Annotated in this window: 49 protein-coding genes and 3 pseudogenes; 20 read left to right on the plus strand and 32 right to left on the minus strand. The window is 69.8% G+C overall.

Annotated elements, in window-relative coordinates:
* Positions 1-623 precede the first annotated feature (623 nt).
* Positions 624-2,051, minus strand: a complete 1,428-nt coding sequence (gene radA / locus CXP56_RS09780; protein WP_051310376.1) for a DNA repair protein RadA — start codon at positions 2,049-2,051, stop codon at positions 624-626.
* A 289-nt stretch (positions 2,052-2,340) separates the two neighbouring features.
* On the minus strand, positions 2,341-2,919 hold the full coding sequence (locus CXP56_RS09785; protein ID WP_286900863.1) for a copper chaperone PCu(A)C domain-containing protein: 579 nt from the start codon (positions 2,917-2,919) through the stop codon (positions 2,341-2,343).
* A 286-nt stretch (positions 2,920-3,205) separates the two neighbouring features.
* Here CXP56_RS09785 and CXP56_RS09790 point away from each other — a divergent pair, with 286 nt between their 5' ends.
* From CXP56_RS09790 to rlmB, 6 genes are all read left to right on the plus strand, one after another.
* On the plus strand, positions 3,206-3,736 hold the full coding sequence (locus CXP56_RS09790) for a CarD family transcriptional regulator (protein ID WP_051310375.1): 531 nt from the start codon (positions 3,206-3,208) through the stop codon (positions 3,734-3,736).
* A 29-nt stretch (positions 3,737-3,765) separates the two neighbouring features.
* Positions 3,766-4,446 carry a 2-C-methyl-D-erythritol 4-phosphate cytidylyltransferase gene (gene ispD / locus CXP56_RS09795; protein ID WP_028848600.1) on the plus strand — a complete coding sequence of 227 codons (681 nt, stop codon included), beginning with the start codon at positions 3,766-3,768 and terminating at the stop codon, positions 4,444-4,446.
* Positions 4,443-4,916 (plus strand): 2-C-methyl-D-erythritol 2,4-cyclodiphosphate synthase, encoded by a 474-nt coding sequence (gene ispF / locus CXP56_RS09800; protein WP_028848599.1) that lies wholly within the window; start codon positions 4,443-4,445, stop codon positions 4,914-4,916. Before ispD ends, ispF begins: the two co-directional genes overlap by 4 nt.
* A 70-nt stretch (positions 4,917-4,986) precedes the next feature.
* The gene (locus CXP56_RS09805) at positions 4,987-5,673 is read left to right on the plus strand and encodes an HAD family hydrolase (RefSeq protein ID WP_286900866.1); all 687 of its coding nucleotides are present in this window, start codon (positions 4,987-4,989) and stop codon (positions 5,671-5,673) included.
* A gap of 101 nt (positions 5,674-5,774) precedes the next feature.
* Positions 5,775-7,163 carry a cysteine--tRNA ligase gene (gene cysS, locus CXP56_RS09810; RefSeq protein ID WP_286900867.1) on the plus strand — a complete coding sequence of 463 codons (1,389 nt, stop codon included), beginning with the start codon at positions 5,775-5,777 and terminating at the stop codon, positions 7,161-7,163.
* Positions 7,153-8,109, plus strand: coding sequence for a 23S rRNA (guanosine(2251)-2'-O)-methyltransferase RlmB (gene rlmB, locus CXP56_RS09815; RefSeq protein ID WP_028848596.1), 957 nt, complete (start codon positions 7,153-7,155; stop codon positions 8,107-8,109). The genes cysS and rlmB overlap by 11 nt, the downstream gene beginning before the upstream one ends.
* 157 nt (positions 8,110-8,266) lie before the next feature.
* Here rlmB and CXP56_RS09820 read toward each other — a convergent pair whose 3' ends face one another.
* Entirely contained in the window at positions 8,267-9,277 is a 1,011-nt protein-coding gene (locus tag CXP56_RS09820; RefSeq protein WP_286900868.1) for a hypothetical protein, read from the minus strand.
* A 91-nt stretch (positions 9,278-9,368) separates the two neighbouring features.
* Between CXP56_RS09820 and CXP56_RS09825 the strand changes: the two genes are divergently transcribed.
* Both CXP56_RS09825 and CXP56_RS09830 read left to right on the plus strand, forming a co-directional pair.
* Positions 9,369-10,802: an MBOAT family O-acyltransferase gene (locus CXP56_RS09825; RefSeq protein ID WP_028848594.1), complete on the plus strand. Its 1,434-nt coding sequence runs from the start codon at positions 9,369-9,371 to the stop codon at positions 10,800-10,802.
* Positions 10,803-11,635: 833 nt separating this feature from the next.
* On the plus strand, positions 11,636-12,547 hold the full coding sequence (locus CXP56_RS09830) for a sugar ABC transporter substrate-binding protein (protein WP_028848593.1): 912 nt from the start codon (positions 11,636-11,638) through the stop codon (positions 12,545-12,547).
* A 441-nt stretch (positions 12,548-12,988) separates the two neighbouring features.
* On the opposite strand, the gene CXP56_RS09835 is transcribed toward CXP56_RS09830, so the two are convergent.
* From CXP56_RS09835 to CXP56_RS09845, 3 genes are all read right to left on the minus strand, one after another.
* A complete protein-coding gene (locus CXP56_RS09835; protein WP_211227647.1) occupies positions 12,989-13,795 on the minus strand; it encodes a coiled-coil domain-containing protein in 807 nt (268 codons plus the stop codon).
* Positions 13,796-14,360: 565 nt separating this feature from the next.
* Complete coding sequence (locus CXP56_RS09840) at positions 14,361-14,627, minus strand: DUF397 domain-containing protein (protein ID WP_353744544.1); 267 nt, start codon at positions 14,625-14,627, stop codon at positions 14,361-14,363.
* Complete coding sequence (locus CXP56_RS09845) at positions 14,537-15,295, minus strand: helix-turn-helix domain-containing protein (RefSeq protein WP_286900872.1); 759 nt, start codon at positions 15,293-15,295, stop codon at positions 14,537-14,539. Before CXP56_RS09845 ends, CXP56_RS09840 begins: the two co-directional genes overlap by 91 nt.
* Positions 15,296-15,561: 266 nt before the next feature.
* Between CXP56_RS09845 and CXP56_RS09850 the strand changes: the two genes are divergently transcribed.
* The 5 genes from CXP56_RS09850 (at position 15,562) to CXP56_RS09870 (ending at position 20,242) form a co-directional block, all read left to right on the plus strand.
* Complete coding sequence (locus CXP56_RS09850) at positions 15,562-15,858, plus strand: hypothetical protein (protein ID WP_286900873.1); 297 nt, start codon at positions 15,562-15,564, stop codon at positions 15,856-15,858.
* Positions 15,859-15,941: 83 nt separating this feature from the next.
* Entirely contained in the window at positions 15,942-16,133 is a 192-nt protein-coding gene (locus tag CXP56_RS09855) for a hypothetical protein (protein WP_286900874.1), read from the plus strand.
* A 216-nt stretch (positions 16,134-16,349) separates the two neighbouring features.
* A complete protein-coding gene (locus CXP56_RS09860; RefSeq protein WP_038045748.1) occupies positions 16,350-17,585 on the plus strand; it encodes a DUF445 family protein in 1,236 nt (411 codons plus the stop codon).
* A 123-nt stretch (positions 17,586-17,708) separates the two neighbouring features.
* Positions 17,709-18,899 carry a DUF445 domain-containing protein gene (locus CXP56_RS09865; RefSeq protein WP_286900876.1) on the plus strand — a complete coding sequence of 397 codons (1,191 nt, stop codon included), beginning with the start codon at positions 17,709-17,711 and terminating at the stop codon, positions 18,897-18,899.
* A 44-nt stretch (positions 18,900-18,943) separates the two neighbouring features.
* Complete coding sequence (locus CXP56_RS09870; RefSeq protein ID WP_038045746.1) at positions 18,944-20,242, plus strand: alginate O-acetyltransferase AlgX-related protein; 1,299 nt, start codon at positions 18,944-18,946, stop codon at positions 20,240-20,242.
* On the opposite strand, the gene CXP56_RS09875 is transcribed toward CXP56_RS09870, so the two are convergent.
* The 3 genes from CXP56_RS09875 to CXP56_RS09885 are packed head-to-tail and all read right to left on the minus strand — an operon-like array spanning position 20,196 to position 22,845.
* A complete protein-coding gene (locus CXP56_RS09875; protein WP_028848586.1) occupies positions 20,196-21,071 on the minus strand; it encodes a metal ABC transporter permease in 876 nt (291 codons plus the stop codon). The two genes, CXP56_RS09870 and CXP56_RS09875, sit on opposite strands and share 47 nt — an antisense overlap.
* On the minus strand, positions 21,071-21,883 hold the full coding sequence (locus tag CXP56_RS09880) for a metal ABC transporter ATP-binding protein (protein ID WP_028848585.1): 813 nt from the start codon (positions 21,881-21,883) through the stop codon (positions 21,071-21,073). Before CXP56_RS09880 ends, CXP56_RS09875 begins: the two co-directional genes overlap by 1 nt.
* The gene (locus CXP56_RS09885) at positions 21,880-22,845 is read right to left on the minus strand and encodes a metal ABC transporter solute-binding protein, Zn/Mn family (RefSeq protein ID WP_028848584.1); all 966 of its coding nucleotides are present in this window, start codon (positions 22,843-22,845) and stop codon (positions 21,880-21,882) included. Before CXP56_RS09885 ends, CXP56_RS09880 begins: the two co-directional genes overlap by 4 nt.
* A gap of 289 nt (positions 22,846-23,134) precedes the next feature.
* Between CXP56_RS09885 and CXP56_RS09890 the strand changes: the two genes are divergently transcribed.
* The 5 genes from CXP56_RS09890 (at position 23,135) to CXP56_RS09910 (ending at position 27,787) form a co-directional block, all read left to right on the plus strand.
* A complete protein-coding gene (locus CXP56_RS09890) occupies positions 23,135-24,250 on the plus strand; it encodes a LacI family DNA-binding transcriptional regulator (RefSeq protein ID WP_028848583.1) in 1,116 nt (371 codons plus the stop codon).
* Positions 24,251-24,335: 85 nt separating this feature from the next.
* Positions 24,336-24,830, plus strand: a complete 495-nt coding sequence (locus CXP56_RS09895) for a beta-class carbonic anhydrase (RefSeq protein WP_028848582.1) — start codon at positions 24,336-24,338, stop codon at positions 24,828-24,830.
* A gap of 16 nt (positions 24,831-24,846) precedes the next feature.
* On the plus strand, positions 24,847-25,746 hold the full coding sequence (locus CXP56_RS09900) for an HhH-GPD family protein (protein ID WP_028848581.1): 900 nt from the start codon (positions 24,847-24,849) through the stop codon (positions 25,744-25,746).
* A 130-nt stretch (positions 25,747-25,876) separates the two neighbouring features.
* The gene (locus CXP56_RS09905; protein WP_286900879.1) at positions 25,877-26,860 is read left to right on the plus strand and encodes a peptidoglycan recognition protein family protein; all 984 of its coding nucleotides are present in this window, start codon (positions 25,877-25,879) and stop codon (positions 26,858-26,860) included.
* A gap of 156 nt (positions 26,861-27,016) precedes the next feature.
* Positions 27,017-27,787, plus strand: coding sequence for a hypothetical protein (locus CXP56_RS09910; RefSeq protein WP_051310372.1), 771 nt, complete (start codon positions 27,017-27,019; stop codon positions 27,785-27,787).
* 17 nt (positions 27,788-27,804) lie between these two features.
* On the opposite strand, the gene CXP56_RS09915 is transcribed toward CXP56_RS09910, so the two are convergent.
* Both CXP56_RS09915 and CXP56_RS09920 read right to left on the minus strand, forming a co-directional pair.
* Positions 27,805-28,443: a PaaI family thioesterase gene (locus CXP56_RS09915; RefSeq protein WP_245566712.1), complete on the minus strand. Its 639-nt coding sequence runs from the start codon at positions 28,441-28,443 to the stop codon at positions 27,805-27,807.
* A gap of 1 nt (position 28,444) precedes the next feature.
* A pseudogene (locus tag CXP56_RS09920) lies at positions 28,445-29,609 on the minus strand (thiolase family protein).
* Positions 29,610-29,712: 103 nt separating this feature from the next.
* Here CXP56_RS09920 and CXP56_RS09925 point away from each other — a divergent pair.
* On the plus strand, positions 29,713-30,252 hold the full coding sequence (locus CXP56_RS09925) for a winged helix-turn-helix transcriptional regulator (protein WP_038045482.1): 540 nt from the start codon (positions 29,713-29,715) through the stop codon (positions 30,250-30,252).
* Between the two features lie 389 nt (positions 30,253-30,641).
* Here the strand turns inward: CXP56_RS09925 and CXP56_RS09930 are convergent.
* From CXP56_RS09930 to CXP56_RS09955, 6 genes and pseudogenes are all read right to left on the minus strand, one after another.
* Positions 30,642-31,466, minus strand: a pseudogene (locus CXP56_RS09930) (phosphoribosylaminoimidazolesuccinocarboxamide synthase); the annotation flags it as partial.
* Positions 31,463-32,215, minus strand: a complete 753-nt coding sequence (locus CXP56_RS09935) for a GntR family transcriptional regulator (protein ID WP_286900881.1) — start codon at positions 32,213-32,215, stop codon at positions 31,463-31,465. The gene CXP56_RS09935 and the pseudogene CXP56_RS09930, both read right to left, overlap by 4 nt.
* Positions 32,216-32,925: 710 nt before the next feature.
* Positions 32,926-33,684, minus strand: coding sequence for an alpha/beta fold hydrolase (locus tag CXP56_RS09940; protein WP_028848577.1), 759 nt, complete (start codon positions 33,682-33,684; stop codon positions 32,926-32,928).
* A gap of 338 nt (positions 33,685-34,022) precedes the next feature.
* Positions 34,023-34,646 (minus strand): TMEM175 family protein, encoded by a 624-nt coding sequence (locus CXP56_RS09945; protein WP_028848576.1) that lies wholly within the window; start codon positions 34,644-34,646, stop codon positions 34,023-34,025.
* Between the two features lie 483 nt (positions 34,647-35,129).
* On the minus strand, positions 35,130-36,152 hold the full coding sequence (locus tag CXP56_RS09950) for an endonuclease/exonuclease/phosphatase family protein (protein ID WP_286900882.1): 1,023 nt from the start codon (positions 36,150-36,152) through the stop codon (positions 35,130-35,132).
* Between the two features lie 206 nt (positions 36,153-36,358).
* Entirely contained in the window at positions 36,359-38,917 is a 2,559-nt protein-coding gene (locus CXP56_RS09955; RefSeq protein ID WP_038045480.1) for an ATP-dependent Clp protease ATP-binding subunit, read from the minus strand.
* A 542-nt stretch (positions 38,918-39,459) separates the two neighbouring features.
* On the opposite strand from CXP56_RS09955, the gene CXP56_RS09960 reads away from it, so the two are divergent.
* The gene (locus tag CXP56_RS09960) at positions 39,460-40,113 is read left to right on the plus strand and encodes a (2Fe-2S)-binding protein (RefSeq protein ID WP_245566710.1); all 654 of its coding nucleotides are present in this window, start codon (positions 39,460-39,462) and stop codon (positions 40,111-40,113) included.
* A 366-nt stretch (positions 40,114-40,479) separates the two neighbouring features.
* On the opposite strand, the gene CXP56_RS09965 is transcribed toward CXP56_RS09960, so the two are convergent.
* The 15 genes and pseudogenes from CXP56_RS09965 to CXP56_RS10035 form a co-directional block, all read right to left on the minus strand.
* The gene (locus CXP56_RS09965) at positions 40,480-40,821 is read right to left on the minus strand and encodes a histone-like nucleoid-structuring protein Lsr2 (protein ID WP_028848574.1); all 342 of its coding nucleotides are present in this window, start codon (positions 40,819-40,821) and stop codon (positions 40,480-40,482) included.
* 1,089 nt (positions 40,822-41,910) lie between these two features.
* Positions 41,911-42,696 carry a type III pantothenate kinase gene (locus CXP56_RS09970; protein WP_028848573.1) on the minus strand — a complete coding sequence of 262 codons (786 nt, stop codon included), beginning with the start codon at positions 42,694-42,696 and terminating at the stop codon, positions 41,911-41,913.
* The gene (gene panD / locus CXP56_RS09975) at positions 42,696-43,181 is read right to left on the minus strand and encodes an aspartate 1-decarboxylase (protein WP_028848572.1); all 486 of its coding nucleotides are present in this window, start codon (positions 43,179-43,181) and stop codon (positions 42,696-42,698) included. Before panD ends, CXP56_RS09970 begins: the two co-directional genes overlap by 1 nt.
* 16 nt (positions 43,182-43,197) lie before the next feature.
* Entirely contained in the window at positions 43,198-44,085 is an 888-nt protein-coding gene (panC, locus tag CXP56_RS09980; protein WP_028848571.1) for a pantoate--beta-alanine ligase, read from the minus strand.
* Complete coding sequence (locus tag CXP56_RS09985; protein ID WP_084609332.1) at positions 44,082-45,005, minus strand: Rossmann-like and DUF2520 domain-containing protein; 924 nt, start codon at positions 45,003-45,005, stop codon at positions 44,082-44,084. Before CXP56_RS09985 ends, panC begins: the two co-directional genes overlap by 4 nt.
* A 406-nt stretch (positions 45,006-45,411) precedes the next feature.
* The gene (locus CXP56_RS09990; protein WP_028848570.1) at positions 45,412-46,956 is read right to left on the minus strand and encodes a DUF6779 domain-containing protein; all 1,545 of its coding nucleotides are present in this window, start codon (positions 46,954-46,956) and stop codon (positions 45,412-45,414) included.
* Between the two features lie 52 nt (positions 46,957-47,008).
* Positions 47,009-47,467: a DUF3180 domain-containing protein gene (locus CXP56_RS09995; protein ID WP_028848569.1), complete on the minus strand. Its 459-nt coding sequence runs from the start codon at positions 47,465-47,467 to the stop codon at positions 47,009-47,011.
* A 37-nt stretch (positions 47,468-47,504) separates the two neighbouring features.
* Positions 47,505-48,005, minus strand: a complete 501-nt coding sequence (folK, locus tag CXP56_RS10000) for a 2-amino-4-hydroxy-6-hydroxymethyldihydropteridine diphosphokinase (RefSeq protein WP_028848568.1) — start codon at positions 48,003-48,005, stop codon at positions 47,505-47,507.
* Entirely contained in the window at positions 48,002-48,397 is a 396-nt protein-coding gene (gene folB, locus CXP56_RS10005; protein WP_286900886.1) for a dihydroneopterin aldolase, read from the minus strand. Before folB ends, folK begins: the two co-directional genes overlap by 4 nt.
* The gene (gene folP / locus CXP56_RS10010) at positions 48,394-49,230 is read right to left on the minus strand and encodes a dihydropteroate synthase (RefSeq protein ID WP_286900888.1); all 837 of its coding nucleotides are present in this window, start codon (positions 49,228-49,230) and stop codon (positions 48,394-48,396) included. The genes folB and folP overlap by 4 nt, the downstream gene beginning before the upstream one ends.
* On the minus strand, positions 49,227-49,823 hold the full coding sequence (gene folE / locus CXP56_RS10015) for a GTP cyclohydrolase I FolE (protein WP_286900890.1): 597 nt from the start codon (positions 49,821-49,823) through the stop codon (positions 49,227-49,229). The genes folP and folE overlap by 4 nt, the downstream gene beginning before the upstream one ends.
* A 43-nt stretch (positions 49,824-49,866) precedes the next feature.
* Entirely contained in the window at positions 49,867-52,143 is a 2,277-nt protein-coding gene (gene ftsH / locus CXP56_RS10020; RefSeq protein ID WP_286900889.1) for an ATP-dependent zinc metalloprotease FtsH, read from the minus strand.
* A 217-nt stretch (positions 52,144-52,360) separates the two neighbouring features.
* Positions 52,361-53,269 carry an ESX secretion-associated protein EspG gene (locus CXP56_RS10025; RefSeq protein ID WP_479267083.1) on the minus strand — a complete coding sequence of 303 codons (909 nt, stop codon included), beginning with the start codon at positions 53,267-53,269 and terminating at the stop codon, positions 52,361-52,363.
* On the minus strand, positions 53,266-54,063 hold the full coding sequence (locus tag CXP56_RS10030) for an ESX secretion-associated protein EspG (protein WP_028848562.1): 798 nt from the start codon (positions 54,061-54,063) through the stop codon (positions 53,266-53,268). The genes CXP56_RS10025 and CXP56_RS10030 overlap by 4 nt, the downstream gene beginning before the upstream one ends.
* Before the next feature lie 19 nt (positions 54,064-54,082).
* A pseudogene (locus tag CXP56_RS10035) lies at positions 54,083-54,276 on the minus strand (hypothetical protein); the annotation flags it as partial.

Raw genomic sequence — 54,276 nt, forward strand, 5'->3', positions numbered from 1 at the left:
GGGTTCCGCTCAGCACCGGGTTCTGCCCAGCATTGGGTCCCGCTCAGCGCTGGGACCTGTGGAACGGCAGTGACCGCCTGCTGCGCCCCGGGCGGCTGTTCCGGCATCTGCGAGCATCAGGCCACGGTCGGCTGCCGCGCCGCCCGGCTCCGGAGGGCGCAGTTGGGTCGGCGTGCAGCCGAACACCTCAGCCCGCGCCGAGCCAGGCCTCCGGCGGCCGGTTGCTCGGCCGCGAGGCGCTGCACGTGTTGTGCCAGGACCTTGCGGAGACCGCTCGGTCGCGGTGCATCGGTCGCCGCACGCCCGGGCATCGGCGACGCGCTGGTCACCGAACTGATCAATACGGCGCGGGCCAATGTCGGGCATCGGACCGCTCAGGCAGCGACGGCGCCGGGCCTCGGATGGGGCAGGCAGTTCGCGGCAACGCGAGCATGCCTGCGGCGGACCGTCACTCGGCGATCGCGCCACGGCCCGGGACGGCACCCATCGGCCGCCTGGGCTGCAGCCACCAACCGCTCCGCGACGACTCGCCACCCCCCGGGCGCCCAAGCCGCAGCCGCCGCTCACGCCAAGGCCACCCACCCGGGGCACCCAAGCCACGGCCACCGCTCACGCCAAGCCACCTACCCCGGGGCGGACCCCGCCACTCCGGAGCCGCCGGCCTCCACCCGGCCCTCCGCCCGGCGAGCGGGCCGTCGCCATTCCAACGCAAGCTGCAGCGCGCTCGGCAGGTCGGCGACCTCCCGCACGGCCAACCCCGCGGGCACCGGCCCGCAATCCGGCGGGACAAGGGCGTGCGTGAAACCCATCCGCTGTGCCTCGGCCAACCGCCGCTGCACCCCGGTGACCCTGCGCAGCTCGCCGGCCAGCCCGACCTCCCCGACGGCCACCAGCCCGCTCGGCAGCGGAGTCTCGCTCACCGAGGACACCACGGCCAACGCGACGGCCAGATCCGCGGCAGGCTCGGTCAACCGCATGCCACCGACGGTCGCGACGTAGACGTCCCGCTCCCCGAAACGGATCCGGGCGTGCTTCTCCAGCACCGCCAGGATCATTCCGATGCGCGACGAATCCAGCCCGCTCGCGGCCCGCCTCGGCGTCGGCAGCGACGACGTCGTCACCAACGACTGAACCTCGGCGAGCAGCGGCCGCTTCCCCTCCACCGTCACCGTCACGGCCGTGCCCGCCACCGGATCGCCCCGCCGGTTGAGGAACAACCCGGACGGGTCGGCCACACCCACGATGCCGTCGTCCCGCAGCTCGAAACAGCCCACCTCGTCGGCCGGGCCGAAGCGGTTCTTCACCCCGCGCACCATGCGCAGCGTGGAGTGCTTGTCCCCTTCGAAATGCAACACCACGTCGACCAGGTGCTCGAGTACCCGCGGCCCTGCAACCGTGCCGTCCTTGGTGACGTGGCCGACCAGGATCACCGGCAGGGCGCGCTCCTTGGCCAGGGCGACCAGCGCCGCGGCCACCGCCTTGACCTGTGTGACACCACCGGGCGAGCCCTCCACCTTCGGCGACACCATGGTCTGCGCCGAGTCGACGATCAACACCCCCGGCTGCACCGCGTCGACGTGCCCGATCACGGCGGACAAGTCGCTCTCCGCGGCCACGAACAGTGCATCGTGCACCGCCGACGTGCGCTCGGCGCGCAGCCGAACCTGCCCGGCGGACTCCTCGCCCGTCACGTACAGCGCTGGCCCCCGCGTCTCGGCCCACCGGCGCGCCACCTCGAGCAGGAGCGTCGACTTCCCGACGCCCGGCTCGCCCGCCAGCAGCACGACCGCACCCGGCACCAACCCGCCGCCAAGGACGCGATCCAGCTCGTCGACACCCGTCGGCTGCGCCCGAGCGGCATCGAGGTCGACCTCCACGATCGGCCGCGCAGGCGACGACGGCGCGCCCGCCGCGATCGTGGCCAGAGCCGCGTGCGGCACGCCGCGCTCCTCGACCGTCCCCCACGATTGACACTCCGGGCAGCGGCCGACCCATTTCGCGACCTCGAGGCCGCACTCGGTACAGCGGTAACCGGTGCTCTTCTTCCCCACGCCTGGCACCGTAGCGGGCGGAACCGACATTTTCGGGGCTGCCTCGCGGCACCGCACGCCACGCACCACATCCTGGCGAAGATCACGCCGGATGCCACGGCTCGATCAGCAGCACGCCGAACGGCCGGCATCGCCCGGCGTCACGGCCGCCACGACAGATGCCGCAGCCGCCACGACGGATCGCAAGCGATCAGCGCTACGGCATACCGCGCAGAAGGATCACGCCGTACTCGCCGCGCGGCACGCGCCGACAAAGCACCAGGCTCGGCCGTGGGGTGCTGCGCGCTTGTCAGTGCCCGGCTGCGGCGGCTTCCTCGGTGCGCGCCCCGTCCGGAGCGGCGATCGGCACCCGCAGCTTGACCGGCCCTGCCTCCCGGAAGGTCAGCGTCACCTCGACCACCATGCCGGGGAACAGGTTCTTGTTGATCTTCTCCAGCGTCACGGTCGCGGTGCCGACGTCACCGGCATCGGCCGCCGCGTCCGCTTCGCCTGCCGGCTTCGGGGCCTCCATGCCCACGTACAGCGCGCGCTGCGACGGGATGACGGTGTCGCCCTCGACCTTGACGCTGGCGCTGACCGGGCTGCTGACCTGCTCCAGCTCGTCGCCCCGCGGGGCGGTGTTGGCGATGGCCATGCGCAGCGGAACGTCGGAGCCCTCCGCCCAGTAGCCCGGCTCCGGGTAGGCCAGCACCGCGTTGTTCACTCGCACCGCGCCCGCTTCCGCAATGTCGCCGTTGACCGCGGGCAGCTGGGTGTCGGTCTGCGTGATCTGACCCGCGCCGCAACCGGCCGTGCCTGCCAACGCGGCGGCGAGAGCGACCGTGGCGAAGCCGAGCTTCACCCCGCGCCTACCGGAACTGCTGGGCATACCGGAATCCTTTCGTGTCCCGCAAGCCTGCGCTGGCAAGACTATCCGGTCGGCCGAAACACCGGTACGCGGCCCGCTGCCGTCTTCGCCACACCGTCCACAGTGGACACTTCGAACAGTGCGCCGGATGCCCCGCTCGTCACCTGCGTGAGCATGCCGACGCCGCGTTTGTCAACCCCCGCTGCCGCACCGATTATGGCCTTGACCTGCGATGACGGACACGGGCCGGTGTCGGGGGGACCCTTGCGCGTGCTAACATGGACAAAGCGAAAGGGGCAGAGGACACATGGCTTTCAAGGTCGGAGAGACCGTCGTCTACCCGCACCACGGTGCAGCACTCATCGAAGCGATCGAGACCCGCGTCATCAAAGGCGAGGAGAAGCAGTACCTCGTGCTCAAGGTCGCCCAGGGCGACCTGACGGTGCGCGTCCCCGCCGACAACGCCGAGATCGTCGGCGTGCGTGACGTCGTCGGCCAGGACGGGCTCAATCGCGTTTTCGACGTGCTGCGCGCTCCCCACACCGAAGAGCCCACCAACTGGTCTCGTCGGTACAAGGCCAACCTGGAGAAGCTCGCCTCCGGCGACGTCAACAAGGTGGCCGAAGTGGTGCGCGATCTTTGGCGACGCGAGAAGGACCGTGGCTTGTCCGCCGGCGAGAAGCGCATGCTGGCCAAGGCACGGCAGATTCTGGTCAGCGAACTCGCCCTCGCTGAGGGCACGGACGAGGAGAAGGCCGAGGGGCTGCTGGACGAAGTCCTCGCCACGGCCGACGAGACGTCCGATGCCAAACCGGTCGGCGCAGGCATCGACAGTTAGTTTCCCCGTTGCCCGGTCCTGACGACCGGCTGACAGTCGTCGCGCTGGTTCCCGCCGCTGGGCGGGGTGAACGCCTCGGCGCGCGCGTTCCCAAGGCTCTGGTTCCGGTGGCCGGGGTACCCCTGGTCACCAGGGCGACGCGCGGGCTGTTCGACTCCGGAGTCGTGGACGCGGTGGTCGTCGCCGCGCCCCCGGAACAGCTCGACGAGTTCACCTCCTGCCTGGTGGAGTTCGGTGCGCGGTGCAGCGTCGTTCCCGGCGGCGTGGACCGCACCGAGTCCGTGCGCGCGGCGCTGTCGTCGGTAGCCGACGGCGCGTTCGACGCCGTGCTGGTGCACGACGCCGCGCGGGCCTTCACCCCTCCCGAGGTACCCCGTGCGGTGGTCGAAGCGCTTTCCAGCGGCGCGGAAGCGGTGGTGCCGGTTCTCCCCTTGGCGGACACCGTCAAGCAGGTCGACGCGAATGGCGTGGTGATCGGCACACCCGATCGCAGCTCGCTGCGCGCCGTGCAGACACCGCAGGGCTTCGCCGAGCCGCTGTTGCGGCGCGCCTATGCGGGCAGGCCGGACGGCCCGATCACCGACGACGCGTCCCTCGCCGAGCACCACGGCGCGAAAGTCACCACCGTGCCCGGTCACCCGCACGCCATGAAGATCACCACCCCCTTCGACCTGATGATCGCCGAACGCCTTCTGGTGGAGCAGCCATGACCCCACGCATCGGCCAGGGTGTCGACGTGCACCCCGTCGAAGCCGGCCGGGAATGCTGGATCGCCGGCATTCGCTGGGAGGGTGTGGACGGCTGCGCCGGGCATTCCGACGGTGACGTCGCCACCCACGCCCTGATCGACGCCATGTTGTCCGCCGCAGGCCTCGGCGACCTCGGCGCACTGTTCGGCACCGGCCGGCCCGAGTACGCCGGAGCCTCCGGACTGCGGCTGCTCGCCGAAGCACGTGACCGCGTGGAGGCCGCCGGGTGGCGGCTGGGCAACGCCGCGGTGCAGGTCATCGGCAACGCACCCAAGATCGGCCCGCGCCGCGAGGAAGCCCAGCAGGCCCTGTCGCAGGCGGCGGGAGGGCCGGTCAGCGTCTCCGGCACGACCACCGACGGGCTCGGCCTCACCGGCCGCGGGGAAGGCATCGCAGCCATCGCCACCGCCCTGCTGTTGCCCGCCGAGTGAGCGGTCCGGCTCGGCTTCCGCGTGAGCGGTCCGGCTTGGCTTCCGCGCTGGAATCGGTAGCGTGTCCGGCGTGACCATCCGAGGGGTGTTGTTCGATTTCGCCGGGACGCTGTTCAGTGCGGAACCCAGGTTCGACGATCTGGCCGGGGTGACCGACGCCGACGGCAACGAGCTGACCCCGGAGGGGTTCGGCGAGCTGGTGCGCGCGGTGATCGCACCGACCACGCACTTCGCCTCGGACGAGGAGGAGTTCGCCCACGCCTGGCAGAACCGCGACCTCGACCCCGTCCTGCACCGCAAGGCGTTCGTGGAAGCGATCCGGCGGACCGGCCTCACCGCCGGCGAGCACGCCACGGTGCTCTACGAACGCATGATCGACACGGCGAGCTGGCGACCGTTCCCGGACGTGCCGGAGGTGTTCGCGGCGCTGGCTGCGCAGGACGTTCCGATCGCGGTGGTCAGCAACATCGCCTTCGACATCCGCCCGGCGTTCACCGCCGCAGGCATCGACCAGTACGTGACGGAATACGTGCTCAGCTACGAGCACGGTGTGGTCAAGCCGGACCGGCGCATCTTCGAGATCGCGCTCAAGGCCATCGGGGTCGATGCCGAGGAAGCGCTGATGGTCGGCGACAGCAGGCGAGCTGACGGCGGCGCACTGGCGCTGGGCATGAAGTTCAGCCTGGTGCCCGCCACCCGCCCGGCGGAGCGGCCCACGGCGTTGCGGGACGCGCTGGCCGAGCACGGCCTGCACTAGCTGCCTGCCGCTCCCCCGACCGGGTCCGGCCACGGCGGGTGGCGTCTCGCAGCCAGGGACGCCGTGCCGGTCGCCGATGGCTGGACCCGTACCATTCCTGAGTGGCCCTTCAGCTGTACGACACCGCATCCCGCAGTGTGCGGGAGTTCACGCCCGTGCGACCCGGGGCGGCGTCCATCTACGTCTGTGGGCCGACCCCGCAAGGCCCCCCGCACATCGGACACGTCCGCAGCGCATTGAACTACGACGTGCTGGCCCGGTGGCTCGAGCACAACGGCCTGCACGTGACGCTGGTCCGCAACGTCACCGACATCGACGACAAGATCCTGGTCAAGGCCGCCGCGGAAGGCCGCCCGTGGTGGGAGCACTCGGCCCGCTACGAGCGTGAGTTCGAGTCCGCCTACGCCGCGCTGGGCTGCCGTCCCGCGGCGATCTCCCCGCGCGCGACCGGGCACGTGACCCAGATGATCGAGCTGATGCAGCGCTTGATCGACAAGGGCCACGCCTACGCCGCCGAGGGCGACGTGTACTTCGACGTCCGCTCCTTCGACGCCTACGGCTCGCTGTCCGGGCAGCAGCTGGAGGAAGTGCAGCAGGGCGAATCGGCCGCCGCCGGCAAGCGCGACCACCGCGACTTCACGCTGTGGAAGTGCGCCAAGCCCGGCGAGCCGTCCTGGCCGACCCCGTGGGGCGCCGGACGCCCCGGCTGGCACCTGGAGTGCTCGGTGATGGCCTCCACCTACCTGGGCGCGGAGTTCGACATCCACGGCGGCGGCTTGGACCTGGTGTTCCCGCACCACGAGAACGAGCTGGCCCAGTCGCGCGCGGCCGGTGACCCGTTCGCCCGGCTGTGGATGCACAACGGCCTGGTGGGCATGGCCGGCGAGAAGATGTCCAAGTCGCTGGGCAACGTGGTGTCCATCCCGGCGATGCTGCGCAAGGTACGCGCGGCGGAGCTGCGCTACTACCTCATCCAGCCGCACTACCGGTCGTTGATCGAGTACTCCGACGAAGCGCTGCACGAAGCAGCCCAGGGATACCGCCGGATCGAGGAGTTCCTGCGCCGCACGGCGGCCCGCGGCGAGGTCACACCCGGCGAGCTGCCGCGAGAGTTCGTCGACGCCATGAACGACGACCTGGCCACGCCGAAGGCCTTCGCGGTCATCCACAACGTGGTACGTGAGGGCAACGCGGCGCTCGACGCCGGTGACGACGACAAGGCCAGGCAGGCGGCCGCTGCGGTACGCGGCATGACGGGCGTGCTCGGCATCGACCCGCTGTCCGAGCTGTGGGCCGGCACCGGCGCCGACGACAAGGCTCGCCAGGCGCTCGCCGCGCTGGTCGAGGCCGTCCTGGAGGATCGTGCACGGGCCCGCGCGGTGAAGGACTACGCCACCGCCGACCGGCTGCGCGATCGGCTGCTCCAGGCGGGCATCCTGGTCAAGGACACCCCCGACGGTCCCCAGTGGACGGTGGCGGATGGCAGGTAACTCTCGGCGCCGCGGCGCCGTCCGCAAACCGGGCACCAAGAAGGGCGCAGTCGTCGGCTCCGGCGGCCAGCGCAGCAAGGGCCTGCGCGGCAAGGGGCCGACGCCGAAGGCCGAGCTGCGGCCAGGTCATCCCGCCCAACGCCGGGCAGCCAGGAAGGCGCGTGCGGAGAAGGCGCGGGACCATCGCACGTCCGGCCCGGAGATCATCGCCGGCCGCAATCCGGTGGTCGAGGCACTTCGCGCAGACGTGCCTGCCGACGTGCTGTACGTGGCGCTCGGGGTCGAAGCGGACGACCGGGTGACCGAAGCCGTCCGCATCGCCGCGGACCGCGGTGTCACCATCCTCGAAGTCCCGCGCACCGAGCTGGACCGCAAGACGCAGAACGCGGTGCACCAGGGCCTGGGCCTGCAGGTTCCCCCGTTCGACTACGCCGACCCGGACGACCTGCTTGTCGCGGCGGCGGACTCGGCGGAACCGCCGCTGCTGGTCGCGCTGGACGGAGTCACCGACCCGCGCAATCTCGGCGCCGTGGTGCGCTCTGCGGCGGCTTTCGGGGCCCACGGCGTGCTGCTGCCCAGCAGGCGCAGCGCGGGCATGACCGCCGTGGCCTGGCGGACCAGCGCGGGCACCGCAGCCAGACTGCCGATCGCCATGGCCACGAACCTGACCCGGCAGCTGCGCGACTACGCGGCCAAGGGACTGATGATCGTCGGGCTGGACGCCGACGGCGACACGATGATCGACGACCTGCCGCTGGCGGCCGACCCGCTGGTCGTGGTGCTCGGCTCCGAGGGCCGCGGGCTGTCCCGGCTGGTGCGGGAAACCTGCGACATGACGGTCTCCATCCCCATGGCCGCGGGCGTGGAATCCCTCAACGCTTCGGTGGCCGCGGGAGTGCTGCTCGCCGACATCGCCCGGCGACGGCGTGAACGCGGCCGGATCTGACCGACCTGGACGATCGCCCGAGGTCACGGCACCGGCCCGCGTTGCGACCGCTGGTGCGCCGCCGGTCGGCGATCTCAGGCCGGTGGGCCCCTGTCCGGTCATGCCAGCCGTGACACGGCATGATCCGTCCGGTTTCCCCGCCCGGGCCAAGGGCGGATCATCTGGCCTCGGCGGTGGTGCCGATGCCTTCCTGACCGTCGTCGTCCGCCGACGCCGTGGCAGGTGCCGCATCCGACGGGGCGACGGGCTCGTCCGGATCGCGGCGCGCGAACAGCACGGCGACGACGACGGCAGCGAGGACGCTGGCCGCCAGCCCGGCATAGGTCAGCGCGAACGCCGTGTGATCCAGGAGCAGCTCGAGATTCAGGTACGGCAGCTGCGGGGTGAGGAAGAAGTAGGCGACGTAGCCGGCGACGGGCACGATCGCCAGCGCGGCTCCCCGCGCGATCCGCAGCTGAGTCACCGCGAGCAGGCCGATCACCACCATCGCGACGATGAGGAACAGCTGATACAGCGGCACGCTCGCGGTCATGCTCGCAGGCGAGTGACCTACCGGGTCCAGGGCTCGGCGCACGAACGCGTCCCCGCCCGGCGTCACCAGCAGCCCGGCGATCTGCAGCGCCCCCGCGGCCGCGATCACGACACCGGCGATCGGGTAGGTCACGTTGCGCACCCGCGGGTTGCGATCGTCCCGGGCACGCGCCATGAGCAGCAGCACCACCACGCCGATCACCAGACCGGACACCCTGGTGACGATCAGCCACGGCCCCTCGTCCTGTTCGACGAAGCCCGCGCGGTAGTCCGGGTCGAACGCCCCGACGGCCTCCCGGACCGAGACCACGAGCATGCCCACGGCAAGTGCCGCCGCACCACCGCGGGCCGCCCGCCTGCGCGCCAGTGCGCACGCGCCCACCACGATGAGTGAGACGGCGAACGCCCACTCGTAGGGCGTCATGGCCAAGACCAGCTCGGTCTTCACCGGCCAGACGACGCTGCGCAGGAACTCGCCGAGTGGTGCGTCACGGCTCAGGAAGGCGTACGTCGTCCAGCCGATCGGCACGAAGCCGTAGAGCACCAGCAACAGGCCCGACACCCGATAAGCGTTCACGTGCCGTTCGTCCGCAATGCGCGGATCGTTGATCACCGCCGTGAGCTGCGTCTTAGTCATGTGCACAGGGACGTTACCCGATCCGTGCCGGTTCCCGGCTCGGCTTCGGTAGTGTCTGACTGCTTCCGCCGCTCGCAGGGGGATCGAGAGGATGTCGTTCGCGTCACCACTGTTCCTGTGGTACTTCATGCCCGCGGTGCTGCTCGCCGTGCTGGTGCTGCCGCGGGCGTGGCGCAACGGCATCATCGCCATCGCCAGCCTGATCTTCTACGCCACCGGGGCAGGCGCGACCACACTGCTGCTGCTGGCCTGCATGGTGGTCAATTTCCTGGCAGGCCCGCTGCTGGAGCCGGACGAGTTCGGCAGGCCGCGACCGCACCGGCGAGCCGTCCTCATCGCGGTGGTGTGCTTCGACGCGGCCGTGCTGGCGGTGTGGAAGTACGCCGGGTTCGCCACCGAACAGATCGACGCGATCGCCGAGCTGCTCGGCGGCCATTTCCCGGTGGTGGAGCTGGTGCTGCCGATCGGCATCTCCTTCTACACGTTCCACCACATCTCCTACGTGGTGGACATCTACCGCGGCGAACGCAAAGCGCTGCGCAACCCGGTCTCGTTCGCCACGTACATCTCGATGTTCCCGCAGCTCGTCGCGGGTCCGATCGTGCGGTTCAAGGAGATCGCCGACCAGCTGCCGCAGCGCCGCCTGCACCGGCTCGACGACATCGCGGCCGGCTTCCCGCGGTTCGCGCTCGGGCTGTGCAAGAAGGCGATCGTCGCCGACTCCCTGGCCCCGCTGGCCACCGCCTGCTTCCGCACCCCGGCGGACGAGATGACGTTCGCGATCGCCTGGCTGGGCGCGATCACCTACACGCTGCAGCTGTTCTTCGACTTCTCCGGCTACTCGGACATGGCCATCGGCCTCGGCCGGATGCTCGGCTTCCGGCTGCCGGAGAACTTCGCCCGCCCGTACGCGTCGGTCACCGTCACGGAGTTCTGGCGCCGCTGGCACATGTCGCTGTCCCGCTGGTTCCGCGACTACGTCTACATCCCGCTGGGCGGCAACCGGGCCGGAGCGCGCAAGACCTATCGCAACCTGTGCATCGTGTTCGTGCTGACCGGCTTCTGGCACGGCGCGGCGTGGACGTTCCTGCTGTGGGGCATCTGGCACGGCGCGCTGCTGATCATCGAGCGCAGCTTCGGCCTCACCACGGCCCCGGCCAACCCGGTGGCCAGGGCATGGCGACGGGCGCTGACCATCGTGCTGGTGATCTTCGGCTGGGTGCTGTTCAACTCGGCGGACCTGGGCTCGGCGCTGACCATGATCGGCCACATGCTGCTGCCCGACTTCAGCGGCGTGACCGACGTGGTGGACGAGGCACTGACCAACCAGCGGCTGGTCATCCTGCTGGCGGCGGCGAGCATCTTCTTCCTGCCCGCGCACCCGGTCACCGGCCCGCTGCTGGAGTCCTCCCGCTCCACCCCGGCGAGCGTGCTGCGGGTGGGCGTGATGACCTGCGGGCTGCTCTACGCCGCGATCCTGGTCGCCACCGGCACGTTCAGCCCGTTCTTGTACTACCAGTTCTGAGGGCCGCGGCTGATCGCGCCCGCGAGGACGGGTCAAGGCCCAGCCACTACCTCGTCGGAGTCGCCGACCTCGACCTGATCCGGCTGGGCACCGAGGCCCTGGGACCCGGCCAGCCCGGCGACGGCGGCCGGTGACACCGGTGTACCGCCCACGCCGGCGTGCAACGACTCCGATGGCTTCCCCGGTGCAGCGGTCGCCTTGGTACCGCCCCCGGTGGCGTGCAACGACTTGTCACGGGGCCGAGCGCACGAACAGGTCCCGGCGCACCTCGGTCGTTGCCCTCGCCACCCCGTTGTAGCAGCTGCACCGGCACAGCCCCCTTCCTCGCCTCGGTGACCATGCCGCGGGGAACGCAGCTCCCGGCGAACGCCGATGGCGGCTTCGATGCGCGACCGCCGCAGGTCGGATACCGGAGAGCGACGAGCCCCGCCCGCACAGCCGACCGGGCCGTCGATCGCAGCAGTGGGAAGAGCTCGTCCACGAGGCGCCGCTCCGGCACCGCCTGGCCCACCCCAGGGGCGGCACTGCCGCTCGATCACGGCCTCACCGGCCGGCTCGCCGGTTCGTGCCGCGCCGTCGCTCGGCGCGCTTGATCGGCCGGAGGCATCCACCGTTGGCGAACCACCCACCGCAGCCGGGGAGCGCCACGCGCCGCCGGCCATCGACGAGGAGTCCGAAAAGGCCCCGGAGACAGGCAAGCTGCGCGGCAGGCGCCGGTCGCCCGTTCCCCCGGCTGCTGCCTCGGCACGGAGTGGAGCAGGCGATCGCGGCGCGCAGCACGCATTTCCCGTCGTGCGCCCTGTCCGGCACGCTCGCGCCGTGAAGGAATACTCATGCGCGTTCTCTACATCTGCCCACTCAAGTACGGTGAGAACCCGTCGATCGACGCGATGACCCACGCGATCGACCACACGCTCGCCGAGGCCGGGCTGGAACTGCGTGTCGGCTACGCCGACTTCCGTGACGACGACTGGCTGCAGCGGACCAACACCCTGATCGAGGAGGCGGTCGCCGCCGGCGTGCGGGCGATCGTGTTCTACTCGATCGACGTCGACGAGCCTGCCGAAGCGGTGGCCGAGGCACGCAGGCAGGGGGTGTCCGTCGTCGCCGTCGAGCGTCCTCGCTTCCCAGTGGACGCGTCGCTGGTGTACCCGAACTTCAACCACGGCGTCTACATGGCCGAGTACCTGGCGAGCCTGTTGCCGGCCGGCGCGAAGGTCGGCATCGACGGCGGACCGGGCACCGCCGACGACACCGAGCTCGTGCTCGGCTTCGTGCACGGATTGCAGGTGTACGGACTCGACCTGGTCAACGACCCGATGGACGAGCGGTACCGGAACACGCTGGACGTCCGCTCCGGTGGCTACGAGAAGACCAAGAACCTGCTCGCCGACTTCTCCCACCTCGACGGCCTGATCCCGTACAACGACGAGACGGCGCTGGGCGCGATCGACGCGCTCCGGGAGACCGGGCGCCTCGGTGAAGTGAAGACGGTGTCGCGGAACGGGACGCCGAACGCCGTGCGGCTCGTGGCCGAAGGTGTGCATCACGGCACGTGGGATTTGCACGCGCTGGGTATCGGCAAGCAGGTCGGTGACCTCGTCGTGCGCCTGGTGCTGAACGAAGAGAAGCTGGACGGCCTGTGTGTGGCCAGCGCGATCGGCCACATGATCACCCCGGAGCTGGCGAGAAGCTGGGTGCCGTGGGACAAGCGCATCCCGTTCCACCCGCTTCGCGAGTGGTAGGGGCGTCCCGGTAGCTCCGCGCAAGCCGAAGCACACCCGGGCCGCCGCCCACATGCCAAAGCCGTCGCGGATGACTCCGCGCGAGCCGAAGCGCACCCCCATCCGACTGGCCCCCGCGACCAGGGGCGTGTCCCGTTCCGGCCCCCGACGGACCGTTCCGGTACTTCGGGAGCGACAGGGTGCGCACCTGCATGTCGCCGCGCTGGGCACCGGACTTCCCGCCGGTGTCCGCACGGCGAACGGCCGGGCCGTACGGACGACCGCCCCTTGGCCTCGAAGCCGAACAGCCCGATGTCCCTCGGCCGCACCGCCGAGCCTTGGTGGCGGGCACGTGCCGGCGCAGCGCTACCGGCGCCTGCACCGCGGAGGCGTTCCGCGCACACACCATGACGGCCCGGTGCCGCGCGGGCACCGGGCCGTCCATCTGCCGACCGGATCGCGTCAGGCAGGCTGCTTGACCTTCGACGCCGAGCCGTTGCTTGCGGCCTTGTCGCTCGCGGAGCCGGTGGCCTGCCCGTTCGGGCCGCCGTCGAACTCCGGCATCTCACCGAGCTTCTCGATGGCCTCCTGCAACGCGGCGTGCGTGGCCGACAGCCGCTCGGCGACCGTCTTGCGGAACTCCACCGCGGCCTTCTGCTGCCTGGTGGCGTCCGCCAGCCGGGCCTCGGCGTCGGCGATCATCGCCTCTGCGCGCGCCTTGGCGTCGGCGGTCAGCTCGGCGATCTCCTTGTCCGCGGCGGCCTTCTTGGCAGCGATCTCCTCGGCCGACTGCTGCTGGGCCGCCGCGATCCTCTCGGCGGACTCCTGCTCGGCCTTGGCGCGCCGCTCGGCGGCCTCCGCGTCGAGGCGTTCCCGCTCCGCCTTGGCCTCGGCGGCCAGCTGCTCGGCGACCTCCTCCGCCTTCTTGCGGGTCTTCTCCGCGTAGGCGTCGGCGGCTTCGCGCGTGGCCGCGGCGTCCTGCTCCGCCTTGGCCTTGTGCTCGGCGATCTCCTCCTCGGCGAGCTGCATCATCGACTTGATGCGCTCGGACATCGCCGCCGGACCGGTCGGGTCCTCGGCCAGGCGGGCCAGGGCCGCCTTGGCTTCGTCGAGCTCCTTCTGCGTATAGGCCAGCGACCTGGTGAGCTCGGCGACCGACGCCACGGCCTCGTCACGCTGCTTGGCCGTCTGCGCCAGCTCGCTCATCAGCCGATCGATCTGCTGGTCGACCTCGGCCTTGTTGTATCCGCGATACGCGGTGCCGAACACGGGTTTCTTCGTGGATACGGGGGATGGATCGGGGTTTGGCAATGTTCTACTCCGGTACACACCTGCAACCGTGCCTACCACGACCTCGATCACCAGGGTGAACAGGACTGGAGGCCCCGGTGAAGATGGTTTGCGGTCATGGCAGTGCTGGTCGGACTCTGACTGGCTGCTCCAGCGACGACGAGCATGAGGTCGGCATCACGCAGTTCCGCGCTGACATGCACGCCTCCGGATACACGCCGGGACAGTACACCAAATGGGGTGACATGGAAACCTTGCGCGAGCGATCTGCGTTGCCAGTCATGAAGTGTTCGTCGACCACATGATGACTTCCTGGAGCTCGCCGGGACACTCGCTCGCGGGCAGGTCATTGTCGGGCACTTCTGCCCGGATCGGGCCGATGAGTTCGGCGAGATCGAGAAGACGTACGAGGCGACCTGGTCATCGAGTCAGGGTTTGAGGTGTTCACGAACTGAGCTGGCGCACAAAAAAAGGACCCCAGCTCTCCGGGGCGGGAGAGGCCGGGGTCGAGGTTGTGTGCGTCGCCGGTGAACCGGATGCCTTGTCAGAGGTCGAACTCGCCCTTGCGCGCGCCGTCCAGGAAAGCGTCCCACTCTTTCTGCGTGAACCGGAGCACCGGGCCCTGCCGGTCCTTGGAGTCACGCACGTAGACTCTGTCACCTTCGAAGGCGACTTCGACACACGCGCCGTGGGTGTTCGACTTGGTCGACTTCCTCCACCTCAGGCTTTGCTGTTCCATTCTTCCGCTACCTCCCGCATCAGTGCGATCGACTGCTTCCTCGACAGCGCTTCGGCTCGGATCCGGTCCCATCGCTCCTTGGTCTGGTGAATCAGCTCGGCATTGTCGAAGAGCACGCCCTGTACCGCGGAGTCGATGTAGACATATTCGCGCCCGTTCACTGTAGCCAGGGAGAACGACCCATCGAGGTGTAGGTACGTGTCGCAGCCAAACGGAATGACCTGGATGACGAAGCGCTCGGTAGCGGTGATCAGGTGCTCGAGCTGCTTGGCCATGATCGACGGATCGCCGACGGGGTACCGCAGAGATCGCTCGTCGATCAGGGCCACGTAGGAGGTCCCACGCTCGAGCACTGACTGTCGCTCCATCCGTGCGGCCAGCTTGGCTTCGTCACCGTGCAGCAGCTCGCGGGCATACTCTTCGGTTTGGAGCAGCCCGGGCACGAAGGACAGCTCGAAGCACAGGATGCGCTCGGCTTGCTGCTCGACGTCCAGCCATGACCGCAGCCACTCCGGCGTTGCCTTCTGGGTCATCGCGAACTGCCGGATACGGCTGAGCAACCCGCCCGTCTCGAGCACCGCATCCATCGCCTCAGCGAACTGCTCGCTCGGCAGGCGTTGCCCGGTCTCGACCTTCTCGATCAAGCTGATTGAGAATGCCGACCGCTGGGCCAGCTGCTCCCGGGTCATCTGTGCTTGTTCTCTGGCGCGCCTCAGCTCTCCGGCAAAAAGCTCGATCATACCACCCACACCTTGGGGAGCTTGACTCTCACACTGCTCGCACACAACCGCCGAACGAGCCGTGCGGCTGCTGTCAGTACGTGTCCGGTGTCACAGCGTAGTTGGTTGATCCCAGAATTGCCCCATGACTTGGAACTCCGGCCCTTGCCTGCCGACACCTACGGGGGCGCAGATCGTCGTCACTGACGCCTATCCGGAGCACGCGATCTACATCAGTGACGACGAGGTGCGGGCGGACGAGGCCGACATCGAGCGGGGTGGAGAGCGTGAGACGACAAATCGTGCTGGACGAGAGAGCGGGGTATCCCTACGTGGCGAAGGGCCTGTTCGAGCCGAACATCTCGGTGCCCCACGACGGGCAGCTGTTCTACGACGTCTCTCTGACCAACCCTGGGCTGGTGTCGACGCTTGTAGCGCTCGAGGGACATCTGAAGACAGGCCCGCTCCCGCCGCCCCAGGTGTTACACCGCTACGGCCGGTACCTGACCAAGCTCGGCGCCGCGGTCATCGACTACGTCGACCGACGGGCCATGACGATCATTGACTCAGACGACACTGCCTGACACCTAAGTAGGAAGCCCCCGGCCTCTCCACGGAGGAGAGATCCGGGGGCTGACTTCGACGCGTAGTTCGGGGGACGCTGGCCATGAGCATCGCTTGGGATGTGCCCGTACTCGTCACCGGACTGGGTGCGGTCATCGGTGTGCAGCAGAGACGTATCTGCAACCTGCGCGAACGCTTGGGCCATGCTCGCGAGCAGCTGGCTGACAAAAGCCAACAGCTCGAAGCCTTGCTGCTCTACGCCAATGTCGTGTCAGGCAATCGTCGGCCACCATAATGAGTCACCGGGCTCGAGCTCATACCTCCAAACGGAGTAATCTTGCGGACCGTGTCTCCGCACCGCCCGTAGTGGCCGCCGGGTACGCCATCCGACCGGGTGTCACCCGTGGTCGCGGCCATGGATCCGCCTTCGCTCAGCTACCGTCACAGCGTCGGGGAGCGCATGCCGGGCGTCGGGCACGGGCAGGACGGCAAGCAACCGGAGGGGGCGGCGATGGTCGACTGGAACACCATCGTCGCCGACGTGTCCGACCGCTGGCCGCTGTACGTCTCGATCCCGTTCATCGCGGCGCTGATCGGCTACGTCACCAAGCGGGTGGCCATCGAGATGATGTTCCGGCCGCTGGAGTTCGTCGGGATCCCGCCGCTGCTCGGCTGGCAGGGAGTGCTGCCGGCCAACGCCGAGCGGATGGCGAGCATCGCCACCGACACCCTCACCCGCAACCTGGTCGATCCCAAGGAGATCTTCTCCCGGCTGGATCCCGAGCAGATCGCCAAGGAAGTCGAACAACCGCTGTTGCAGGCGGTCGACGAGATCACCCGCGAGGTGATGGAGGAGTACCAGCCCCAGTTGTGGGAGCGGCTGCCCCCGGCGGTGCGCGAACTGCTGCTCTCCCGCGTGCGCGCGCAGGCGCCCCGGGCGATCGCCTCGATCATGAAGCAGTTCGCCGACAACATCGAGGACGTCTTCGACCTCAAGCACATGGTCGTGACGAACCTGGTGCGGGACAAGGAGCTGCTGGTCCGGCTGATCCGGGACATCTCCCGGCCGGAGATGCGGTTCATCGCCCGGTCCGGCATCTTCTTCGGGTTCGGGCTGGGCATCGTGCAGCTGGCGGTGTGGACGCTGACCCACGAACCGCTGGTGATGCCGCTGTTCGGCTTCTTCATCGGCTGGATCACCGACTGGCTGGCGCTGAAGATGGTGTTCCTGCCCAGGGAGCCGAGGAAGTTCTTCGGGGTGTTCACCTGGCAGGGCGTGTTCCAGAAGCGCCGCGACCAGGTGGCCGCCGACTACGGCGACATGATCGCCAAGGAGATCATCACCATCCCCAACATCGTCGAGGCGGTGCTCACCGGACCGAAGTCGGACCGGCTGTTCCAGATCGTCCAGCGGGAAGTGCAGCGGACCATCGACGAGCAGGCCGGGGTGATCAAGCCGTTCGTGGTCGCCGCGGTCGGGTCGACCCGGTTCCAGCAGATGAAGGCGTCGGTGGCGGAGAAGACCGTGCAGCGGGTGCCCCAGACGGTCCGCCACGCCGAGGACTACGCCACCGGGGCGCTGGACGTGCGCAACACGGTCGTGGAGCGGATGCGGCAGCTGAACCGGCTGGAGTTCGAGCAGCTGCTGCGCCCGGCGTTCCGGCAGGACGAGTGGAAGCTGATCGCCGTCGGCGCGGTCATCGGCGGCATCGTCGGCGAGATGCAAGTGCTGCTGATGCTGCACTGACGCGTCCTGCGGCCGCACGCTGCACTCCGGTGGTCCCGCGGCCACGCCACCCGACCAAGCCGCACGCTGACCGACCCGGTCCGGCGTCCGCGAACCGCGGCCGTCATCGGCTAGGGTTCAGCCGTGCACTGGGCGGTCCTGCTGAGCATCCCGCTGACGGCGGCCGCGGTGGGCCTGGCCACCCGGGCACTGATCGTGGTGCTGCTGTTCAAGCCACGGAAGTTCCTCGGGGTGGGACCGCTGGGCTGGTACGGCGCCGTCCCCCGGTCCGCGGGCAAACTCGCCGCCGTCAACGCCGACCTGCTCACCGGCCGGATGCTGACCACGCAGCAACTGTTCGCCGACGTCGACCCGCAGCGGTTGTTCGCCGAGGTCGAGCAGCCGCTGCTGCGCACCATCGACACGGTGGCGCACGAGACGCTGGCCAAGCACCACCCGACGGTGTGGGAAGCCCTGCCGCTGTTCGTGCAGGACATGGTCGTCAAGCGGCTGCAGGCGGCGGCGCCGTGGATCGTGCGCGAGCTCGTCGACCGGCTCCGCGGTCACTCCGACTGGGTCGTCGACATCCGCGACATCGTGCTGCGGCGGCTGTCGGACCCGGACCGGATGAGCAGGCTGATCCGCGCGATGACCATCGCCGACCTGCGCCGCAGCTCGGTGGTCGCACTCGGGGCCGGTCTGCTCGCCGGGGTCGTCGAGGCCGCTGTGCTGGCCGTGGTGCCCTGGAAATTGCTGCTTCCGGTGTTCGGGGCCGCGGTCGCGGTTTCGGCGTGCTGGGTGGCCGCTGAGTGGATCTTCCGGCCGCGCCGGCCGCACACCGTCGGCCGCCTTCTCCTGCGGGGGCCGTTCCATCGCCGTCGCGCCGCCATCACCAAGATCTACGCCGGGCTCGTCGCGGAGGAGGTGCTGACCCCGGCGGTGCTGCTGGACGCCCTGGCCAACGGCGTCGAACGCAGGCAGGCCCGCGCCGTGCTCGAGGACATCGTCGACGAGCTGGTCGACGAGCAGGTGCGGGCGCTGCGCACCCTGGTCTCGGCCACCATCGGCACGGATCAGCTGCCTGCCATGAAGCGCACCGCGGCCGCGCGGGCGCTGGAGAACCTGCCCTACACCGCGCGCCCGGCGCACCGGTACCTCGGCGAGGCCATGGCCGTGCAGCGGAGGGTGTCCTACGGGCTGGCCGAACTGACCGACGCCGAATTCGAGCTGCTCGCCCGCCCGGCGCTGCAGTCGGCGCGGTGGGCGCTGACGGTGATCGTCGCGGTGGCGGGCGCGGCCGTCGGGGCCATCCAGATGATGCTTCCCCTCACCTGATGGCACCGTTCGGGCTACCCGGTGCGGCCTCGCCCGGTACGGTGATGGCCGTGGTGACGGACTCGTCTCGGCTCCCTCCGGTCCATGAGGCGTGGCTGCCACGAGAGCACGCGCTGCACCGCCCTCGGCACGGCGGCCGCCAGCTGGTCGCGCTGATATCCGCGGTGGTCTTCTTCCTCACCCCCACCGCGCTGTGGGTGTTCGGCATGCGGCCCGCCGAGATCGAGAACCGCAAGCTGACCGAGTTCCCCAGCATCAGCGACGGCTGGGGCATGTTCACCAAGCTGCCGCAGTGGGCGATCGACCAGCTCGTCTTCCGGGGCGCGGCGATCGACGCGGCGGACGGCATCAGCCGCGGCATCTTCGGCGAACCACCCCCGTTCGGCACCGAGCAACACCAGACCGGTCCGCTGCCCGGGACCACGCCGTCGGGGCCGCAGAACGACGAGTCCCCCGAGGTCGCGGCCGGCTTCCGCCGGGTGATCGAGGGCGACGACGGCTGGCTGTACCTGGGCGACGACGTGCGCGGCAAGTGCCATCCGCGCAAGCCGCTCGGCCGCACCATCGCGGCGCTGAACAAGCTGCGCAAGGCGGTGGAGGACTCCGGGCGGAGGTTCGTGCTGATCGTCGCGCCGGACAAGACGACGATGGTGCCCGAGCACCTGCCGGAGCGCTACGCGGGCAAGGAGTGCGCCGAGAGGTTCACCCGCACGCTGTGGCCCAAGCTGATCGACGAGGCCAAGGCCGTCGACATACGCCCGTTGCTGGAGAAAGCCGAGCAGAACGTCGGCCGTCCGGTCTACTACCCCAACGACACCCACTGGACCGACGAAGGCTCGGTGGCGATGACCATGACGCTGGTGGAGAACCTGCAGCCGGGCTTGACGCAGAACTGGCAGGTGGTGCCGGGTGGCATGTACTCGTCGTCGGCCGACCTGCCGAAGATGATCGGCCGGTCCGGGACGAAGACCTCCGTCCGCTACGCGGTGATGCCGGACGGGCAGACCAACCGCACCACCCTGCTCGCGCTGGACATCGACCGCCCGGTGCGCAGGCAGCTCCCGCCGGTGCCCGGGTCGATCTCCGAGCCGACGCTGGTGTTCGGCGACTCGTTCACCAAGGCGGCCTCCGGCTACCTCACCGCGGGTTTCTCCGACGTGACGATGCTCAGCTACTCGACGGCGAACGACGACCTGGACGCGACCATCGAGGCGTTCGTGCGGTCGGAGATCGTCGTGGTGGAGATCGTGGAGCGGGCGCTCGCGGCGGGAACCGCCGGGTTCCTCTACGACGGCTTCATCGACCGGCTGGCACCGAAACTGGCTGAGCAACCCGTCCGCTGACCCGGCCGCGGGCCGCCGCAATCGCCCGGCACACCAGGTAGATCACGAACGACAGGGTCGTGACGAACGCGCTGATCGGCGCCCCCGGCGCGAGCGACAGGACGATGCCGCCGAGCACGGCCACCTCGGCGAACACCACCGACAGCACGGTGGCCAGCAGCGGGCTCGACGTCACGCGACAGGCAGCGGCGGCAGGCGTCACCAGCAGCGCCAGCACCAGCAGCACCCCGACGGTCTGCACCCCCAGCGCCGTCGTGATACCGATCAGGACGGCGAACAGCGGCGTCAGCACGCGCACCGGAACTCCGCGCGCCGCCGCCACCACCGGGTCGACGGAAGCGAACAGCAACGGGCGGTAGATCACCGCAAGCACGCCGAGGACGAGCACCGCAGAGCAGGCATACACCGCCAGGTTGGTCGAATCCACCGTGATGACCTGGCCGAACAGCAAGCCGAGCTTGCTGGACGCCCGCCCCTCGTAGAACCACAGCAGCAGCACGCCCAGGCCGAGGCCGAACGACAGCACCACGCCGATGACCGAATCGCGCTCGTCGGCCTTGGTGCCCAGCAGGCCGAGCGCCAGCGCAGCGATCACGGCGCCGGCCACCGCGCCGTACTCGACGCCGACGCCGAGCAGCAGCGCCGCGGCCGCGCCGGTGAACCCCAGCTCGGCCGTACCGTGCACCGCGAACGCCATCTGGCGCCGCACGATCAGCGGGCCGATCACGCCCGCCACCACACCGAGAATCGCCGCCGCCAGCAGTGCCGACTGCACGAACGGCAGTGCAAGCAAGTCGAGGGTCAGCCCGACGTCACCGAACTTGTCCATCAGCCCGCCACCCGTTGCTGCACGTGATGCGGCTCGTCCTCGCACACCGCGCTGTGCGCGCCCGCCACATGAAGCTGGCCGTCCAGCTCGACCACCCGCACCGGCGCCCGGTACAGCTCCGACAGCACCGCCGAGGTCATCACCTCGCGCGGGGGACCGACCCGGAACCGCCCGTCCACCAGATAGAGCACCTTGTCCACGTACGACAGGATCGGGTTGATCTCGTGCGTGACGAACAGCACGGTGGTGCCGGCTTCCCGCCGCCTGCGGTCGATCAGCTCGCTGATCGCCTGCTGCTGGGCCACGTCCAGCGACAGCAGCGGCTCGTCACACAGCAGCACCGCGGGCTCCCCCACCAGCGCCTGCGCCACCCGCAGGCGCTGCTGCTCGCCCCCGGACAGCTGGTTGAACGGCTTGCCGGCGAACTGCTCCGCACCGACCGCCGCCACCGCCTCGGCCACCCGCTGCCGCCGTCGGCGCATGCCGCGCAGGCCGAGGCCCCAGCGCTGGCCGTCCAGCCCCAGGCCGACCAGGTCGACCCCGCGTATTCCGGTCGCCGCCCCGGTTTCCACCGCCCCCTGCTGGGGCACGTAGCCGACCGCATCCGGGCCACCGGCGACCTCGGCCGCGCCCGTGGACAGCCGCAGCCGCCCCAGCAGCACCTTGAGCAGGCTGGACTTGCCCGACCCGTTGGGCCCGAGCACCGCGACGAACTCCCCCGGCTGCACCGACATGGTCAGCCCGGACCACAGGGTGCGCCCGGGAAAACTCAGGCCCGCGTCCACGAGCCGTACCGCTGGTCGTGTCGTCATGGTCTGGCCACCGCCGTCTTGAGTTCCTCGATCTCCGCTGCCAGCCAGCGCAGGTAGTCGCTCTCTCCCTCCGGCAGCGTCTCACTGATCTCGACCACCGGCGTGCCCGACCGCTCGGCCGTCGCCACCAGCTGCTGGGTCACCTCGGTCTCGGTCTGCGGGTTGTGCACCACGGCGGTCACTTCGCCGCGCTCCACCAGGCGGGTCACTTCGGCCTGGGCCGCCACCGGCACGTCGGAATCGCCCTCGATCGCACTGCTGAACGCCTTCGGCGTGACGTCGTGCAGCCCGGCGGCGTCCAGCAGGTAGAACGCCACGGGCTCGGTTGCGATCACCCGCTGCCCCGCCGCGGCTTTGCGCAGCGCGGTCAGCTCCTGGCGCAGCTTGGCCAGGCCTTGCGCGAACTTCTTACCGTTGGCCTCGAACTCCGCCTTCCGCTCGGGCGCCAGCGCGCCGAGGTGTGCGACCACCTCGTCAGCGACCGCTTCGACCGTGTCCAGGTCGAACCAGACGTGCTCGTTCACCGCGCCGTGCTCGTGCGCGTGTCCGTCGTGGTCCTCGGCATGGTCGTCGCCGTGGTCGTGGTCGTGCTCCTCCTCGGAGCCGCGGCCGGACACGGCGAACGCGTCGATGACCGGGACATCGGGCGCCTGCTCGGCCAGCTTCTCGGCGAACGCGTCGTAACCGCCGCCGTTGATCACCACCAGGTCGGCCTTGGTGAACGTCAGGGCGTCCTCCGCGGTCGACTCGTAGGAGTGCGGATCGGCGACCGGGTCGTCGATCACTGCCGAGACAGTGACCGAATCACCGGCGACCGCACGCACGACGCCGGCCCATGCACTGGTGGAGGTGGCGACCGAGAGCTTGCCGTCGGCATCTCCGGCCGCGCTGCCTCCGCACCCCGCGGCGACCACGGCGACGGCGCTGGCCACGACGGTCGGCACAAGGCGGCGCAGGCTCATCCGGTTCTCCGTTCGTGATCACTAGTAGAAAATGGAATCCGTTATCAATAGCGTACCGCAAACGAGTGACACGGTCCGGCCGTAGACGGGTCTTCGGCCTGGCGCAACAGCGCCACTGGCGAGCGGAGTGTCGTGGCCGCACACGGACAGTGTGCGGACGGCGCGGGCGCGGCGAGCACGGCCCAGGTGGTGACGCACAGCCGTCGCCTCGGCCGGGCTGTGCGACGTTCCGTGATCATTTCCCGGCTCGGGTTCCCGCCGAGGCTACTGAACCGTTAACGTTCCGAACATGGGTCGTCCGATGCGCACCCGGCGGCAGGCCACACTGGCCTCGCTTGCCGCCGAACTCGGCGTGTCCAGGACAACGGTGTCCAACGCCTACAACCGCCCGGACCAGTTGTCCCCGGAGCTGCGGCGCCGCGTCCTGGAAACCGCACGGAAACTGGGCTACCCGGGGCCCGACCCGGTGGCCCGCTCGCTCCGCACGCGTAAGGCCGGGGCGGTCGGCCTGCTGCTCACCGAGGCGCTGTCGTACGCCTTCCGCGACCCGGCGGCGCTCGGGGTGCTGGAAGGGCTCGCGCTGGCGTGCGAGGACGCCGGGGTCGGCGTGCAGCTGGTGCCCGCCAGCCCCGGAAAGGACAACATCGACGCGGTGCACCGGGCGGGGGTGGACGGTTTCGTCGTCTACTCGGTGCCGGACGACGATCCGCACTTGGAAGCGGTGCTGCAACGCCCCGTCCCGACGGTGATCATCGACCAGCCGGTGGTGGCGGACGTGGACCGGGTGGGTCCGGACGACAAGGCGGCGATGGCCTCGCTGGCCGACCACCTCATCGAACTCGGCCACCGGGACATCGGCGTGCTGTGCATGCGGCTGTCCCGGGAGCGCCGCAACGGCTTCGTGTCCCGGGAACGGCAGGAGAAGGCGAGCTACCACGTGCAGCGCGCCCGGCTGGCCGCGCTCGCCGAGGCGTTCGAGGCGGTCGGTGTGGACTGGTCCACGGTGCCGGTCGTGGAGCGCTTCGAGCACACCATCGAAGACGGCGCTTCGGCCGCCCGCCAGCTGCTCGACGCGCACCCGCACGTCACCGCGCTGGTGTGCACGTCGGACATCCTGGCGCTGGGCGCGTTGAAGGAGGCACAGCGACGCCGGTTGCAGGTGCCCGCGGACCTGACCATCACCGGTTTCGACGGGGTGCCGGAGGGCGAGCGGGCGGATCTGACCACGGTGCGCCAGCCGGTACGGGAGAAGGGCCGGTGTGCGGGCAAGCTGCTGCTGGACCCCAACCGGCGGGTGGGCTCGGCCGCGGTCACCCCCGAGGTGATCACGCTGGAGACCGAGTTGCGCATCGGCCGGACGTCCGCTCCCCCACGCACGGCGGAGCAGCGCTGGTTCGGTCCATGATCGTCTGAGTGATGTTTCTCCCGCCCGCTTGTCGCGGGCACGCCGGGCACGCTCCAATGACCGAAACCGTTGTCGGAGGTGCGCGGTGAGCAACATCGATCTCCTGCTGAAGCGCCATGTGGACGGTGTCGACCACGGCGCACCCACCATCCGGACGCCGGTGCCCAGCCTCGGCATCGCCGTGCTGACCTGCATGGACGCCCGGATCAAGGTCTTCGACGTGTTCGGCCTGCGGCACGGCGAGGCGCACATCCTGCGCAACGCGGGCGGCGTGGCCACCGACGACGCCATCCGGTCGCTGACGATCAGCCAGCGCAAGCTGCAGACCCGGGAGATCATCGTGATGCAGCACACCCAGTGCGGCCTGTCGATGATCACCGAGGACTCGTTCAAGGACGAGGTGGAACAGGCCACCGGGATCCGGCCGCCGTGGGCGATCGAGTCGTTCCGGGACGTCACCGAGAGCGTCCGACAGACCCTTCGGCGCATCCGGCAGAGCCCGTTCATCCCCTACACCGACAACGTCCGCGGCTTCGTCTACGACGTGAACACCGCCGCCATCACCGAGGTGGAAGCCTGAGCGCTACCGTCTCAGCGTGGACCCCGAGCTGCTGCTGGACTGGTTCGACGCGAACGCCCGCGAGCTGCCCTGGCGCGAGCGGGAGCCGGTGGCGAACCGTGGCTGGCGGGTGCTGGTCAGCGAGATCATGCTGCAGCAGACGCCGGTCAACCGGGTGCTGCCGGTGTACGAGGAGTGGATCCGCCGGTGGCCGAAGCCGTCGGCTCTGGCCGGCGCCAGTCAGGGCGAGGTACTGCGAGCCTGGGGCAAGCTCGGGTACCCGCGGCGCGCGTTGCGACTGCATCAGACGGCGACGGTGATCGCCACCGAGCACGGCGACGTCGTCCCCGCGGATGTCGAGACGCTGCTGCGCCTGCCGGGCATCGGCGATTACACGGCTCGCGCGGTCGCAGCCTTCGCCTACGACAAGCGGGCTCCCGTGGTCGACACCAACGTGCGCAGGGTCGTGGCTCGGGCAGTGCACGGCGCCGGGGATGCCGGACCGGCCTCGATGACCCGTGACATGGCCGACGTGGAGCAGCTGCTGCCGGACGACGAAGCGCGCGCAGCGCGGCTGTCGGCGGCGTTGATGGAGCTGGGCGCGCTGGTGTGCGTCGCGCGCACTCCGCGGTGCTCCCGCTGTCCGCTGGTGCAGACCTGCGCCTGGCAGCGCGCCGGATGTCCCGCCTACACCGGTCAGCCTGCCCGGCCGGTCCAACGCTATGCCGGGACCGACCGCCACGTGCGCGGGCTGCTGCTGGACGTGCTGCGGGGATCGCCGGAGCCGGTGGACAAGACACAGCTCGATGCGGCATGGCCGATCGACGGGCAGCGCGACCGGTGTCTGCACTCGCTGCTGGAGGACGGCCTGGTGGAGCAGATCGCCGACGGGCGCTTCGCGCTTCCCGGCGAGCACTCAACTGTGAACGGTAACTAGTTCGCAAGATGCGCATACCGTTCGTCAATGATTGTCGGCGTCCCTGGCGCGGAGTTACCTTCGGTGCACTTCCGCTCACCGACCGATGACATCCTGGTGAGCCGCCCTGCGCGCGAGAGGGGAACCACCGATGGCCGATGTCGAATTCCACCGAAGGACGCTGCTGAAAGGTGGACTGGCGGCCACCGTGATCGGCGGCATCACGGCTCCGGGGGCACTGGCGGGCACCGCCGGAAGTCCGGGCAGCCGCGGCCGCACGGTCGAGGCCCCGGAGATCTTCGGCACGGCCGACTGGGGAGCACGACCGCCGAACGGCCAGATCGTCGTGCTGGACCACGCACCCACCTACATCGTCGTCCACCACACCGTCGAACCGGGCAACAGCGACGATTTCAGCAAGGAGCGCGCGTTCGCCATTTCCCGCGCGATCCAGAACCACCACATGGACAACAACGGCTGGATCGACTCCGGCCAGCAGTTCACCAACTCCCGCGGCGGTTACATCACCGAGGGACGGCATCGCAGCCTGGAGGTGCTGCGCGGCGGCACCCAGCACGTCCAAGGCGCGAACGTGGCCAACCACAACAGCGAGGTCATCGGCATCGAGAACGAAGGCAACTACGTCTCCGCCGACGTGCCGCAGGCACTGTGGGACTCGCTGGTGCAGCTGGTCGCCTACATCGCCTCCCAGTACGGCATTCCGGTGGAGCACATCATGGGCCACCGGGACTTCAACTCCACCCAATGTCCCGGCGACGTGCTGTACGCCCGGATCCCCGAGCTGCGCGAGGCGGTCGCCGAGGTCCTCGGCGCCCCGGCACCCACCCACCGGCCGCAGTGGCCGCTGCTTCGGGTCGGCGACCGGGGCGAGGCCGTGCGGACCGCTCAGCGACTGTTGCGCAGGCAAGGGGTGCAGGTCCCGGTCGACGGCTACTACGGGCCGCGCACCGCGGAGGCGGTGGCCGCGTTCGCCGCCGAGCGCGGGGTGCCGCAGCACACGTGCATCGCGGCGGCACGGGCCGGCGAACACGGGCTGCTGGGTGCCGACATTTGGCCGCTGCTGATCACCGGCGAGTACTCGACCGCCGAGTGGAAGGCCATGCTGCAGGGGTGATCGCAGTCGTTCGGGCCATACCGGCACGGTGATGCGGGCAAAAATCCGGGCCATGCCAGCACGGTGACGCGGGCAAGAATCCATGCCATGCCAGCACGGTGACGCGGCAAGATGGAAGACGTTCACCGTGATCACCGTGCAGCACCTGGCGAGCAGATGACTGACCTCACCCCAGCAGTCGGCACCGACGGCATGGTCGACTGGATCCAGCAGGCGCTGGTCGAGAAATACGACGTCAGGTCGTTGGTTCCTGAGGTCTTCGAAGACTATGCGCGCCTCTTCCATCCGGCGATGGACATCGAGGGACGGCCCGTCTCGTGGTCAGCGGTCGCACAGTGGAGCGGCCGGGTCATGCACGCGCGCGCCCAGTGGGCCGCCATCGCCAACCCGGTCGATCCGGAGCTTCCGCCGCCGTTCACCGAAGAACCGGAAACCGGATCGATCACCCGGCCGATGGCGAGCAGGCTGGCGAAGCTCCTGAAGCCGTTCACCACGAACCCCGGCCGGTGCTGGTTCGCGGTGTGGGACGGGGGCGACTTCCGCCCCGAGTGGTCTCGCGGAGCACGGTTCACGCTACCTCTGGACCGTGAACTGATCCTGCTCACTGGGAGCCTGGACGCTGTCACGACGTCCATGCGGGACGACACGCACGACGGTCACTATCAGTCACCGTACGCGTGGTGGCCCGATTGCCGCTCGTGGTGTGTCGCCACCGACATCGACCTGGCGGTGACGCACGTCGGCGGCAGCCGCGCATGCATCGACGCGATCCTGGCGGACTCGGAGCTGGAAGCCTTTCGTGTCCCGAGCACATCGCCGGTCACCTACGACTCGGACGACAAGAACCCGCTGCCGTCGGGTGACGACGCGGTCGTCTCGGCAGGCTCGAGCTGGAAGGACCGGTGGCGGAAGCTTCGAGGCCGCTGACCGCGCCGTGACCGTGGTCAGAGCGGGAAGAGCAGGCAGGTGGCGATCGCGTGCGCGACCACCTTGCCGCGGCCGTCCACGATCCGGGCTTCGGCTGTCGCGGTGCGGCGGCCCATGGTCACCACCTCGCCACGGCACCGCAGAACTCCACTGTCGAGGTTCGCAGGCCGGGTGAACTTGATGGTCAGGTCCAGCGACGTGTAGCCGGTCCCGGCGGGCAGTTTGCTGTGCACCGCGCAGCCGAGGGCCGAATCGGCGAGGCCGGCGAGCATGCCACCGTGCACCGAGCCGATCGGGTTGTAGTGCCATTCGGCCGGCTGCATCCGGAACTCGGCCCAGCCGTCGCCGACCGCCACCGGAAGAATCTCCGTGGTGACGCCTGCCGGGACCATGGGCAGCTCACCGCTGCCGATCTGGTTGAGGAATTCCAGGCCGCTGAGTTGACGAGCCGGGTCGGCGAAGACCTTCGGATCCTCCCAGCTGTAGGTGCGCGTCCGGTTCATCGATGCCTCCTCGGTTGCCGGTGAGCGGGCGTCCACGCCGCCGGCGCGCACGGGGGCGTCGGCGGCCGTGGCAGCGCCGTAGTGCCGCTCCAGGTGGGCGATGTGCTTTTCCAGGCCGTTCCGAAGCAGGTCGGCCCAGGAGAAGCCGGCCATGTCAGATCCGCTCGATGATCGTGGCGTTGGCCATCCCGCCGCCTTCGCACATGACCTGCAGCCCGTAGCGGCCGCCGGTGTGCTCCAGGGCGTTGACCAGCGTCGTCATCAGTCGGGCGCCGGATGCACCGAGCGGATGACCGATCGCGATGGCACCGCCGTCGACGTTGACCTTGGCCAGGTCGGCACCGGTCTCCCGCTGCCAAGCGAGCACGACCGAGGCGAAGGCCTCATTGACCTCGAACACGTCGATGTCGTCGAGCCGCAGGCCGGCCTTGGCCAGCACCTTGTGCGTGGCCGGGATGATCCCGGTCAGCATGAACACGGGATCGTCGCCGGTGACCGCGAACGCGTGCACCCGCGCGCGGGGTTTCAGGCCGAACCGCCGTACCGCGTCCTCACTGGCCACCAGCACCGCAGCGGAACCATCATTGACCGGCGAGCTGTTGCCCGCGGTGACCCGCCACTCGAGATCGGGATACCGCTCGACCCAGTGATCCGCCTTGAACGACGGCTTGAGCCCGGCCAGCACGTCCACGGAGGTGTCGGGCCGGATGCTCTCGTCGATCACCAGGTCGGTGATCCGCACGACCTGGCTGTCGAAGAGCCCGTCTTTCCACGCCTTCGCCGCGCGCTGGTGCGACTCGGCGGCGAACTCGTCGTTCGGTGCGCGACAGGTTCCAGCGCTGGGCTATCAGCTCGGCGCTGACGCCCTGCGGGACGAGGCCGTCCGGGTAGCGGTCGCCGACGCGGCTGCCGACGAAATTCTTGCCTTGGGACTGCGAGCCGATCGGGATGCGGCTCATCGACTCGACCCCGGAAGCGATGACCACGTCGTACGCCCCGGCGAGCACTCCCTGCGCGGCGAAGTGCAGTGCCTGCTGGGACGAGCCGCACTGACGGTCCACGGTCACCCCGGGGACGGATTCGGGGAACCCCGCGCCGAGCAGCGCCCAGCGCGCGGTGTTGCCGGACTGCTCGCCGATCTGGCCGACCGCACCACTGATGACGTCGTCGACGTGGGCCGGGTCGATACCGACGCGCTCGACGAGCGCGGCCAGCGTGCGAGCGTGCAGGTCGACCGGGTGGATGCCGGTGTACGCGCCGCCCGGCTTGCCCTTGGCAATCGGAGTGCGGACGGCGTCGATCAGGTAAGCGGTGCTCATGGGCGGGTCCTTTCGCAGCGGGAAGCCTTCTGGCTATGGAAAACCATAGTTAGAAGCTACACCTCTGACTTTGGAAAAGTAAAGCTAGAGGTAGGATGAGGACATGAGCGAGGACAGTGCGCAGGCTCCGTCGGAAGGTGTTCTGCAGCGGCTGGGCGAGTTCGCGGCGCGGGACAGGTGGCCGGCCAAGGGGTGGTGCCGCATCGAGCGAGCGCTGGAGGTGATCGGCACCCGGTCGGCGATGCTGGTGCTGCGCGAGCTGTTCTACGGCGGTACGCGCTTCGACGAGTTCACGCGGCGCACCGGCCTGAGCGAAGCCGTGGTCGCGGGGCGGCTCAAACAGCTCCACGCCGACGGCATCGTCGAGCGCCGCCCGTATCGGGAAGCAGGCAAACGTACTCGCGACGAGTACGTCCTGACCGAGCGCGGCCGTCAGCTGTTCCCGATCCTCGTCGCACTGATGCAGTGGGGCGAGACGCTACGCGACGACCACCGCACCGGAGTGGAATTGATCCACCGCGACTGCGAAGCGCCGCTCACCGTCCAGGTGCGGTGCACGGACGGCCACCGGGTGCCGCTCGAGCAAGGAGCGGTCCGGATCAAGGACGAGGACTACGTCAAATCGGCACTGGGCCGGAAGTAGGCGGAGCGGCGACCTCAGCCCCGAGACGGCGATCAGATCTGGTCGCCGATGCCCGGCGCCCATCGGCTGTCAAGCCCGCTCAAGCACCCCATCAGCTGTCAGGCCTCATCACTCGCACCCGGCGCCTCATCGGCCGTTCAAGCCTGGCCACCCGCACCCGGCGCCCCATCGGCGCCGCCGTCCTCCGGCGGGTTGCCCGGAGTCACACTCAACCCGCGCAGCAACAGGCTCGCACCCCTGTCCCGGAGATCCGCATGATCAGGGTGGCTGACCGGGTTCAACCCGTGTTCGCGCAGGACGCGGCGAACGTCGTCGATCAGCCGCTGCGGGTCGTAGTACTGGCCGTTGGGATCCCAGTGCACGGTGGCGGGCTCACCGTCCTTCGGCCGCCAGCGAAGGCCGGTGATGCGCTCGTACGCCTCGATGTAGCGATCCCGGGTGGCCTTGACGATCTCGTCGGGAATCTCCGGCCCAGGTGGCGTCTTGTCCCACCCGGTGGACAGCGACCAGTCCCGCACGAACTGCTTGTCGAACGCCTTTTGCGGACGGCCAGGTTCCCACTCCGTGACGCGCCAGAACCGCGACGAGTCGGAGGTCAGCACCTCGTCCCCGAGCGTCAGAACGTCACCGTCCCACCCGAACTCCAGCTTGGTGTCCGCGATGATGATCCCCCGCTCCAGCGCCTTCTCGGCCCCTGCGGTGTAGATCTGCAACGTCAGGTCGCGCAGCCGCTCGGCGACCTCCCGGCCTTCCTGGGCCACCACGTCGTCGAACGTGATGAACTCGTCGTGGCCGGTGTCGGATTCCTTGGTGGTCGGCGTGAAGATGGGCTCGGGAAGCTTGTCCCCCTCCCGCAACCCCGGCGGCAGCGGAACGCCCGAAATCGAGCCGTGCTGCTGGTACTCCCGCCATCCGAGCCCGGCCAGATATCCGCGGGCGATGCACTCCACCTTGATCATGCGCAGCGGCTTGCAGCGGATCGCGCGCCCGGCGAATTCCTCCGGCACGTCGGTGGTCGAGATGACGTGGTTCGGCACGATGTCGGCCAGCTGCTCGAACCACCACGCCGACAGCTGGGTCAGCAGCGCACCCTTGTCCGGGATCAGCGTGGGCAGGGACACGTCGTAGACGGACACCCGGTCCGAAGCGACGATCAGCAGATCGTCGCCGTCCTGGTAGATGTCCCGCACCTTGCCGGCGTGGATGTGCTTCATTGACCGTCCTTTGCTGCGCTCGACTCGACGAAGACCCACTGGTCCGCGAGTGCGGTCGACTCGCCGTATTCGATCACTCCGCCGAGGGCGTCGACGAACCGATCCCGGCTGACGAGCACCGGCGAGCCCGGCGCGACACCCAGCTGTTCCGCCGCCGCACTGTCTGCCGAACTGGCCGCCAGCTGCGTGTACACCTTCGCGAGTTCGCGTCCCGTCTGCTGAGCAACGTAGGCGAACGTGCCCTGAGGGATGCGTTCGGCCTCGAGCAGTCGTGGCGCATGTGGGGCCAGCGCGCCGTCGAACCACGACACCGACGTGGCCACCGGCACGTCGCCGGGGCGGTAGGTGGTTCTGGCCCGGCGGATCACGATGGCGCCTTCCGCTGTCCCGAGCGCATCGGCCACCCGCTCCGGCGCGGGAACCAGCTCGACGCTCCGGATACGGGCGTAGTGGCCGTCCGGGTAGATCTTGCCGGTGCGCACGACGGTCAGGCTCCGGTCAGCCGCATGCGGGTGCATGCCCTTGGTGTCCACGACCGTGCCGACCCCAGGCACGGCCCGAACCAGACCGTCCGCCCGCAGCGCGGAGTGCACCTTGTTGGCCGTGGCGAGCGCGACACCCCATTCGCGCATGATCTGCCGAGCGGACGGCACGCGGTCCCCGTCCTTCAGTTCACCGGAGACGATCTTCTCCCGGATCGCCCCGGCGATCTGCAGGTACGGCGGCGCTGCGCGCTCGTCGTTCGTCATCATGTACTCCTCGTCAGCCGCATGCGTTCTAGCACACCGGCTGACTTGCAGGCAATTCTCACCGCTTGCAGGCATACGTGTACTAGGTCACACCGTGCTATCGTTCTAGAACGGTAACCGTCGGCGACCTGTGCGGCTCAGGCATCGTTCGCGCCAACCGCCCCGTTCGCCGGCGAGAGGGGGAGGCAGATGAATGCGGTGTGGGTGACGGCCACCCATGGCGGGGTCGATCACGCCGTTTCGACAGTCGAACTTGCGGCGGCCCTGCAACGCGGGGACGGACGGCTCACCGGTGTCTGTGGCTGCTCATTCACGGCCGCGTCCATGGCCGCCGGTCCGGACACGTCGTGTTCCGCTTGTGCTCGCGCCGTGCGCACCGAGCACAGCCACGCCCGACAGCCCACCGACCCTGGCCGTTCACGCATGTCCGTCATCGGGTACGTGTTGTCTTCGCTGTCGGCGACTCCTTCCGCCAGCTCGCCGAAACGGTCCGTGTGCGCAGAGGGCACGGCGCGCGGCGCCATCAGGTGGATCACCGAACTCAGGGCGACCGCCCCGGCGCCTCGGCGCCACATCGTCCGACTGGAGCCGACACCGTAGCCGGCCCCCAGGTCACCATCCGCACTTCCGGCAGGCCATCGCGAACCGGCGGCGCACAGGCGGCACAACTGATGAGCCGCAGACGGCACCTGGTTCGCGTCTTCTGCCGGCTAGTCGGCAAGGTCGGCAAGGAACGCCTCCAGGGCCTCGCGGTAGGCGTCGGGGGCGTCGACGTGCACCACGTGGCCGGTCCCGGGGACGCGCACGTAGCGCCCGCCGGCGCGGCGAGCCAGCTCGGCCTGCTGCCCCGGCGGCATCGCGGTCCGTTCGGCCTCGATCACCAGCAGCGGGCAGCGAAGCCGGTCCACGTAGGGCCAGTACGACCGCTCGCCCCATTCCGCGGCGATGCGATACATGACGTCCAGGTCGGCGATCAGGTGATAGCCGTCGGCCCGCTCCTCCACGCACTCGATGAAGTAGTCGCCGTAGGGCGCGAAGAACTCCCGCACATGCGCCAGCGACGTGAACACGTCGGGCCACGAGTCGAAATACGGCCGCCACGCCTCGACCGTCCTGCCGCGCTGATCAGGGGCCATGTCCTCCACCACGACCCCGCGGACCAGCTCCGGGTGCCGAGCCGCGGCCACCATCGCGTGCAGGCCACCCATCGAGTGCCCGATCAACACCGCAGGCCCATCGGCCTGCTCGCGCACCCACGCGGCGACGTCGTCCGCGAACTGCTCCGTCGCGACGGCCTCCCGGTGTGGGTTACGGCCGTGCGCGCGGGCGTCCAGCCCGACCACCCGGCCGTGGGCCGTCAGCCACTTCGCCACCGGCCACCACGTCGTCGCCCGGCCCATCAACCCGTGCAGCAGCACGATGGGGCGGCCGGCCCCGCCGAACTCAACGACACCGCGACGGCCGCTCACCTGGGCTCCTTCTGTGCGAGTGTGACCACGAACTGGCTGCTCTGCGGCTTGATCAGCACCCTAGTGGCTCGCCCCGCCCGGGACACCGCCGACCAGCGGCTGCGGACGGCGAACGGACTCGCACGTCGAACCGGCAGCCGGAGAAGCAAGACTGGCGCCCCGCAGGCTCGGCCGGGACAACGAGCCGGCGTCACCCCACCGGCCGAAACAAGCACCCCCGGCAGGCCCGACCGGGACAACAAGCCAGCGAGCACCCCACCGACCGAAACAAGCACCCCGGCAAGCTCAGCCAAGAACGGGTGAGCTGGGCGGCACACACCGCGCAAGTCCCGGATCGGTCAGCCCGCGCGCCGCGCCACCCATCCGAGCAGGTGCCCCATCGGGATCACCAGCAGCCAGGACAACTCGGCGAGGGTCGGATCGACGAACGCCAGCGGAATCGACGGGACGAACCCGGTGACGACCGCGGCGCCTCCGGCGAGGCTCTGCCGAAGCTCTTCCCGATCGAGATCCGAGCGGGTCAGTACCCGGCCGTCCGCACGAAGGCGGGCCCGTCCCACTGCGGCGTACCACCACATACCGGTGGACGAAAGCCCAGTGAGGATGATCGTGAGGGCGTACAACACCACCGCGGCGGCGGTGTCACCGTGCTCGCCCAGCACCGCGGTGGGGAACGGAAGCAACGCCACCCAGAACAGGAACAGCAGGTTCAGTCCCACCAACGCGGCGTCGGTCCGCTCGATGCGCGCATACACCCGATGGTGCACTCGCCAGTACCGGCCGATGACGACGAAGCTCAGCGCGAACGCCAGCAGCTGCGGAACGACCTCGAGCAGGCTCTCCGCCACCTCGCCGGCACGGATGTCGGCGTCCACGAGCGGCAGCGCGAGCAGCGTGAGGGCGATGGCGAACACCCCGTCGGACAGGCCGACGATGCGATCGACCCCGTTCGAGTCGTTCACCTGGCCGTTCGTAGCAACCACCACCAGCTGACAATCCGCACCGGAAACCACCAGGCGCCGCCGGGATCCGGCGACATGAGACTTGTCGAACGAAGAGCACCAGCTATTTCCGTTTCCCGGACGGAATCGCGGCCGCTCTACGCCGAACGGCGCCACGGCTGACGCAGTGAACGGCGCGTACACCCCATGCGGCCAGTGCGGTAGCAGTGGCTCGATGCCTGAGGCAGCGGCTCGGTACCGGAAGCAGCGACTCCAAGTGCCCGCGCCAGCCACTCAAAACCGAAAGCAGCGGCTCCGATCGCCCCCAGCCAGCCACTCCATGCCAGAAGCTACGACTCCAAGTGCCCGCGCCAGCTACTGCATGCCGGAAGCTGTGGCTCCGACGGTGGCGGTGGTCGTTCCAGCCCCCCCGAGAACGGCGAAAACCCACGCAGTCCGGCAAGGCGTGCCCGCAACCGCTGCGCTGCCCTCAGGACACCGCCCCTAGCCGCTCCAAGCCGACCCGGGCAGCCGCACGGTCGCCAGGATCGCGCGGTGATCCGAGCCGGGAAGGTCGACGACCTGGAAGTTGCGCACCGCGGCCCGGGAGTCGATCAGAACGTGGTCGATCGTCACCGGCGGCAGGCTGCGCTCCCGCGGCCACGTCGCCATCATGCCCAGCCCGAGCTGGTCCGCCGCGTCCACGTACCCGCGGGTCAGCAGCCTCCGGAACTCGGCGTGGTCGAGCGTGGCGTTGAAGTCCCCGGCCAGCACCCGGACCGCGCCCTCCTTGTTGGCGCGCGGCAGGCTGCGCAGGTCCGCCGCCCATGCGCGGGAATCGTCGACCGGCGGCATGGCGTGCACCGCGACCACCTCCACCACCTGGTCCTCGACGTGCACGGCCGCACTCGGTTGCCGGAAGCTCGACGGTCCGGCCAGATCGATCGCCACCAGCGGATACCGGGACGCCACGCCCGAGCCCGCGGCCGCCGCAGCCGGCTGGAAATGCTGATGCGGCAGCACCTCCCCCAACCCGGCCTGCTCGAGCCGCTTGGCTGCGGCAGGGGTCAGCTCCGTCACCGCAAGAACGTCGACTGCACGCTGACGAACCAGCGACACCACGGCGGCCGCGTCAGCCTCGCCGTAATACAGATTCACCGCCATCACGCGCAGCACCGGGCCACCGGTGCCTGGCTGACCGTCGGCGAAGTAGCGGGGCACGAGGGTCAGTCCCAGTGCGGCGCTCAGGGCGAACACCACGACCGCTGACCCCCACCGGCGGAACAGCGCCACGAACAGGCTGAGCACCACGCCGGTAGCCGCCAGGTACGGGGTGAGAGCCAACGCGGCGACGGTCAGGCCGTTGCCGTCCAGGTCGTACAACCCCGAGGCGACCAGCCGCCACAGCGCGAACGCGGCATACAGCGTGGCCAGCGCCACCAGGACGACACCGAACGGCTTTCCGCCCGGGCGCCGCTGACGCCGCGTCCGGGTGGTCTCGTCGAAGTCCCCGGGGAGCACGGTCACGGCGTCAGCATGCCGCACTCACCGTGCCCACGCAGGCCCGGACGATCATTCGATGCCAGGCTGCAACCGCACCTTGGCGGGACCGCACCCGGCCGCCCGCGGCGCACCCGACCGGCCACCACACCGGAACCGGGCGCCCGGCGTTGCACGAACGAACGGCGGGCCCGCAGAACCCTGCGAACCCGCCGTCGTTCAGCCCGGCGTGCTTACTCGCTCTCGGCCGCCTTCTCGCCGCCTTCGCCACCGCTGGCCGCGGCCACGTCGACCGGCGGAGCGTCCGGCACGGCCTTCGGCTTCGGCTCACCGCGGAAGGTGAACTTGGCCTTGTCGATGGGCGAGTCGGACTTGCCGTCCCAGCCCTCGACGTCGACCACGATGATCTGGCCCGGCTTGACCTCGCCGAACAGGATCTTCTCGGACAGCTGGTCCTCGATCTCGCGCTGGATCGTCCGGCGCAACGGACGGGCACCCAGCACCCGGTCGAAGCCCCGGCGGGCGAGCAGCCGCTTGGCCTTGTCGGTCAGCTCGAGACCCATGTCCTTGTTCTTGAGCTGCTCCTCGACCCGGCTGATCATCAGGTCCACCATCTGCACGATCTGGTCCTCGGTCAGCTGGTGGAACACGATGATGTCGTCGATCCGGTTGAGGAACTCCGGCCGGAAGTGCTTCTTCATCTCCTCGTGGACCTTCTGCTTCATCCGCTCGTACTGGCCCACGTCGTCCGTCTTGGACGAGAACCCGAGGCTGACGGACTTGGAGATGTCCTGCGTGCCCAGGTTCGAGGTGAAGATCAGCACCGTGTTCTTGAAGTCGACCGTGCGGCCCTGGCCGTCGGTCAGCCTGCCGTCCTCCAGCACCTGCAGCAGGGTGTTGTAGATCTCCTGGTGCGCCTTCTCGATCTCGTCGAACAGCACCACGGAGAACGGCTTGCGGCGGACCTTCTCGGTCAGCTGGCCGCCTTCCTCGTAGCCGACGTACCCGGGCGGGGCACCGAACAGCCGCGACGCGGTGTACCGGTCGTGGAACTCGCCCATGTCGATCTGGATCAGGGCGTCGTCGTCGCCGAACAGGAACTCGGCAAGCGCCTTGGACAGCTCGGTCTTCCCGACACCGGACGGGCCGGCGAAGATGAAGGAACCGCTCGGCCGCTTCGGGTCCTTCAGGCCCGCACGGGTCCGGCGGATCGCCTGGGAGACCGCCTTGACGGCGTCCTCCTGGCCGATGATCCGCTTGTGCAGCTCCTCCTCCATCCGCAGCAGGCGGGTGGTCTCCTCCTCGGTCAGCTTGAACACCGGAATGCCGGTCCAGTTGGCCAGGACCTCGGCGATCTGCTCGTCGTCGACCTCGGCGACGACGTCCAGGTCACCGTCCTTCCACTGCTTCTCCCGCTCCGCCTTCTGCTGCAGCAGCGACTTCTCCTCGTCGCGCAGCCGCGCGGCCCGCTCGAAGTCCTGCGCGTCGATCGCGGACTCCTTCTGCCTGCGCACCTCGGCGATCTTCTCGTCGAACTCGCGCAGGTCCGGCGGCGCGGTCATGCGGCGGATCCGCATCCGCGCCCCGGCCTCGTCGATCAGGTCGATCGCCTTGTCCGGCAGGTAGCGGTCGTTGATGTAGCGGTCGGCCAGCGTGGACGCGGCCACCAGCGCCGAGTCGGTGATGGTCACCCGGTGGTGCGCCTCGTAGCGGTCGCGCAGGCCCTTGAGGATCTCGATGGTGTGCTCCAGGCTCGGCTCGCCGACCTGGATGGGCTGGAACCGCCGCTCCAGCGCCGCGTCCTTCTCGACGTACTTGCGGTACTCCTCGAGCGTGGTGGCGCCGATGGTCTGCAGCTCGCCCCTGGCCAGCATCGGCTTGAGGATCGACGCCGCGTCGATGGCGCCTTCGGCGGCACCGGCACCGACCAGCGTGTGCAGCTCGTCGATGAACAGGATGATGTCGCCGCGGGTCTTGATCTCCTTGAGGACCTTCTTCAGCCGCTCTTCGAAGTCACCGCGGTACCGCGAGCCGGCCACCAGCGAGCCGAGGTCCAGCGTGTACAGCTGCTTGTCCTTCAGCGTCTCGGGAACCTCGCCCTTGACGATGTTCTGCGCCAGACCCTCCACCACGGCGGTCTTGCCGACACCCGGCTCGCCGATCAGCACCGGGTTGTTCTTGGTCCGGCGGGACAGCACCTGCATGACCCGCTCGATTTCCTTCTCCCGGCCGATGACCGGGTCAAGCTTGCCTTCCCGTGCGCTCTGCGTCAGGTTCCGACCGAACTGGTCGAGCACCAGCGACGAGGACGGCGTCTCGCGGCCGCCAGTACCCGCCTCCGCGGGCTCCTTGCCCTGGTAGCCGGACAGCAGTTGCAGCACCTGCTGCCGCACGCGGTTCAGGTCCGCACCCAGCTTCACCAGCACCTGGGCTGCGACGCCTTCGCCTTCCCTGATCAGGCCGAGCAGGATGTGCTCCGTGCCGATGTAGTTGTGGCCGAGCTGCAGCGCCTCCCGAAGCGACAGCTCGAGCACCTTCTTGGCGCGCGGCGTGAACGGGATGTGCCCACTCGGCGCCTGCTGCCCCTGGCCGATGATCTCCTCGACCTGCTGACGCACGCCCTCCAGCGCGATGCCCAGCGACTCGAGGGCCTTGGCGGCTACGCCTTCACCCTCGTGGATCAGGCCCAAGAGGATGTGCTCGGTGCCGATGTAGTTGTGGTTGAGCATCCGGGCCTCTTCCTGGGCCAGGACGACCACCCGCCGAGCGCGGTCGGTGAACCTCTCGAACATCTCTACTCCCTGACTGCGTTGGCGGTGTCTGGGCCACCACGCCTGAACAACGTGATGTGTGCAGCACCGTAATGCCACTGTAGTAGCCACACCATTGCCGCGGCGTAACCACTCAGCTGTATTCCACCCTGCGGGCTCGCCCGAGACAACGAGTCTGCTCGTCACAGGATTCCTGCCTACGCAGCGTGTCCGCTAAGCGCGAACACACTGGTCCCGACGGCCGTACGCTCACCCGCCTGCCGAAGCAGCCGAGTGCGCCCAGTAAGGTTAGGCAAGCCTTACTCCCGTTCGTTTTCCACAGAGGGGCTCGTCACATGACGGCCGACCGTCTCGCGACCCGCACAGCGGCTCCCCCGGCGGCTGGCCCGGCTCGCGCGGCCGCTCCGCAAGCGGCGGGTCCGGCGCCACGTGACCCACTTGGGCTGGCCGAGTCCATCAGGCAGCTCCCGCCCGCGTGGCTGCGTTTGGAGCACGGCCTGCCGACGGGCCAGGGGTGGCATCGCTGCGACGAACTGTTGTCACCGGGCAGTCCCGGCCTCGCCTTGTGGCATGAGCAGATACTGCGATGGCTGCGGGAGGAACACGGCGAGGCTCCCGAGCGCACCGCAGCCGGCTACCTGCGCTGGTGGTATCTGTCCGCGATCGCCATCTACGCGGCGATGCTCTTCCATCACCGACGCCGGGTGCCGTCGCTGCGGCCGTCCGATCTTCACGTACGGATCTCACCGCAGGGGCGGCCGGACGTCTCGGGCGTTGCGGTGACGGCTGACGAGTTCGTCTGCCTCCCCAACGACCCTGCGGCGGGCACCCGCGCCGCCACGACCGTCGCTTCGGCGCAAGCGCTCGCCGCTTTGCTGCGCGCACGATTCGCCGGACATGCCGCCCGCTTCATCGCCAGCTACCGCCCGGCGGTGCGGTTCGGCCCGCACACGTGGTGGGCGACGGCCACCGATGCGTTGGACACCGGGCTCTGGATGGCCGGCCAGCTCGGCGGCGACGAAGGAGCGGGCGTGGCGGACGCCGCGCTGGTCCTGCCCGACGCGCTCGCGCCGTTCACCTCGGCCAGCACACTGCGCTGCCAGACCGTGGACGGAACGCCGTGCTGGGTTCGGCGGCGCGAGTCCTGCTGCTTCGCCTACCTGGTCAACGACGGCGAAGCCTGTGCGGACTGCCCGCGGGTGAAGCCGAAGCGCTGACCGGGCACGCCATGATCCACATATAAACACTGTCTGGCCACCGGCCACCGGCTCGAAGACGAACACTGTCGGGCTACCGGCCCCCAGCCCGAGAACCAACCCCGCCCGGCCACCGGCCACCGACTCGAGGACGCACGCACCCTCGCCACGGCGGACCGAGCACCCCTCGGCGAGAACCCGGCGAAGACTGCCCGGACGCTCCGGCATCGAGTGCCCGTACGGTGCCCTCCACCGCCCGCCTGCGCCCCGTGGGACGAAAGACCCCGAAAGTGTCACCCCGGCAGACATGGCAAAGGGGCCGACGACCTCCCGTCGGCCCCCTGCACTGCCGGAGTCTTGCGGAGCGTTTTCACTCCACCACCGAGGTCAGTTCTTCTTCTTGTGGTACGCCTCGACGACTTCGGTCGGGATCCGGCCCCGGTCGGACACCGCGTAACCGTTTTTCCGCGCCCACGCGCGAATTGCCTGGTTCTGCTCCCGGTCGACCGACGCGGACTTGCTGGCCGAAGCCGAACGAGCCGGACGCTTACGACCACCGGCACGCCGCGCGTGCTGGACATACTTGGCCAGCGCGTCGCGCAGGTTTTTTGCATTCTTCGCCGACAGGTCGATCTGGTAGGTCACGCCGTCCAAGCCGAACTCGACGGTCTCGTCGGCGTCCGAACCGTCCAAATCGTCAATCAGCGAGACCAGCACCTTCTGAGCCATGGCTTTCCTCCCGGGGGTAATGCTCCGGCTGAATCGTCACGCGTCCCATGCACACTACGGACGACGGGTCATGTCATTAATACCCACATTCTACGACGGGCGCAATCAGAGGGTGATTGGGACCGTTATTCCGCTCGCACCTGCGCAAACGCCACGCGTTCCGCGGATAGTCCACACGGGCGCGCCGCCGACCGTGCTATTCGGCGCACCGCCGGTCGGCGGCGTCCGGTAGACCGACACGGGTAAGAAATGCCTGCGCACGCCACGTGCTTCTGCGCCGCCGGTGCTGACGTACGGATCCCGCCCAGGTCAGGCCGCTCACCGGGTCGAGGGAACCCCCACTCCCTTCGTCCTGCGCGGCGCGGCAGGTCCGCACACCGGCCGGCCCGAAGGCGCAAGCGGCCCGCACGCCGGGAGCCGTGGGCAACCACGGGTGGCATGCCGGGGGTTCCGATCAATACGGTATGTTTTCCCGATTGCCGGATTAGCGGCCACGCGCATACGAACACCGCTCCCTAAGTGATCCACCGGCTCGGCATCGAGTTCGTCCTGCATGCCCGGGCGACACCGGCTCGTCGTCACTTTCCGGCGCGACCCGGGCGGACGCCGGGAAAGCGAGCTGGGCATTGCCAGCACGATCCGCCCGCGCGACAGGTGGTAATCGGTCCCGGCGGAAAGAGTGACCGGCCCTCATCCGGCCACATCCCCCATCGCCGCCGTCGACGGGGCAATGCCGCGGTCCGCAGAACCGACAAGAATGCCCAGGACACCAGTTTCGGCAGCTCGGCTTCGCGCCAACTCCGTACCGGTACGCACGACCGTTTGCGAATCGGTTCAGTTGGTACGACCAGGAGCAAGGCGGACGGCCGGGCGGGGAATACCTGTCGGCACCTGCCCTCAGCACTCACCGGGACCAGGTGCGCAAAGTGAAATAAGTCACGCGACCGTGATCGAGCTCGATTCGGTCGCGGGCCGGATCAGCCGGGACAAGTGCCCGTCACACCCCACCCGAAAGTGTGATCCCGGGAGCGGGCATTCCCGGTCGCCGCGAAGATCGGCACAAACGAGGCCGCGGGCACGCCGCGGTGTTCATCGTTTGTTGCGCTCGAACGCCAGACGCAAACCGAGCAAGGTCAGGTCCGGCCGGTGCTCGGTGATCGTGCGCGACTCCGCCACCACCAAGCCGGCGAGCCCGCCGGTGGCGACCACCGCCACCTGGCCCTGCTCGGTGCCCCACTCCGCGAGCACCCTGCTGACCAACCCGTCCACCTGCCCGGCGAACCCGTACAAGATCCCCGACTGCAGGCATTCCACGGTGTTCTTCCCGATCACCGAGCGCGGGCGCACCAGCTCCACGGTCCGCAGCGCCGCGGTGCGCGTGGCCAGCGCGTCGAGCGAGATCTCGATACCGGGAGCGAAGGCGCCACCGAGGAACTCCCCGGCCGCCGACACCGCGTCGACCACTGTGGCCGTGCCGAAGTCCACCACGACGCAAGGCCGGTCCGGGTGCAGCGCGTGCACCGCCATGGCGTTCATCAACCGGTCCGGCCCGACTTCCTTCGGGTTGTCCACCCGCAGCGGGATCCCGGTGCGCACCCCCGGCTCGATGATCACCCGCGGCACGTCCGGGTAATAGCGGCTCAGCATCGCGCGCAGCTCCCGGCGCACCGGCGGCACCGTCGACAGCACGCTCACCCCGGTGATCTGGTCGGCGTACTCGCCGAGCATGCCGCGCATGGTCCAGGCGAGTTCGTCGGCGGTCAGCCGGTTGTCTGTGCGCATTCGCCAGTCGCGCACCAGCCGCGCGCTGTCGCCACGGCCCTCGTAGATGCCGAACCTGAGGTCCGTGTCGCGGGCGGAAACGGTGAGCAGCATCAGCCGTCGGCGTGCAGCAAGGCGTCGAGCTTGGCGGCGTCCGCGGTCTCCGGCGCTTCCGCGGCCTGACGGCCGGCCTGCACCGAACCGCTGATCAGCCCGGACCCCTCCGGGGCGCTGCCCGGGTCGGTGCCCCGCTCGACGATCTTGTTGTCCGCGTCCACGAAGACGATCTTGGGCTGGTAGGTGGCGGCCTCGGCGTCGTCCATTTGCGCGTACGACATCAGGATCACCAGGTCACCGGGGTGCACCAGGTGCGCGGCGGCCCCGTTGATCCCGATCACGCCGCTGCCCGCCGCGCCGGGGATGACGTAGGTCTCCAGCCGGGCACCGTTGGTGATGTCGACGATCGCGACCTGCTCCCCCGGCAACAGGTCCGCCGCGGTCATCAGGTCCTCGTCCACCGTCACGGAGCCGACGTAGTGCAGGTCGGCTTGCGTCACGGTGGCCCGGTGGATCTTGGATTTCAGCATCGTCCGCAGCATGGGTGTGCCTTTCTCGTCACTCCGGTTCGCCCAGCACGATCCCCACGTTGTCGATCAACCGGGTGGCGCCGACCTTCGCGGCCACCAGCAGTCGGGCGGCACCGGTCTCGGGGGCAGGGCCGAGCTGGGGATCACGCAATTCCAGGTAGTCCACCTCGACCTCGGGCCGCGCGGCCAACGTGGCCTCTGCGGCGGCCAGTGCCGCCGGACCGCCCTTGTGGGCGGAGTGCGCGCCCGCGGTCAGCGCGGCAGACAGCGTCACCGCCAGCTCGCGCTCGCGCGGCGACAGGTAGGCGTTGCGGGACGACAGCGCCAGCCCGTCCGGCTCGCGCACCGTGGGCACGCCGATCACCCGTACGTCCATGTTCAGGTCCCGTACCATGGCCTTGACCAGCACCAACTGCTGGTAATCCTTCTCGCCGAAGAACGCATACGCCGGCCGCACGATGTTGAACAGCTTCGACACCACGGTGAGCACCCCGGCGAAGTGGCCGGGGCGGCTGGCGCCTTCCAGCTCGTCGCCCAGCGGCCCGGGGTGCACCGTCACCCGCGGCTCGCCGTCGGGGTACATGTGCTGCACGGTCGGCGTGAACGCCAGCTCGACCCCGGCCTGCTCGAGCTTGGCCAGGTCCTCCTCGAGCGTCCTCGGGTACCGGTCCAGGTCCTCGTTCGGCCCGAACTGCAACGGATTGACGAAGATCGACACCACCACGGTGACGTTGCCGGGGATGCGCTTGGCGCGGCGGATCAGCTCCATGTGCCCGGCATGCAGCGCGCCCATGGTCGGCACCAGCACCACCGTGCGGCCGACGGCACGCAGCGCGGCCGTGGTGCGGGACACCTCGGCAGGGTCGGCAATCACGTTCAGCTTGCCGCGGACGAAGCTCGACTGACTCGACGTCATCGGGTTCCTCTCCCCAGCACCCCGTTGATGGCTGCGTACCCGTCGTCGCGCAGCATGCCGGAGGCATGCGCCCGGGTCGCCGTGCGGGTGGCCAGCGCAGTGTAGGACGGCAGGACATCGGCTGCTTCGTCGACCAGCACACCCAGGTGGGTGCGAACCGTGCCGGCGTCGCCACGGGCGACCGGGCCGGTGAGCGCGCGGTCGCCGTGCCGCAGCACGTTGTCCAGCGCCGCCGACAGCAGCGGGGCCAGCACGCGCTCGGCGTTGGCGATTCCTGCCCGCTGCAGCAGGTCGACGCTGTCGGCCACCAAAGTGATCAGGTGATTGGCGCCGTGCGTCAACGCCGCGTGGTACAGCGGCCGGGCGGCTTGCGGGATGCGCACCGGTTCGGCACCCATCTCCACCGCCAGCGCCTCACCCACGTTGGCCGCTGCGTCGTCACCTTCGGCGGCGGTCACTCCGATGCACGCCGAGCCCAGCCGCTCGATGTCCTCCGCGCGGCCGGTGAACGTCATGGCGGGATGCAAAGCGACACACAGCGCGCCGACTTCGGCCGCCGGGCGCAGCACGTCGACCCCGTGGGCGCCGGAGGTGTGCACGACGATCTGGCCGGACCGCAACGACCCGGTGTTCACCAAGCCGTGCACCGTCCCGGCCAAGGCGTCGTCCGGGATGGCGAGCAGGACCAGATCGGCTTTCCTGGCCACCTCGTCGGGCGGCAGCAGCGGGACGTCCGGCAGCAGGGTCTCGGCGCGGCGGACGGATGCGGCGGACACTCCGGACGCCGCGACGATCTCGTGCCCGGCGCGCCGCAGCGCGGCCCCGAGCACGCTGCCGACGCGGCCCGCGGAGACCACGCCGACGGCCAACCTGGCCTCCCGCCGTCCGCCGTCGTGCGGCATCGGGGAGCTTGCCTGCATCGTTGCTCCTTTGCTCGTTCCAGTCCCACGCGGCGTGGGTACCGGACGACGCGAGGCAGCGTAACTCACCGCGATCGGCTTCGGCTGCGCCGAGGTGACCGATCACACCAGGACGGAGGTGCATTGCCGGCCACTCCGGTCGTTCCGGCGACCTTGCGCCGAATGGAACGGTCCCCTACCCGGACCGGGAGAACGAGGAGCCCTCGCCGCAACGGCTTACCCGGTACCGACGTTCGATGGCGGGGATTCCGGCGTGGCGACGGTTCGGTGGGCGGCCGGGATTCCGGTGTAGCGACGGTTCGGTGGGCGGCCGGGATTCCGGCGTGGCGACCGTTCGGTGGGCGGCCGGGATTCCGGCGTGGCGACCGTTCGGTGAGCGCCAGGGATTCCGGGGTAACGATGCCCGCTAGTCACGCCGTCGACGGCGGCGCGGCACTGAGGAGCCGTACGCGGCCAGCAGCTCCGAGACCGAGCGGCCGGACGAGTGCGAACCGTATGCCTCGTCCTCCTCCTCGCGCTGCGCGGATTGCGACTCGACCGAGTGCAACCACGGCCGCTCCGGCTCGTCGTCCCGGTCGCGACGCGAACCGGTCGTGCCGACCTCGGGCGACCCCGGCTCGGGCTCCTCCTTGCGGCGACGGCCACCCGGGCGCAGGTTCTCCCGCACCGCGGGCGGCAACGTGGGGTTGAGCGTGATGTGCGTCTTCTCGTCGAAGATCGACTCGTCACGAACGTCGTCACCGTCGGCTCCGTGCCGACCGCGCGGGGCCCTCGCCTCGTCGGCATCGCGCCCGCGGCGATGCGGGACGTCGCCGCCTTGCGGCCGCACCGGCCTGCTCGGCTCCGAACCGGCCAGCCACGGCGGTACGTCCTCCTTCGGTGCGCGGCCACGCTCCTCGCCCGGATCGGGCCGCCGCTGCTGCTCCGGCCGACCTGCGGGCGGCTCAGCGCCCGCGCCACGACGCCCCAGCCACGGTGGCTCACGTCCTTCGTCCCTGGAGTTGGGGAAGCCCGCGTGCCGGTCCCGATTCGGTGGGGCCGGCCGCACCTGGGCCGGCTCGGGCGATCGCGCCGCCGCATGCACCGGCTTCTCGCCGGGGTGGCCGGGCGGACGGCCGTCGCCGCGCCGTTCCGGCCGGCCTCGCCGGGCGAAGTCGTCTTCCCGGATCCTGGGCGGCGCGGGCTCGGCTGGCCTGCCACGACCGGCATCCGGCCGAGCCGCACCCTCACGGCGCGGGCCGCCCGCCCGGTCGTGATCCCGCGCACCGGGCCCCCGCTGGCCGTCCGGGAACGACGGCGGGCCGTCCACCGGCCGGTTCGCGCCGCGGCGCGGCCCCGGCCGCACCGACTGATCGGCGCCTGCCGAACCGTCACGCTCCTGCGCAGTATCGACCACCGGCGGCAACAACTCGGTGCGCTGATCGGCCAGCGCGCTACGCAACTGCCGTTGCGGTCCGTCGGTCCGGTTGGACGGCGCGTCGATCGTCTTCGGCTTCGGTTCGCTGCGCAGTGACCGCATGCGGGTCGATTGCGCGGTCAACGCCACTCGCTCGTAGAGCACCTCGCCGTTCATCAGCCGCTGCAACGTCTCGCGCAACGTGGCCAGCTCGTTGCGCAAGGCATCCAGCTCCTTGCGCGTGGTTTCCTCCGCTGCCACCTTCGCGTCGGCCTCGACCTGCAGCTCGTACTCGCGGCGGGCGGCGACTTCCCGCTCGAGCTCCAGCTCGTACATCGCCTGGGCGTCTTCCAGCGACTCCACCGCGCGATCGGCCTGCCTGCGGTAGTGGGTGGCGAGGAAACCGCCGAGGAACGCCGCCCACAGCGCGGCGACGATGCCCAGGCGCAACCAGCGCGCATCATCGGACAGCACCAGCAGGACCGTGGCGACCACGGCGAAGATCGCTCCGGCAACCAGCCACGCGGGGCTCGACCGGTGTCCGTCCTGATGCATGGCCCCGAGGGTACCTGGTAGTTATCGGCCCGAGACCAATCTGTGTCGAGAACTATGAGCTCGTTGTCCGATCGTCCCGCTCGGCGTCCCTTTGGTCAGGGGTCCGGCAGCTGTGTTCCAGCCACAGCGCCGTGCCGATCAAGGCCGCGGCACAGGCCGCACCGATCAACGCGGCGGGTACTTCGGCGTCGGCCACCACGCTCGACCGGCCCGCCAGATAGAAGTAGGCGCCCAGCCAGCCGCCGAGCATCACCGCCCCCAGCAACGACGACGCCTTGGCCAGCACGACGCACCGCGCCACCACGATCGGCTGGGTCACCTGCCGCCGGGTGATCCTGGACTTCACCCACCGCGCCAGGATGCCTTCGATCAACGCCAGCACCGCCAACGGCAGGCCAGCGGCGGTCGGCAGCCGCGGGATCTGCGACGAGGCGACCTCGAACAGCAGGTACCCCGCACCGAGACCGATCACGCCGGCCAGCAACAAGTCGGTGACCCGGGTGAAGTGCACGCCGCCAGCCTAGCCAGGAGCACCCGGCGCAGGCTCGTCACGCAACGCGCAGCACGAGATCGTCCCGCCGCACGACACCGGCCCGCTCCTGTGCCGGGCGCGCCGCCAGCAGCGCATCCACCCGGCCGTGACCGGGCAGCTCGGCATCCGGGTCCACGGCCAGCCAGGGAATCAGCACGCTGGAGCGGTCGGGTGTCCCGGGGTGCGGAAGCAGCAGCCGCGGATCGTCCGAGCGCACCTGATCGACCGTCACCACGTCGACGTCCAACGTTCGCGGGCCCCAGCGGATCTCCCGCACCCGGTTGGCCTTGCGCTCCAGATCCTGGGCCAGCCGCAGCCAGCCCCAGTGGTCGAGGTCGTCGTCCGCGGCCAGTACCACGGCGTTGAGGAACAGCGGCTGGTCGGTGACGCCCCACGGCTCGGTCTCGTACACCGGGGACACCGCGCGCACCCGGGGGCCCAGTCCGTCCACGGCCAGCTGCAGATAGGCCAGCCGGTCCCCGAGGTTCGATCCAAGGGACAACACGGCGTCGCTCATCGTTGCCGAGCGTCCTCCCCGGCACCCTCCCGCCGTCGGTACACGGTCACGGCGACGTCGGCGAACTCGCGCGGAATCGGTGCCGACGGTTTGCGCACGGTCACCTCGGTGGCCTGCACCCGCTCGTCGCTCAGTACGTGCCGGGCGATCCGCTCGGCGACCGTCTCGATCAAGTCGCACGGCTCCCCGCCGACGATCGCGGCCACCTGCTCGGCAAGGGCGCCGTAGTCCAGGGTGTCCGCCAGGTCGTCCGTCGCCGCCGCCTTGGCCAGATCCAGCCAGGCGACCACGTCGACGACGAAATCCTGGCCGTCGCGCTTCTCGTGGTCGAAGACCCCGTGGCGGCCGTGCACCCGCAAACCGGTCAGCGTGATGCGGTCGCCGCGCGTCACGGCTTGCCCCGCATCCAGGCGTGCGCCACCTTCACCGCGTCCAGCGACGGCCGGACGGCATGCACCCGCACGCCCCACGCCCCGTTGGCCGCAGCCAGCGCCGAGACGGCAGTCGTGGCGTCCTCCCGGCCGCTGGGCTCCCGGGGCGTGTCGCCGACGGCGAGCAGACTGCCCAGGAACCGCTTGCGAGAAGCGCCGATCAACACCGGAAAGCCCAGGTCGAGGATTTCCCCCAGGCGGTGCAGCAAAGCCCAGTTGTGGTGCGGGCGTTTGGCGAACCCCAGGCCGGGGTCCAGCACGATCTGCTCGGCCGACACCCCGGCCGCCAGTGCGGCGTCCACCCGGCGGCTCAACTCGTCGCGCACGTCCGTGACCACGTCGTCGTAGACGGCCAGGCGGTCCATGTCACGGCTGTGCCCACGCCAGTGCATCAGCACCAGCGGAACCTTCGCGTCCGCCGCGACATGCACCATGTCCGGATCGGCCAGGCCACCGGACACGTCGTTGATCACCGCGGCGCCCGCCTCCAGCGCTGCGGCGGCAACAGCCGCGCGCGTGGTGTCCACCGACAGCACCAGCCCGTCGGCGGCCAGCTCCTTGATCACCGGGATCACCCGGTCCCGCTCCACCTCGGCGGCCACTCGCTCGGCACCCGGCCTGGTCGACTCGCCGCCGACGTCGATCAGGTCGGCGCCCTCCGCGGCCATCTGCGCCGCGTGCGCCAGCGCGTCGTCCAAGTGCAGGTAGCGGCCACCGTCGGAGAACGAATCGGGCGTCACGTTGAGCACCCCCATCACCACGCAACGCCCTGGGCGTGGCAACTGGAAGCTCATCGGCGTGCCTTGATCAGGTCGAGCGCCTCCGCGCGGGAGGCCGCGGACGTCTTCAGGATCCCCCGCACCGCCGACGTGGTGGTGCGTGCGCCTGGTTTGCGGATTCCCCGCATGGCCATACACAGGTGCTCGGCTTCGATCACCACGATGACCCCGCGCGGGTTGAGCTTGCGATCCAGGGCATCGGCGATCTGCGACGTCAGCCGCTCCTGCACCTGCGGTCGCTTGGAGTACAGATCCACCAGCCTGGCGAGCTTGGACAGGCCGGCCACGCGGCCGCGCTCGTCCGGGATGTACCCGACATGGGCCACGCCGTGAAACGGCACCAGGTGGTGCTCGCAGGTGCTGAACATCGGGATGTCCGTGACGAGCACCAGCTCCTCGTGGCTTTCGTCGAACGTCCGGTCCAGCACCTCGTCCGGGTCGGTGTGCAAGCCGGCGAACATCTCCTGGAAGGCCCTCGCCACCCGGGCAGGGGTCTCCTGCAACCCGGGTCGGTCCGGGTCCTCGCCACAGGCAATGAGCAACTCGCGCACGGCCTTCTCGGCGCGCGCCAGATCGAATGTCGAATCCGAATCCTCTCGCGGAGCGATGACGTCTTCGTACTCGTTGACGTCGACACGCAGCCGCGGGTGCTCACCGCTGATGATGACCGTCCTCGTCGTCCCGTCGATGCTGCCCCGGCTCGTTCGCCACGCCCGGGGGCCGGGTCGGCGGCGGGGTGTACGTGCCGGGGGTCCGTCGCTTCGGCCACGTCGCCGGCCGCCAGCCGGGCGGAGCCCCGTAGTTCGGCGGCGCCCCGCCGTTCGACCTGGCCGGCCGGTACGCGTACGGATTGTCGCTGTTGGTGCCACCGCCGTTGGCGCCGGGACCGGTGACCGGCTCCTCCGGCGCGGCCGTGACCACCTGGGTGGCAGGCTCTTCCTGCGGTCGTGGCTGCTCGGCCGCGTCCGGCTTGGCCTGCTTGCCCGGCGGCGGCCACGGCTCACCGCGCTCGGCGGCGAGCTCGGCAGGCGTCTTGATCGGCGGCTTGTCCGACGGCTTGCGCTTGCCGAACTCGTTGAACACGGTGATCCGCGGGCGCTTCTCCACCTTCGCGAAGATGCGCTCGAGGTCCTTGCGGTGCAAGGTCTCCTTCTCCAGCAGCTCCATCACCAGGTCGTCGAGCACGTCCCGGTAGGTGGACAGCACCTCGTAGGCCTCGGTGTGCGCGGTCTCGATGAGCTTGCGGACTTCCTCGTCGATCTCGTGCGCGACCTCGAGCGAGTAGTCGGCGTCCCGGCCTGCGGACCGGCCCAGGAACGGGTCGGCCTGCTCCTGGCCGTACTTGACCGCGCCCAGCCGGGCGCTCATGCCGTACTCCTTGACCATCGCCTTGGCGATCTTGGTCGCCTGCTCGATGTCGGCGGACGCGCCGGTGGTCGGCTCGTGGAAGACCAGTTCCTCGGCGGTGCGCCCGCCCATGGCGAACACCAGCCTGCCGATCATCTCCGAGCGGGTCATCAGCTCCTTGTCGTCCTCCGGGACGATCAGCGCGTGCCCGCCGGTGCGCCCGCGCGGCAGGATGGTCAGCTTGTACACCGGCTCGATGTCCGGCATCGCCCACGCCGCCAGCGCGTGCCCGCCCTCGTGGTAGGCGGTGATCTTCTTCTCCTTCTCGGAGATGATCCTGCTCTTGCGCGCCGGGCCGGCGATCACCCGGTCGACGGACTCCTCCAGCGCCGCGTTGGTGATCTGGGTGCCGTTCTGCCGGGCGGTGAGCAATGCCGCCTCGTTGAGCACGTTGGCCAGGTCGGCGCCGGACATGCCGACGGTCCGCTTGGCCAGGCTGTCCAGGTCGACGTCCGGGGCCAGCGGCTTGGACTTGGCGTGCACCTGCAGGATGGCCCGGCGGCCGCGCAGGTCGGGCGCCGACACCGGGATCTGCCGGTCGAACCGGCCCGGCCTCAGCAGCGCCGGGTCCAGGATGTCCGGCCGGTTGGTGGCGGCGATCAGGATGATGCCGCCGCGCGAGTCGAAGCCGTCCATCTCCACCAGCAGCTGGTTCAGCGTCTGCTCGCGCTCGTCGTGGCCACCACCCAGGCCCGCGCCGCGCTGGCGGCCGACCGCGTCGATCTCGTCGACGAAGATGATGCACGGCGCGTTCTGCTTGGCCTGCTCGAACAGGTCGCGCACGCGCGAGGCACCGACACCGACGAACATCTCCACGAAGTCCGAACCGGAGATGGAGTAGAACGGCACCCCGGCCTCGCCTGCGACCGCCCTGGCCAGCAGCGTCTTGCCGGTGCCGGGCGGGCCGTAGAGCAGCACGCCTTTGGGGATCTTGGCGCCGAGCGCCTGGTAGCGCGCCGGGTTCTGCAGGAAGTCCTTGATCTCCTGCAACTCCTCGACCGCCTCGTCGGCCCCCGCGACGTCGTCGAACGTCGTCTTCGGCATGTCCTTGCTGAGCTGCTTGGCCCGTGCCTTGCCGAAGTTGAGCACCCGGTTCCCGCCGCCCTGGGCGTTGTTCATCATCCAGAACAGCAGCAACAGCAGCAGGCCGAGCGGGATCATGTAGATCAGCAGCTGGCCCCAGATGGTGTCCTGGGTGACCTCCGACGTCGTCTTGACGTCGTTCTTCACCAGCTGGTTGACCAGATCCTCGCCTGCCCCCGCTGGGTACTGCGCGATGATCTTGGTGGCCGGCTGCCCGTCGACCTCGACCGGCTCCTTGAGTGTGAGGAGAATCTCCTGCTCGCGATCCTTCTGGACGGCCTCGGCGACGTTGTTCGCGGAGATCTGCTGCATCGCCTGCGAGGTCGGCACCGCGGTGTAGTCACGGTTCTCGTCCGTCAGGGTGGAGATCAAGAAGAACGCTGCGATGGCCACGACCAGCCATAGCAGGGGGTTCTTGAGCAGGCGCTTACGGTCCATGCTGATCGGCCTCGGCGGCCTTGACCTCCCTGATTGCGCGGACTGCCATCACGCCGCGTGCATACCCGGAAAACGTCGGGTAGACACCACGTCCTACCAGCGTACCGCCCTCGCGGAAGCAGCTCCTACCCACGTCCACGTACGCATACGGACAGTCCAGCGGACGACTCGTCGTCATGACAACGTCGCACCGGCGGCACCGGTTCCGCCGACTCGATCAGACACTCAGCCCCGCCTGCGCCTGCACCGACGACACCATCTCGGCCAGCCTGGTGCGCAACGTCTTGGCGTCGGCGCCGGAGACGGTGATCCACTCGTGACCGTCCGGGCCGGGGCGGGCCAGGCTGAGATACCGGCCGGTGACGGTGTCGAACCAGGCCAACGCGGGGGAACGGAACTTCTGGCCGGCTTCGTCCCGCGCGTTCGCGGCCAGTTGCCCGCCGCGCAACCGCGGCTGCGCGATCAGCAGCGCGTAGTCCTCCTGCGGGTTCCCCGACGTGCGCTCGGACAGCGGCTTGCGCCGCACCGGTTCCGGTTTCGGCTCCTCCGGCTCCCTGCGCCACAGCCCGAACCGGGACTTCGGCTTCGCCTCGGCCTTCTCCTTTTCCTTCTCCTTCTGCTGCTCCAGCTCCGCCGGATCGGGGCCGACCTTCACCAGCGCCGGGCGCGTGCGCAGCGCCTCGTCCAGCGACAGGGTGACCGACCGCTCGGTGCCGCGCTGGCACGGCGGCAGCAGCGAGATGATCTCCGAGGCCAGCGCGTCCGGGTAGATCGGCCGGAACGTGATGGCCTCCTTGGTCTGCTTGACCAGCACCGCGTTCTCCCCGTCGTGCGCGGCGATGGCGCACACCGGCGGATGCCGGAACTCCGGAATGTGCGCGGCGTCCACGCTCACCTGGGGCCTGGCCAGCACCCGCAGCCACGTGTCCAGCTGCGGTTCCAGCTCGCCGTAGGAGTTCTTCAGGCCGAGCGACCGCAGCTCCCGCTCCACCCGGTGCTTCAACGAGACCCGCTCGTTCATCGTCTTGCCGTGCGACGGCACCTGCAGCGGATACGGATGCTCGCCCAACCCCAGCTGTTCCCACAGGAAGTCGAACTGCATCGGGGTGAGGGTTCGCTCGCTCACACGACCTCCCTGTCCGCGCGCTGCACCCCGTTGATCATCTCGTTGATGCGTTCCCGCAGCGTCGCCGCATCCGCGGGCGCCACGGTGATCCACTCCCGGCCGTCGGTGCCGGTGCTGGCCCTGGTCAGGTACCGGCCCGACACGGTATCGAACCAGCTCAACACCGGGGAGCGGGCCTTGGTGCCCACCTCGGTCCGCACATTGGCGCCGATCTGGCCGCCCCGCACTCGCTCCTCGGCGTGCAGTTGCGCCAGCACCTTGCGGTCCTCGTCGATCGGGCTCTGCCGCCCGGACGGGTCCTTGCGCTGCAGGAAGTCCACCCCGGCACCGGTCATCAGCTCGTCCACCGGCATGGTCACCGAACGCAGCGTGCCGCGTTCGCCGGGCGGCAGCAGCGACACCACCGCGCTGGCCAGCCCGTCGTGCGGGATCTCCTTCAGCCACAGGCCGCGTTCGTCCTGCACCGCGAGCAGCCCACGGCCGTCCAGCGCACCGGCCACCACGCGGACGGCCTTGCGGCCGCGCTCGGCGATGTGCACCGCGTCGACCGTCAGCTCGCCGCCTGCCAGGATCTCCAAGTACCCGGCCAAGCGCGGCTCGACCCGCCCGGCGCCGTCGAGCATGCCGCGCCGGGCGAGGTCGGCAAGCACCGTGCGGCGCAGCTGATCACGCTCGCCCACGGTCCTGCCGTGCGACGTCCGCACCAGCGGGTACGGCACCTCGCCCGGCTCGGCCAGCTCCCAGAGGAAGTCGAACTCCAGCGCCGTGATCGGGCTCGATGCGGGCTGGGTCATCGATCAGGCCAGCCCGGGGTCACTCGTCGTCATCGTCGAAGTCCGCGCCGATGACGCCGGAGGTGACGGCCTCGGCGGGACCGAACATGTCGTCCGGATCCGGCTGGATGAGGTACGACGACTTGTGTTCGGCGTCCTCCGCGCCCTGGGCGCCCGCGCCCGCCGCACCGGCCACGGGGGCACCGGCGCCTGCCGGGCCCATCGGCTGCACCG

Source organism: Thermocrispum sp., from assembly GCF_002919275.1.
Lineage (GTDB): Bacteria > Actinomycetota > Actinomycetes > Mycobacteriales > Pseudonocardiaceae > Thermocrispum > Thermocrispum agreste.

Excerpts from the sequence above, each read along its gene's own strand:
- CXP56_RS09785 (WP_286900863.1), bottom strand. The coding sequence starts at position 2,919 with ATGCCCAGCAGTTCCGGTAGGCGCGGGGTGAAGCTCGGCTTCGCCACG.
- CXP56_RS09790 (WP_051310375.1), top strand. The coding sequence starts at position 3,206 with ATGGCTTTCAAGGTCGGAGAGACCGTCGTCTACCCGCACCACGGTGCA.
- ispF (WP_028848599.1), top strand. The coding sequence starts at position 4,443 with ATGACCCCACGCATCGGCCAGGGTGTCGACGTGCACCCCGTCGAAGCC.
- rlmB (WP_028848596.1), top strand. The coding sequence starts at position 7,153 with ATGGCAGGTAACTCTCGGCGCCGCGGCGCCGTCCGCAAACCGGGCACC.
- CXP56_RS09820 (WP_286900868.1), bottom strand. The coding sequence starts at position 9,277 with ATGACTAAGACGCAGCTCACGGCGGTGATCAACGATCCGCGCATTGCG.
- CXP56_RS09825 (WP_028848594.1), top strand. The coding sequence starts at position 9,369 with ATGTCGTTCGCGTCACCACTGTTCCTGTGGTACTTCATGCCCGCGGTG.
- CXP56_RS09830 (WP_028848593.1), top strand. The coding sequence starts at position 11,636 with ATGCGCGTTCTCTACATCTGCCCACTCAAGTACGGTGAGAACCCGTCG.
- CXP56_RS09840 (WP_353744544.1), bottom strand. The coding sequence starts at position 14,627 with ATGGGACCGGATCCGAGCCGAAGCGCTGTCGAGGAAGCAGTCGATCGC.
- CXP56_RS09845 (WP_286900872.1), bottom strand. The coding sequence starts at position 15,295 with ATGATCGAGCTTTTTGCCGGAGAGCTGAGGCGCGCCAGAGAACAAGCA.
- CXP56_RS09855 (WP_286900874.1), top strand. The coding sequence starts at position 15,942 with ATGAGCATCGCTTGGGATGTGCCCGTACTCGTCACCGGACTGGGTGCG.
- CXP56_RS09860 (WP_038045748.1), top strand. The coding sequence starts at position 16,350 with ATGGTCGACTGGAACACCATCGTCGCCGACGTGTCCGACCGCTGGCCG.
- CXP56_RS09870 (WP_038045746.1), top strand. The coding sequence starts at position 18,944 with ATGGCCGTGGTGACGGACTCGTCTCGGCTCCCTCCGGTCCATGAGGCG.
- CXP56_RS09875 (WP_028848586.1), bottom strand. The coding sequence starts at position 21,071 with ATGGACAAGTTCGGTGACGTCGGGCTGACCCTCGACTTGCTTGCACTG.
- CXP56_RS09880 (WP_028848585.1), bottom strand. The coding sequence starts at position 21,883 with ATGACGACACGACCAGCGGTACGGCTCGTGGACGCGGGCCTGAGTTTT.
- CXP56_RS09885 (WP_028848584.1), bottom strand. The coding sequence starts at position 22,845 with ATGAGCCTGCGCCGCCTTGTGCCGACCGTCGTGGCCAGCGCCGTCGCC.
- CXP56_RS09890 (WP_028848583.1), top strand. The coding sequence starts at position 23,135 with ATGGGTCGTCCGATGCGCACCCGGCGGCAGGCCACACTGGCCTCGCTT.
- CXP56_RS09905 (WP_286900879.1), top strand. The coding sequence starts at position 25,877 with ATGGCCGATGTCGAATTCCACCGAAGGACGCTGCTGAAAGGTGGACTG.
- CXP56_RS09910 (WP_051310372.1), top strand. The coding sequence starts at position 27,017 with ATGACTGACCTCACCCCAGCAGTCGGCACCGACGGCATGGTCGACTGG.
- CXP56_RS09915 (WP_245566712.1), bottom strand. The coding sequence starts at position 28,443 with ATGGCCGGCTTCTCCTGGGCCGACCTGCTTCGGAACGGCCTGGAAAAG.
- CXP56_RS09925 (WP_038045482.1), top strand. The coding sequence starts at position 29,713 with ATGAGCGAGGACAGTGCGCAGGCTCCGTCGGAAGGTGTTCTGCAGCGG.
- CXP56_RS09935 (WP_286900881.1), bottom strand. The coding sequence starts at position 32,215 with ATGACGAACGACGAGCGCGCAGCGCCGCCGTACCTGCAGATCGCCGGG.
- CXP56_RS09955 (WP_038045480.1), bottom strand. The coding sequence starts at position 38,917 with ATGTTCGAGAGGTTCACCGACCGCGCTCGGCGGGTGGTCGTCCTGGCC.
- CXP56_RS09965 (WP_028848574.1), bottom strand. The coding sequence starts at position 40,821 with ATGGCTCAGAAGGTGCTGGTCTCGCTGATTGACGATTTGGACGGTTCG.
- CXP56_RS09970 (WP_028848573.1), bottom strand. The coding sequence starts at position 42,696 with ATGCTGCTCACCGTTTCCGCCCGCGACACGGACCTCAGGTTCGGCATC.
- panD (WP_028848572.1), bottom strand. The coding sequence starts at position 43,181 with ATGCTGCGGACGATGCTGAAATCCAAGATCCACCGGGCCACCGTGACG.
- panC (WP_028848571.1), bottom strand. The coding sequence starts at position 44,085 with ATGACGTCGAGTCAGTCGAGCTTCGTCCGCGGCAAGCTGAACGTGATT.
- CXP56_RS09985 (WP_084609332.1), bottom strand. The coding sequence starts at position 45,005 with ATGCAGGCAAGCTCCCCGATGCCGCACGACGGCGGACGGCGGGAGGCC.
- CXP56_RS09990 (WP_028848570.1), bottom strand. The coding sequence starts at position 46,956 with ATGCATCAGGACGGACACCGGTCGAGCCCCGCGTGGCTGGTTGCCGGA.
- folK (WP_028848568.1), bottom strand. The coding sequence starts at position 48,005 with ATGAGCGACGCCGTGTTGTCCCTTGGATCGAACCTCGGGGACCGGCTG.
- folP (WP_286900888.1), bottom strand. The coding sequence starts at position 49,230 with ATGAGCTTCCAGTTGCCACGCCCAGGGCGTTGCGTGGTGATGGGGGTG.
- ftsH (WP_286900889.1), bottom strand. The coding sequence starts at position 52,143 with ATGGACCGTAAGCGCCTGCTCAAGAACCCCCTGCTATGGCTGGTCGTG.
- CXP56_RS10030 (WP_028848562.1), bottom strand. The coding sequence starts at position 54,063 with ATGACCCAGCCCGCATCGAGCCCGATCACGGCGCTGGAGTTCGACTTC.